The sequence below is a fragment of the Pseudomonas sp. IAC-BECa141 genome (genome assembly GCF_020544405.1).
In the GTDB taxonomy this organism is placed as follows: Bacteria; Pseudomonadota; Gammaproteobacteria; order Pseudomonadales; family Pseudomonadaceae; genus Aquipseudomonas.
In genome coordinates, this window is record NZ_CP065410.1 from 5500964 (window position 1) to 5542500 (window position 41537).

At 55.8% G+C, this 41537-nt stretch carries 45 protein-coding genes, 4 tRNA genes, 2 rRNA genes and 3 pseudogenes (2 of these 54 running past the window's edge); 1 reads left to right on the plus strand and 53 read right to left on the minus strand.

The features are described from left to right. On the minus strand, positions 1–977 hold the 5' portion of the coding sequence (locus I5961_RS25215) for an MFS transporter (protein WP_227233688.1). The gene continues 421 nt to the left of window position 1, outside the view; 977 of the gene's 1398 nt are visible here — the first part of the coding sequence; it begins with the start codon at positions 975–977; its stop codon lies off the left edge, out of view. A gap of 190 nt (positions 978–1167) precedes the next feature. On the opposite strand from I5961_RS25215, the gene uvrA reads away from it, so the two are divergent. Further along, a complete protein-coding gene (gene uvrA, locus I5961_RS25220) occupies positions 1168–4002 on the plus strand; it encodes an excinuclease ABC subunit UvrA (RefSeq protein WP_085705126.1) in 2835 nt (944 codons plus the stop codon). 65 nt (positions 4003–4067) lie between these two features. On the opposite strand, the gene bfr is transcribed toward uvrA, so the two are convergent. From bfr to I5961_RS25480, 52 genes and pseudogenes are all read right to left on the minus strand, one after another. After that, positions 4068–4535: a bacterioferritin gene (gene bfr / locus I5961_RS25225; RefSeq protein WP_085697676.1), complete on the minus strand. Its 468-nt coding sequence runs from the start codon at positions 4533–4535 to the stop codon at positions 4068–4070. A gap of 149 nt (positions 4536–4684) precedes the next feature. Further along, positions 4685–6139, minus strand: coding sequence for a catalase (locus I5961_RS25230; protein ID WP_227233689.1), 1455 nt, complete (start codon positions 6137–6139; stop codon positions 4685–4687). A gap of 238 nt (positions 6140–6377) precedes the next feature. Further along, the gene (gene rplQ / locus I5961_RS25235; protein ID WP_007955635.1) at positions 6378–6764 is read right to left on the minus strand and encodes a 50S ribosomal protein L17; all 387 of its coding nucleotides are present in this window, start codon (positions 6762–6764) and stop codon (positions 6378–6380) included. Positions 6765–6806: 42 nt separating this feature from the next. Next, positions 6807–7808 (minus strand): DNA-directed RNA polymerase subunit alpha, encoded by a 1002-nt coding sequence (locus I5961_RS25240; RefSeq protein ID WP_003186012.1) that lies wholly within the window; start codon positions 7806–7808, stop codon positions 6807–6809. 22 nt (positions 7809–7830) lie between these two features. Beyond that, positions 7831–8451 carry a 30S ribosomal protein S4 gene (gene rpsD, locus I5961_RS25245; protein ID WP_003176404.1) on the minus strand — a complete coding sequence of 207 codons (621 nt, stop codon included), beginning with the start codon at positions 8449–8451 and terminating at the stop codon, positions 7831–7833. An 18-nt stretch (positions 8452–8469) separates the two neighbouring features. After that, positions 8470–8859, minus strand: coding sequence for a 30S ribosomal protein S11 (gene rpsK / locus I5961_RS25250; protein ID WP_002555466.1), 390 nt, complete (start codon positions 8857–8859; stop codon positions 8470–8472). 30 nt (positions 8860–8889) lie between these two features. Beyond that, positions 8890–9246: a 30S ribosomal protein S13 gene (gene rpsM, locus I5961_RS25255; RefSeq protein WP_009045849.1), complete on the minus strand. Its 357-nt coding sequence runs from the start codon at positions 9244–9246 to the stop codon at positions 8890–8892. 130 nt (positions 9247–9376) lie between these two features. Further along, positions 9377–9493, minus strand: coding sequence for a 50S ribosomal protein L36 (gene rpmJ, locus I5961_RS25260; RefSeq protein ID WP_002555468.1), 117 nt, complete (start codon positions 9491–9493; stop codon positions 9377–9379). A 27-nt stretch (positions 9494–9520) separates the two neighbouring features. Continuing rightward, positions 9521–10849 carry a preprotein translocase subunit SecY gene (secY, locus tag I5961_RS25265; RefSeq protein WP_003228718.1) on the minus strand — a complete coding sequence of 443 codons (1329 nt, stop codon included), beginning with the start codon at positions 10847–10849 and terminating at the stop codon, positions 9521–9523. Further along, on the minus strand, positions 10850–11287 hold the full coding sequence (gene rplO, locus I5961_RS25270) for a 50S ribosomal protein L15 (RefSeq protein ID WP_011336169.1): 438 nt from the start codon (positions 11285–11287) through the stop codon (positions 10850–10852). Between the two features lie 3 nt (positions 11288–11290). Further along, a complete protein-coding gene (gene rpmD / locus I5961_RS25275) occupies positions 11291–11467 on the minus strand; it encodes a 50S ribosomal protein L30 (RefSeq protein ID WP_003176408.1) in 177 nt (58 codons plus the stop codon). 2 nt (positions 11468–11469) lie between these two features. Beyond that, entirely contained in the window at positions 11470–11970 is a 501-nt protein-coding gene (rpsE, locus tag I5961_RS25280) for a 30S ribosomal protein S5 (protein WP_007955637.1), read from the minus strand. A 3-nt stretch (positions 11971–11973) separates the two neighbouring features. Then, positions 11974–12324, minus strand: coding sequence for a 50S ribosomal protein L18 (gene rplR / locus I5961_RS25285; protein WP_003186037.1), 351 nt, complete (start codon positions 12322–12324; stop codon positions 11974–11976). Between the two features lie 10 nt (positions 12325–12334). Next, positions 12335–12868, minus strand: a complete 534-nt coding sequence (gene rplF, locus I5961_RS25290; RefSeq protein WP_085697678.1) for a 50S ribosomal protein L6 — start codon at positions 12866–12868, stop codon at positions 12335–12337. 11 nt (positions 12869–12879) lie between these two features. Continuing rightward, a complete protein-coding gene (gene rpsH, locus I5961_RS25295) occupies positions 12880–13272 on the minus strand; it encodes a 30S ribosomal protein S8 (protein ID WP_011336171.1) in 393 nt (130 codons plus the stop codon). A 208-nt stretch (positions 13273–13480) separates the two neighbouring features. Then, on the minus strand, positions 13481–13786 hold the full coding sequence (gene rpsN, locus I5961_RS25300) for a 30S ribosomal protein S14 (RefSeq protein WP_007955639.1): 306 nt from the start codon (positions 13784–13786) through the stop codon (positions 13481–13483). 13 nt (positions 13787–13799) lie between these two features. Beyond that, complete coding sequence (rplE, locus tag I5961_RS25305; RefSeq protein ID WP_003194642.1) at positions 13800–14339, minus strand: 50S ribosomal protein L5; 540 nt, start codon at positions 14337–14339, stop codon at positions 13800–13802. 20 nt (positions 14340–14359) lie between these two features. Beyond that, complete coding sequence (gene rplX, locus I5961_RS25310) at positions 14360–14674, minus strand: 50S ribosomal protein L24 (protein WP_003186046.1); 315 nt, start codon at positions 14672–14674, stop codon at positions 14360–14362. Positions 14675–14685: 11 nt separating this feature from the next. Continuing rightward, entirely contained in the window at positions 14686–15054 is a 369-nt protein-coding gene (gene rplN, locus I5961_RS25315; RefSeq protein ID WP_002555479.1) for a 50S ribosomal protein L14, read from the minus strand. 23 nt (positions 15055–15077) lie between these two features. Beyond that, positions 15078–15344 (minus strand): 30S ribosomal protein S17, encoded by a 267-nt coding sequence (gene rpsQ, locus I5961_RS25320; protein ID WP_003194644.1) that lies wholly within the window; start codon positions 15342–15344, stop codon positions 15078–15080. A gap of 2 nt (positions 15345–15346) precedes the next feature. Further along, positions 15347–15538, minus strand: coding sequence for a 50S ribosomal protein L29 (gene rpmC / locus I5961_RS25325; protein ID WP_002555481.1), 192 nt, complete (start codon positions 15536–15538; stop codon positions 15347–15349). Then, a complete protein-coding gene (gene rplP, locus I5961_RS25330; protein ID WP_003228729.1) occupies positions 15538–15951 on the minus strand; it encodes a 50S ribosomal protein L16 in 414 nt (137 codons plus the stop codon). The genes rpmC and rplP overlap by 1 nt, the downstream gene beginning before the upstream one ends. A 12-nt stretch (positions 15952–15963) precedes the next feature. Continuing rightward, the gene (gene rpsC, locus I5961_RS25335) at positions 15964–16650 is read right to left on the minus strand and encodes a 30S ribosomal protein S3 (RefSeq protein ID WP_085688068.1); all 687 of its coding nucleotides are present in this window, start codon (positions 16648–16650) and stop codon (positions 15964–15966) included. 13 nt (positions 16651–16663) lie between these two features. Then, positions 16664–16995: pseudogene (gene rplV / locus I5961_RS25340) on the minus strand (50S ribosomal protein L22). A gap of 11 nt (positions 16996–17006) precedes the next feature. After that, a complete protein-coding gene (gene rpsS, locus I5961_RS25345) occupies positions 17007–17282 on the minus strand; it encodes a 30S ribosomal protein S19 (RefSeq protein ID WP_003228731.1) in 276 nt (91 codons plus the stop codon). A gap of 16 nt (positions 17283–17298) precedes the next feature. Continuing rightward, positions 17299–18123: a 50S ribosomal protein L2 gene (gene rplB / locus I5961_RS25350; RefSeq protein WP_007924198.1), complete on the minus strand. Its 825-nt coding sequence runs from the start codon at positions 18121–18123 to the stop codon at positions 17299–17301. A 14-nt stretch (positions 18124–18137) separates the two neighbouring features. Next, positions 18138–18437 carry a 50S ribosomal protein L23 gene (rplW, locus tag I5961_RS25355; RefSeq protein ID WP_002555488.1) on the minus strand — a complete coding sequence of 100 codons (300 nt, stop codon included), beginning with the start codon at positions 18435–18437 and terminating at the stop codon, positions 18138–18140. Continuing rightward, positions 18434–19036, minus strand: coding sequence for a 50S ribosomal protein L4 (gene rplD, locus I5961_RS25360; protein ID WP_227233691.1), 603 nt, complete (start codon positions 19034–19036; stop codon positions 18434–18436). The genes rplW and rplD overlap by 4 nt, the downstream gene beginning before the upstream one ends. Before the next feature lie 12 nt (positions 19037–19048). Next, a complete protein-coding gene (gene rplC, locus I5961_RS25365) occupies positions 19049–19684 on the minus strand; it encodes a 50S ribosomal protein L3 (RefSeq protein ID WP_007955641.1) in 636 nt (211 codons plus the stop codon). Positions 19685–19764: 80 nt separating this feature from the next. After that, a complete protein-coding gene (gene rpsJ / locus I5961_RS25370; RefSeq protein WP_003186070.1) occupies positions 19765–20076 on the minus strand; it encodes a 30S ribosomal protein S10 in 312 nt (103 codons plus the stop codon). Between the two features lie 157 nt (positions 20077–20233). Beyond that, positions 20234–21427, minus strand: a complete 1194-nt coding sequence (gene tuf, locus I5961_RS25375; RefSeq protein WP_028614144.1) for an elongation factor Tu — start codon at positions 21425–21427, stop codon at positions 20234–20236. Between the two features lie 32 nt (positions 21428–21459). Next, positions 21460–23607: an elongation factor G gene (fusA, locus tag I5961_RS25380; RefSeq protein ID WP_085697679.1), complete on the minus strand. Its 2148-nt coding sequence runs from the start codon at positions 23605–23607 to the stop codon at positions 21460–21462. Positions 23608–23637: 30 nt separating this feature from the next. Beyond that, entirely contained in the window at positions 23638–24111 is a 474-nt protein-coding gene (gene rpsG, locus I5961_RS25385; RefSeq protein WP_007957592.1) for a 30S ribosomal protein S7, read from the minus strand. Between the two features lie 109 nt (positions 24112–24220). Beyond that, positions 24221–24592 (minus strand): 30S ribosomal protein S12, encoded by a 372-nt coding sequence (rpsL, locus tag I5961_RS25390; protein WP_003186084.1) that lies wholly within the window; start codon positions 24590–24592, stop codon positions 24221–24223. A gap of 214 nt (positions 24593–24806) precedes the next feature. Next, the gene (gene rpoC / locus I5961_RS25395; protein WP_085697680.1) at positions 24807–29006 is read right to left on the minus strand and encodes a DNA-directed RNA polymerase subunit beta'; all 4200 of its coding nucleotides are present in this window, start codon (positions 29004–29006) and stop codon (positions 24807–24809) included. A gap of 63 nt (positions 29007–29069) precedes the next feature. Then, positions 29070–33143, minus strand: coding sequence for a DNA-directed RNA polymerase subunit beta (gene rpoB / locus I5961_RS25400; RefSeq protein WP_085697681.1), 4074 nt, complete (start codon positions 33141–33143; stop codon positions 29070–29072). 220 nt (positions 33144–33363) lie between these two features. Continuing rightward, the gene (rplL, locus tag I5961_RS25405) at positions 33364–33729 is read right to left on the minus strand and encodes a 50S ribosomal protein L7/L12 (RefSeq protein ID WP_003255496.1); all 366 of its coding nucleotides are present in this window, start codon (positions 33727–33729) and stop codon (positions 33364–33366) included. 79 nt (positions 33730–33808) lie between these two features. After that, the gene (gene rplJ, locus I5961_RS25410; RefSeq protein WP_007957597.1) at positions 33809–34309 is read right to left on the minus strand and encodes a 50S ribosomal protein L10; all 501 of its coding nucleotides are present in this window, start codon (positions 34307–34309) and stop codon (positions 33809–33811) included. Positions 34310–34507: 198 nt separating this feature from the next. Then, positions 34508–35202 (minus strand): annotated as a pseudogene (gene rplA / locus I5961_RS25415) (50S ribosomal protein L1). Next, positions 35202–35633, minus strand: coding sequence for a 50S ribosomal protein L11 (rplK, locus tag I5961_RS25420; RefSeq protein WP_003228756.1), 432 nt, complete (start codon positions 35631–35633; stop codon positions 35202–35204). Before rplK ends, rplA begins: the two are co-directional and overlap by 1 nt. Before the next feature lie 117 nt (positions 35634–35750). Next, the gene (gene nusG / locus I5961_RS25425; RefSeq protein WP_007957598.1) at positions 35751–36284 is read right to left on the minus strand and encodes a transcription termination/antitermination protein NusG; all 534 of its coding nucleotides are present in this window, start codon (positions 36282–36284) and stop codon (positions 35751–35753) included. Between the two features lie 9 nt (positions 36285–36293). After that, complete coding sequence (gene secE / locus I5961_RS25430; protein ID WP_007957600.1) at positions 36294–36662, minus strand: preprotein translocase subunit SecE; 369 nt, start codon at positions 36660–36662, stop codon at positions 36294–36296. A gap of 45 nt (positions 36663–36707) precedes the next feature. Further along, a tRNA-Trp gene (locus tag I5961_RS25435) sits at positions 36708–36783 on the minus strand. Positions 36784–36836: 53 nt separating this feature from the next. Beyond that, positions 36837–38030: an elongation factor Tu gene (tuf, locus tag I5961_RS25440; RefSeq protein ID WP_028614144.1), complete on the minus strand. Its 1194-nt coding sequence runs from the start codon at positions 38028–38030 to the stop codon at positions 36837–36839. A gap of 85 nt (positions 38031–38115) precedes the next feature. Further along, positions 38116–38191: transfer RNA gene (locus I5961_RS25445), tRNA-Thr, on the minus strand. 26 nt (positions 38192–38217) lie between these two features. Next, a tRNA-Gly gene (locus tag I5961_RS25450) sits at positions 38218–38291 on the minus strand. Positions 38292–38316: 25 nt separating this feature from the next. After that, positions 38317–38401 (minus strand) — tRNA-Tyr (locus tag I5961_RS25455). 144 nt (positions 38402–38545) lie between these two features. Then, positions 38546–38986: a hypothetical protein gene (locus tag I5961_RS25460; RefSeq protein WP_085705128.1), complete on the minus strand. Its 441-nt coding sequence runs from the start codon at positions 38984–38986 to the stop codon at positions 38546–38548. A gap of 7 nt (positions 38987–38993) precedes the next feature. Further along, a pseudogene (locus tag I5961_RS25465) lies at positions 38994–39742 on the minus strand (pantothenate kinase). Continuing rightward, positions 39732–40685, minus strand: coding sequence for a bifunctional biotin--[acetyl-CoA-carboxylase] ligase/biotin operon repressor BirA (gene birA, locus I5961_RS25470; RefSeq protein ID WP_085705133.1), 954 nt, complete (start codon positions 40683–40685; stop codon positions 39732–39734). The pseudogene I5961_RS25465 and the gene birA overlap by 11 nt, the downstream one beginning before the upstream one ends. Positions 40686–40817: 132 nt before the next feature. Further along, positions 40818–40933, minus strand: a 5S ribosomal RNA gene (rrf, locus tag I5961_RS25475). A gap of 156 nt (positions 40934–41089) precedes the next feature. Continuing rightward, positions 41090–41537: ribosomal RNA gene (locus I5961_RS25480) — 23S ribosomal RNA — on the minus strand (it continues 2443 nt past the right edge of the window).

Consider the following 41537-nt stretch of genomic DNA (forward strand, 5'->3'; position numbering starts at 1 on the left):
GAAGCTTCCAGCAGATTGAACGCAGTGAAGAACACCACCGTCCCGATCACCAGAGCCCGCAGGCTGTCGCCGAATTGCCAGAAGAATAGCTCAGTGAGCATCAGCGTCATCACGGCGCCGAGCAAAACTCGTTTCATTTTGCGTTTCTTCTCGCCGAAGATAATGAACGGGATCATGGCGAAGAAAGAGATCAGCAAGGCTGTGAGGTAGACCCACCAGTGCTGTTCCTTGGGCAGACCGGCCTTTTCGACCAGCGCCAGGGGCAGAGCGACGAAGCTCGACATCAACATCGCATGTAACACAAAAATGCCCAGATCCAGCCGCAGCAGGTCCGGGTGCTTGAGCGTCGGCATCAGCGCCTGGCGCGCAACACCGGACTCGCGATGACTCAGCGGCCCGGTGGATTTCGGCACCATGAACATCACGATCACGATGCCGAGCAGCGCCATGCCGCCGGTGGCAAGGAACAGGCCGGACAGGCCGAACGCACGGGTGAGCAGCGGGCCGACCACCATCGCCACGGCGAACGACAGGCCGATGGTCATGCCGATCATGGCCATGGCCTTGGTGCGGTGCTGTTCACGGGTGAGATCGGAAAGCAGCGCCATGACCGCGGCGGAAATAGCACCGGCGCCTTGCAGGATCCGCCCGGCAATCACGCCCCAGATCGAATCGGCCTGAGCCGCCAGCACGCTGCCGAGGGCAAAGACGATCAGCCCGAGGTAAATCACCGGACGCCGGCCGATGCGGTCGGAAATGATCCCGAACGGAATCTGGAAAATCGCCTGGGTCAGGCCGTAAGCGCCGATCGCCAGCCCGATCAGGGCCGGGGTCGCTCCCGCCAGATCCATGCCGTAGGTGGCCAGTACCGGCAACACCATGAACATGCCAAGCATACGGAAGGCGAACACCAGGGCCAGACCGCTCGCCGCGCGGGTCTCGCTGCCACTCATGCGTTCGCTGTGGGGATCGTGCATGGAAAAACCTCGTGTGAACCGGCGGCGATTCTACCAGTCCCATCGAGAGACGGGGTATATCGCGACGCTTTGACGCGTACAGATGAAACTCTCTTCATGTAAGGCAAAATCCCTTCACTTGATAGTGTGCATCCATCCAGTATTTGGCCGTATACTCCTGTGTTTTCGACGCCCGCCGAGCGAGGCCATTTTGGACAAGATCCTGATTCGTGGGGCCCGCACCCACAACCTGAAGAACATCGACCTGACCCTGCCACGGGACAAACTGATCGTCATCACCGGCCTGTCCGGATCCGGCAAGTCGTCCCTGGCCTTCGACACGTTGTACGCCGAAGGTCAGCGCCGCTATGTCGAATCCCTGTCGGCCTATGCCCGGCAGTTCCTGTCGATGATGGAAAAACCCGACGTCGACACCATCGAAGGCCTGTCGCCGGCGATCTCCATCGAACAGAAGTCGACTTCGCACAACCCGCGTTCCACGGTCGGCACCATCACCGAAATCTACGACTACCTGCGCCTGCTTTATGCCCGCGTCGGTACGCCGCGCTGCCCGGATCACGACATTCCGCTGGAAGCACAGACTGTCAGCCAGATGGTCGACCTGGTGCTGGCTCAGCCGGAAGGCAGCAAGCTGATGCTGCTGGCGCCGGTGATTCGCGAGCGCAAGGGCGAGCACTTGTCGGTGTTCGAGGAACTGCGCGCCCAGGGCTTCGTCCGTGCCCGGGTCAACGGCCGGCTCTGCGAGCTGGACGAACTGCCGAAACTGGATAAACAGAAGAAGCACACGATTGAAGTCGTGGTCGATCGCTTCAAGGTACGCGCCGACCTGCAACAGCGTCTGGCGGAATCCTTCGAGACCGCGCTGAAGCTGGCCGACGGCATCGCCCTGGTGGCGCCGATGGACGACGAGCCGGGCGAAGAAATGATCTTCTCCGCGCGCTTCGCCTGCCCGATCTGCGGCCATGCCATCAGTGAGCTGGAACCCAAGCTGTTTTCCTTCAACAACCCGGCCGGTGCCTGCCCGACCTGCGACGGTCTGGGCGTGAAGCAATTCTTCGACATCAAGCGCCTGGTCAACGGAGAACTGACCCTGGCCGAAGGCGCGATCCGCGGCTGGGACAGGCGCAACGTCTATTACTTCCAGATGCTCGGCTCACTGGCCGCACATTACGGTTTCAGCCTGGAGCAGCCGTTCAACGAGCTGCCGGCCGACCAGCAGAAATACATTCTGCACGGCAGCGGTTCGCAGAGCGTCGATTTCAAATACCTCAACGACCGGGGCGACATCGTCAAGCGCTCGCATCCGTTCGAAGGCATCGTGCCAAACCTCGAGCGTCGCTACCGCGAAACCGAATCGGCGAGCGTGCGCGAAGAACTGGCGAAGTTCCTCAGCACCCAGTCGTGCCCGGATTGCCGTGGCACCCGCCTGCGTCGCGAAGCGCGACACGTGTGGGTCGGCGAGAAAACCCTGCCGGCGGTGACCAACCTGCCGATCGGCGACGCTTGCGACTATTTCGGCGCGCTGAAGATGACCGGTCGCCGTGGTGAAATCGCCGACAAGATTCTCAAGGAGATCCGCGAGCGCCTGCAATTCCTGGTCAACGTCGGTCTCGACTATCTGTCGCTGGATCGTAGTGCCGATACCCTGTCCGGCGGCGAGGCACAGCGCATTCGTCTGGCCAGCCAGATCGGCGCAGGCCTTGTAGGTGTTCTCTATATCCTCGATGAACCCTCCATTGGTCTGCACCAGCGCGACAACGATCGCCTGCTCGGCACCCTCAAGCATCTGCGCGACATCGGCAATACGGTGATCGTGGTCGAACATGATGAAGACGCGATCCGTCTCGCTGACTACGTAGTGGATATCGGCCCCGGCGCCGGCGTTCATGGCGGGCAGATCGTCGCCGAAGGCACGCCGGACGAGGTCATGGCGCATCCGGACTCGCTGACCGGTAAATACCTGTCGGGCCGCGTCAAGATCGAAGTGCCGGCCAAACGCACACCGCGCAACAAGAAGCAGGTGCTGTCGCTCAAGGGCGCGCGGGGCAACAACCTGCGCAACGTAGACCTGGAAATCCCGATCGGCTTGCTGACCTGCGTGACCGGTGTCTCCGGCTCCGGCAAATCGACGCTGATCAACAACACGCTGTTCCCGCTGAGCGCCACGGCACTCAATGGCGCGACCACCCTGGAGGCGGCAGCCCACGACAGCATCAAGGGCCTGGAACATCTGGACAAGGTCGTCGACATCGACCAGAGCCCGATTGGCCGTACGCCGCGCTCCAACCCGGCGACCTATACCGGTCTGTTCACACCGATCCGCGAACTGTTCGCCGGCGTGCCTGAATCCCGCTCCCGTGGTTACGGCCCGGGGCGTTTCTCGTTCAACGTCAAGGGCGGTCGTTGCGAAGCCTGCCAGGGCGACGGTCTGATCAAGGTGGAAATGCACTTCCTGCCGGACATCTACGTTCCGTGTGACGTGTGCAAGAGCAAGCGCTACAACCGCGAAACCCTGGAGATCAAATACAAGGGCAAGAGCATCCACGAAACCCTCGAGATGACCATTGAGGAAGCTCGGGAGTTCTTCGACGCGGTACCGGCGCTGGCGCGCAAGCTGCAAACACTGATGGATGTGGGCCTGTCGTACATCAAGCTCGGGCAGTCGGCGACCACGTTGTCTGGTGGTGAAGCGCAGCGGGTCAAGTTGTCCCGTGAGCTGTCCAAGCGCGACACCGGCAAGACCCTGTACATCCTCGACGAGCCGACCACCGGTCTGCACTTCGCGGACATCCAGCAATTGCTCGACGTACTGCATCGCCTGCGCGACCACGGCAATACTGTGGTGGTGATCGAGCACAACCTCGACGTGATCAAGACAGCCGACTGGCTGGTGGATCTCGGTCCCGAGGGTGGTTCGAAAGGTGGGCAGATCATCGCCACCGGTACGCCGGAGGAAGTGGCCGAGATGAAGCAGTCTCACACCGGGCATTACCTCAAGCCGCTGCTGATCCGCGATCGCGCCTGATCGCCGGACATGAAAAAGCCCCGGTCACTTCGTCAGTGACAGGGGCTTTTTTGTATCCGTTGCGATCAGGAGGCGTGCGACTGCAGATAGTTCTGGATACCGATCAGCTTGATCAGACCCAGCTGCTTTTCAAGCCAGTAGGTGTGATCTTCTTCAGTGTCGTTGAGCTGAACGCGCAAGATTTCGCGGCTGACATAGTCATTGTGTTGTTCGCACAGTTCGATGCCTTTGCACAGCGCGGCACGCACCTTGTACTCAAGGCGCAGATCCGCTTCGAGCATGGTCTCTACCGTGGTACCAACATCCAGGTCATCCGGGCGCATGCGCGGGGTGCCTTCAAGCATCAGAATCCGGCGCATCAGTGCATCGGCGTGACCGGCCTCTTCTTCCATCTCGTGGTTGATTCGTTCGTAGAGCTTGGTGAATCCCCAGTCCTCATACATCCGCGAGTGAACGAAATATTGGTCACGCGCGGCCAGTTCGCCGGTCAGCAACGTGTTGAGGTAATCGATAACGTCTGGGTGGCCTTGCATCGCCCTACATCTCCCTGCTTGAAAGTCTGTAGTTTGAACCAACCTGACTGGAAGGTCACCCACTTCGCGCAATAAAAGCGAAGATATTCTGAGAAAAGCAGCCTAAATAACGCAAAAACCGCCCAAATGAGGGCGGTTCTGCTTCTCGTTTAGACTTCGCTAAGCTGTACGTTAAGCAGCTTTGCGATTGCTTCTCCGTACGCCGGATCAGCCTTGTAGAAATGCTGCAACTGACGGTCGACGACATCACTCGACACACCTGCCATCGCGCCGGCGATGTTGCTGACCAGCAACGCTTTCTGTTCCTCGCTCATCAAGCGGAACAGCGCACCGGCGTGGCTGTAATAGTCAGTATCTTCACGGTGATCGTAGCGATCAGCCGCACCGTTCAACGCCAGCGCAGGCTCGGCATAGTGCGGCGCTTGTTTCGGCGACTCTACGTAGCTGTTCGGCTCATAGTTAGGCGCTGCGCCGCCATTGCTGCCAAAAGCCATCGAACCGTCGCGCTGGTAAGTATTCACCGGGCTGCGCGGGGCGTTCACTGGCAGTTGCTGGTGGTTGGTGCCTACGCGGTAGCGGTGGGCATCGGCGTATGCGAATACACGACCCTGCAGCATGCGATCCGGAGACAGACCTACGCCAGGCACCATGTTGCTTGGACCGAACGCAGCTTGCTCGACTTCAGCAAAGTAGTTGAGCGGATTACGGTTCAGTTCCAGCTCACCCACTTCGATCAGTGGAAACTCCTTCTGCGACCAGGTTTTGGTTACGTCGAACGGGTTCTCGTAGTGAGCAGCAGCCTGGGCCTCGGTCATGATCTGGATGCACACGCTCCATTTCGGGAAGTCACCACGCTCGATGGCTTCGAACAGATCGCGCTGGGCGTAATCAGGGTCTGTGCCCGCCAAACGTGCCGCGTCTGCCGGCACGAGGTTTTTGATCCCTTGCTTGGTCTTGTAGTGCCACTTCACCCAGTGCCGCTCGCCTTGAGCATTGATAAGGCTGTAGGTGTGGCTGCCGAAGCCGTGCATGTGGCGATAGCCGTCCGGGATCCCGCGATCAGAAAACAGAATGGTGACCTGGTGCAGCGCTTCAGGCGAATGCGACCAGAAGTCCCACATCATCTGCGCACTTTTCAGATTGCTTTGCGGCAGGCGTTTCTGGGTGTGGATAAAGTCAGGAAATTTCAGCGGATCGCGAATGAAGAACACCGGCGTGTTGTTGCCAACGATGTCCCAGTTGCCTTCTTCGGTGTAGAACTTGAGGGCGAAGCCACGCGGATCGCGCTCGGTGTCGGCCGAGCCACGCTCGCCACCCACCGTCGAAAAACGCAGGAAGGTCGGCGTCTGTTTGCCGACAGCAGAGAACAGCTTGGCACTGGTGTACTGCGTAATGTCGCGAGTGACCGTGAAAGTGCCGTATGCGCCCGAACCCTTGGCGTGCACACGACGCTCAGGGATGTTTTCCCGGTTGAAGTGAGCAAGCTTTTCGATCAGATGAAAATCATCGAGCAACAACGGACCACGAGGGCCGGCGGAGCGAGAGTTCTGGTTATCGGCGACAGGTGCGCCACTGGCGGTCGTAAGCGTCTTGTTCTGGCTCATGCGATCTTCTTCCTCTATCGGTCTTGAACTGCCGGCTAATCGGCTTGTTGGGGAGTATCGATCATCAATATGACAGCCACAAATTCATTAACTCGTGGTCAGCAATAGAGAAAAACTAACGACATATCCCCGCACATAGTGCAGACCCAAACAGGGTAGATGCTTGTACGAACGGCGCATTTCTTACAGGCACAAAAAACCGGGCACTGGGCCCGGTTCCTTGTTTCAGACTGATGTCTTACTCAGCGGATACAGCTTCACCGCCGACAGCACGATCAACCAGTTCGACGTACGCCATAGGCGCGTTGTCGCCAGCGCGGAAACCGCACTTGAGGATGCGCAGGTAGCCACCCTCACGGGTAGCGTAACGCTTGCCCAGGTCGTTGAAGAGCTTACCAACGATAGCTTTCGAACGAGTACGGTCGAAAGCCAGACGACGGTTAGCAACGCTGTCTGTCTTGGCCAGAGTGATCAGCGGCTCGGCAACGCGGCGCAGTTCTTTGGCTTTTGGCAGAGTAGTTTTGATCAGCTCGTGCTCGAACAGCGACACCGCCATGTTCTGGAACATGGCCTTGCGGTGCGAGCTGGTGCGGCTCAGGTGACGCCCACTTTTACGATGACGCATGGTTCATTCCTTACCAAACACTACGTTCGGTGATTACGACGATCAGGCAGTCGCCTTGTCGTCCTTCTTAAGACTTGCAGGCGGCCAGTTGTCGAGGCGCATGCCGAGGGAAAGACCGCGGGAGGCCAGAACGTCCTTGATTTCAGTCAAGGATTTCTTGCCCAGGTTCGGAGTCTTCAACAGCTCTACTTCGGTACGCTGAATCAGGTCGCCGATGTAGTAGATGTTTTCCGCCTTAAGGCAGTTAGCCGAACGTACAGTCAGTTCCAGATCGTCAACCGGGCGAAGCAGGATCGGATCGATCTCGTCTTCCTGCTCGACAACCACTGGCTCACTGTCACCTTTGAGGTCGACGAACGCAGCCAGCTGCTGTTGCAGGATGGTTGCAGCGCGGCGGATAGCCTCTTCAGGATCCAGAGTACCGTTGGTTTCCAGATCAATAACCAGCTTGTCCAGGTTGGTACGCTGTTCGACACGGGCGTTTTCCACCACATATGCGATACGGCGAACCGGGCTGAACGAAGAGTCAAGCTGCAAGCGACCGATGCTGCGGCTTTCGTCTTCATCGCTCTGACGCGAGTCTGCTGGTTCATAACCACGACCACGAGCTACGGTGAGCTTCATGTTCAGGGCGCCGTTAGACGCCAGGTTAGCGATTACGTGATCGGGATTAACGATCTCGACATCATGATCCAGCTGAATATCGGCAGCGGTAACCACCCCCGAACCCTTCTTCGACAAGGTCAGCGTAACTTCGTCACGACCGTGCAGCTTGATGGCCAGACCTTTAAGGTTCAACAGGATTTCAATTACGTCTTCCTGTACACCTTCGATGGCGCTGTACTCGTGGAGCACACCGTCAATCTCGGCCTCGACTACTGCGCAGCCGGGCATTGAGGACAACAGGATGCGGCGCAGCGCGTTGCCCAGGGTGTGGCCAAAACCACGCTCGAGAGGCTCGAGAGTGATCTTGGCGCGGGTTGGACTGACAACCTGCACATCAATGTGGCGGGGTGTCAGGAACTCATTTACCGAAATCTGCATGGATGCACCTATTTTCTAGCCCTTACTTGGAGTAGAGCTCGACAATCAGGCTTTCGTTGATGTCGGCGGACAGATCACTGCGAGCAGGAACGTTCTTGAAAACGCCCGACTTCTTCTCAGTGTCTACTTCTACCCATTCTACGCGGCCACGCTGGGCACACAGATCGAGAGCTTGGACAATGCGAAGCTGGTTTTTTGCTTTCTCGCGAACAGCAACCACGTCACCAGCACGAACCTGGTAGGACGGAACGTTCACGGTCTGACCGTTAACGCTGATCGACTTGTGCGATACCAGCTGACGGGATTCGGCACGAGTCGAACCAAAGCCCATACGGTATACAACGTTGTCCAGACGGCATTCGAGCAGCTGCAGCAGGTTCTCACCGGTTGCACCTTTCTTGCCAGCAGCTTCTTTGTAGTAGCCGCTGAACTGACGCTCGAGAACGCCGTAGATACGACGGACCTTCTGCTTTTCACGCAGTTGGGTGCCGTAGTCGGACTGGCGACCGCGGCGTTGGCCGTGGATACCAGGTGCTGCTTCAATGTTGCACTTCGATTCGATCGCGCGCACGCCGCTCTTCAGGAAGAGATCGGTGCCTTCGCGACGAGCGAGTTTGCATTTTGGACCAATGTAACGAGCCATTCTTTACAATCTCCTGGATTACACGCGGCGCTTCTTCGGCGGACGGCACCCGTTGTGCGGGATTGGCGTCACGTCGGTGATGCTGGCGATCTTGTAGCCACAGCCGTTCAAAGCGCGGACTGCGGATTCACGACCTGGACCTGGACCCTTGACGTTCACGTCGAGGTTTTTCAGGCCGTATTCCAGCGCAGCTTGACCAGCACGCTCAGCAGCTACTTGAGCAGCGAACGGGGTGGACTTGCGGGAACCGCGGAAACCCGAACCACCGGAGGTAGCCCAGGAAAGAGCGTTACCTTGACGGTCGGTGATGGTCACGATGGTGTTGTTAAAAGAAGCATGGATGTGGGCGATGCCATCAACCACTGTCTTTTTAACTTTTTTACGAGGACGAGCAGCAGGTTTTGCCATGATTAAATTCCTGTCGATTCGCTGGGGCGATTACTTGCGGATCGGCTTACGCGGACCTTTACGGGTACGCGCGTTGGTCTTGGTACGCTGACCGCGTACTGGCAGACCACGACGATGACGCAGACCGCGATAGCAACCGAGGTCCATCAAGCGCTTGATTTTCATGTTGATTTCGCGACGCAGGTCACCTTCAGTGGTGAACTTCGCCACTTCGCCACGCAGCTGTTCAATCTGCTCGTCGCTCAGATCCTTGATCTTTGCGGCTGGGTTTACCCCAGTCTCTGCACAGATCTTCTGTGCAGTAGTGCGACCAACACCATAGATGTAGGTCAGCGAGATAACAGTATGCTTGTTATCTGGAATGTTAACGCCTGCAATACGGGCCATTCAGTGGGACTCCAATTGACAGCTACCTACGCCCCGGAAGCCAAGAAATAGGGCGCGAGATAATATCGCTGTAATAACAAATAATCAACCCGGTAGCGCACTAGCTACCGGGCTTGAAGCACAATCACACTCAGCCTTGGCGCTGTTTGTGACGCGGTTCCGCGCTGCAAATTACTCGAACAACACCTTCGCGGCGAATAATCTTGCAGTTACGGCACAGCTTTTTCACCGATGCACGAACTTTCATCACCAACTCCTCGAACCTTATGGGTACTCAGCGCAACATGCCGCTGCCGTAACCCTTCAGGTTGGCTTTCTTCATCAGGGATTCGTACTGGTGCGAAACGAGGTGCGATTGTACTTGGGACATGAAGTCCATCACAACCACGACCACGATCAGCAACGAGGTCCCGCCAAGGTAGAACGGAACGTTTGCTGCTACCACCAGGAACTGGGGCAACAAGCACACGGCCGTCATGTAAAGAGCACCGAACATGGTCAAGCGAGTCAAAACGCCATCAATATAGCGCGCGGACTGCTCACCTGGACGGATGCCCGGAATAAAGGCACCGGACTTCTTCAGGTTTTCCGCTACGTCTTTCGGATTGAACATCAACGCCGTATAGAAGAAGCAGAAGAAAATAATCCCTGCACTAAACAGCAGAATATTCAACGGCTGACCAGGAGCGATCGACTGCGAGATGTCCTGCAACCAGCCCATACCTTCAGACTGACCGAACCAGGCACCCAACGAAGCCGGGAACAGCAAAATGCTGCTCGCGAAAATAGCCGGAATAACACCGGCCATGTTCACCTTCAGCGGCAAGTGGCTTGTCTGCGCAGCAAAAACCTTGCGGCCCTGCTGACGCTTGGCGTAGTGAACAGCGATACGACGCTGACCACGCTCAATGAACACCACGAAACCGATAATCGCTACTGCCAGCAAACCGATGGCAACCAAAGCGAAGATGTTGATATCGCCCTGACGCGCAGACTCGAAAGACTGCCCGATTGCTCTCGGAAGACCGGCGACGATACCCGAAAAAATCAACATCGAGATACCGTTGCCTACACCACGCTCAGTAATCTGCTCACCCAGCCACATCATGAACATCGCGCCAGCCACAAACGTGGAGACCGCAACGAAATGGAAGCCAAAGTCACCAGTGAACGCAACGCCCTGCCCCGCCAGACCAATGGACATGCCAATGGCCTGAACGAGAGCGAGGACGACGGTGCCGTAGCGGGTGTACTGGCTGATCTTGCGACGGCCAGCTTCACCTTCCTTCTTCAACTGCTCCAGCTGCGGGCTGACGGCGGTCATCAACTGCATGATGATCGATGCCGAAATGTACGGCATGATCCCCAGTGCAAAGATGCTCATCCGCTCCAGCGCGCCGCCGGAAAACATGTTGAACAAGCTAAGAATGGTCCCCTCATTCTGTCGAAACAGGTCCGCGAGTCGATCCGGGTTGATACCTGGAACCGGGATGTGTGCGCCTATTCGGTAGACGATAATCGCCAGGAACAGAAAACGCAGACGAGCCCAAAGTTCAGACATACCGCCTTTGCCGAGCGCAGAGAGAGCACCTTGCTTAGCCATTTATTCCTCGAACTTGCCGCCAGCTGCTTCGATAGCCGCACGCGCACCTTTGGTGGCGCCGATTCCCTTGCCGATAGTGACAGCGCGAGCCACTTCACCGGACAGCATGATTTTCACGCGCTGTACGTTGACGTTGATCACGTTGGCATCTTTCAGGGACTGCACGGTGACGATGTCGCCTTCCACTTTAGCCAGCTCGGACAGACGCACTTCTGCGCGGTCCATGGCTTTCAGGGAAACGAAACCGAACTTCGGCAGGCGACGATGCAGCGGCTGTTGACCGCCTTCAAAGCCTGGAGCGATGGTGCCACCGGAGCGGGAAGTCTGACCTTTGTGACCACGGCCACCAGTCTTACCCAAACCACTACCGATACCACGACCCGGACGATGCTTTTCGCGACGGGAACCCGGCGCTGGACTCAGATCATTGAGTTTCATCGATTAACCCTCGACACGCAGCATGTAGTAAGCCTTGTTGATCATCCCGCGATTCTCGGGAGTATCCTGGACTTCTACAGTGTGACCGATGCGACGCAGACCCAGACCCTTAACGCACAGTTTGTGGTTAGGGATGCGGCCGGTCATGCTTTTGATCAGCGTAACTTTAACGGTAGCCATGATTACTTGATCTCCTCAACACGCAGGCCACGCTTGGCTGCAATGGATTCAGGAGACTGCATAGCTTTCAGACCCTTGAAAGTGGCGTGAACCACGTTTACTGGGTTAGTCGAGCCGTAGCACTTGGCCAGAACGTTCTGAACGCCAGCAACTTCGAGGACAGCACGCATAGCGCCGCCAGCGATGATACCGGTACCTTCAGAAGCAGGCTGCATGTACACCTTCGAAGCGCCATGGGCAGACTTCATTGCGTACTGCAGAGTGGTGCCGTTCAGATCAACCTGGATCATGTTGCGGCGAGCAGCTTCCATTGCCTTCTGGATCGCAGCAGGCACTTCACGCGACTTGCCACGGCCGAAGCCAACACGCCCTTTACCATCACCAACCACGGTCAACGCGGTGAAAGTGAAGATACGGCCGCCTTTAACGGTTTTGGCTACGCGGTTAACTTGAACCAGCTTCTCGATGTAGCCTTCGTCGCGCTTTTGGTCGTTATTTGACATAACTTAGAACTCCAGCCCAGCTTCACGAGCAGCATCAGCCAGCGCTTTAACGCGGCCATGGTACTTGAAGCCAGAGCGGTCGAAAGCCACCTGCGAGACGCCAGCGGCCTTAGCACGCGTAGCGACCAGCTGGCCAACCTTAGTGGCCGCGTCGATGTTGCCAGTGGCGCCATCACGCAGTTCTTTATCCAAAGTCGAGGCGCTTGCCAGGACTTTGTTGCCGTCGGCCGAAATGACCTGGGCGTAGATGTGCTGCGAAGAGCGGAACACGCAGAGACGCACGACTTCGAGTTCGTGCATTTTCAGGCGTGCTTTGCGAGCGCGACGCAGTCGAGTAACTTTTTTGTCGGTCATTTGCTATGCCCTACTTCTTCTTGGCTTCTTTACGACGGACGACTTCGTCCGCGTAGCGCACACCTTTGCCTTTGTACGGCTCTGGTGGACGGAAGTCGCGGATCTCGGCGGCCACTTGACCTACCAGCTGCTTGTCGATGCCCTTGATCAGGATATCGGTCTGGCTAGGAGTCTCAGCGGTGATGCCTTCCGGCAGTTCGTAATCCACTGGGTGCGAGAAGCCAAGAGCCAAGTTCAGCACCTGACCTTTTGCTTGCGCTTTATAACCAACACCGATCAGCTGGAGCTTGCGCTCGAAGCCTTGGCTTACGCCCTGGACCATGTTGTTTACCAAAGCACGAGTGGTACCGGCCATTGCGCGAGTCTGCTGATCGCCATTGCGAGCAGCAAAACGCAGCTCACCGGCTTCTTCAACGATCTCAACGGACGAATGGACGTTCAGTTCAAGAGTACCCTTGGCACCCTTCACCGAAAGCTGTTGGCCTGCGAATTTTACTTCGACACCGGCTGGCAGCTTAACGGGGTTCTTAGCGACGCGAGACATGCTTATCCCCCTTAGAACACAGTGCAAAGAACTTCGCCGCCGACACCGGCAGCGCGCGCAGCACGATCAGTCATCACACCTTTGTTGGTGGAGACGATAGACACGCCGAGACCGCCACGTACTTTTGGCAGTTCTTCGACGGACTTGTACTGACGCAAGCCTGGACGGCTAACGCGCTTGACTTCTTCGATAACCGGACGGCCTTCGAAATATTTCAGCTCGATAGACAGCAGTGGTTTGGTTTCGCTGCTGATCTGATAACCCGCGATGTAACCTTCGTCCTTAAGAACTTTAGCTACAGCCACCTTCAACGTGGAAGAAGGCATGCTTACGACGGACTTTTCAGCCATCTGGGCATTACGGATTCGAGTTAGCATGTCCGCTAACGGGTCCTGCATACTCATGGGCTAGACGCTCCTAATACAGAAAAATTAGCCTTGCGGCTACTACTTGTCGCCGAGAAATTCCGGGCAGAAAAACACGGGCTCAGGCGAGCCGGTCATTCTAGACACACCCCAGAAATGAATCAAGCCCCAAAAGGGGCTTGATTCATGTTCAAGGCCACCGATGGTCAGGTTCTTGCGACCCCGACCATCGAGACTTTGACAGCAATTACCAGCTGGCTTTAACCAGACCTGGAACGTCACCACGCATTGCAGCTTCACGCAGCTTGTTACGGCCCAGGCCGAACTTGCGGTAAACGCCATGCGGACGACCGGTCAGACGGCAACGGTTACGCATGCGCGAAGCGCTAGCGTCACGTGGTTGCTTCTGCAGAGCTACGGTAGCTTCCCAACGCGCTTCTGGACTTGCGTTCAGATCGACGATGATAGCTTTCAGCGCTGCACGCTTGACGGCGTACTTGGCAACGGTGAGTTGACGCTTCAGCTCACGGTTTTTCATGCTCTTCTTGGCCATTTTCCTACTCCAATCAGTTGCGGAACGGGAATTTGAAAGCACGCAGCAGAGCGCGGCCTTCGTCATCGTTCTTGGCAGTGGTGGTCAGGGTAATGTCCAGACCGCGGAGAGCATCGATCTTGTCGTAGTCGATTTCCGGGAAAATGATCTGCTCTTTCACGCCCATGCTGTAGTTGCCACGACCGTCGAAGGACTTGGCATTCAGGCCGCGGAAGTCGCGAACCCGAGGCAGGGAGATCGACAGCAGACGATCCAGGAACTCGTACATACGCTCACGGCGCAGGGTCACTTTGACGCCGATCGGCCAACCTTCACGGACTTTAAAGCCAGCGATGGATTTGCGAGCGTAGGTCACAACGACTTTCTGGCCGGTGATCTTTTCCAGGTCAGCAACAGCGTGCTCGATGACTTTTTTGTCACCGATCGCTTCGCCCAGACCCATGTTCAGGGTGATTTTGGTAACGCGCGGAACTTCCATCACGTTGCCAAGCTTCAGTTCTTCCTTCAGCTTGGGAGCGATTTCCTTCCGGTAAATCTCTTGTAGTCGTGCCATGGTCTTCTACCTAGCAGTGTTCAAGCATCAACCGCTTTTTGGGTCGACTTGAAGACACGAATTTTCTTACCGTCTTCCACTTTGAAACCAACGCGATCAGCCTTGTTGGTTTCGCCGTTGAAGATGGCAACGTTGGAAGCGTGCAGTGGCGCTTCTTTCTCGACGATACCGCCCTGTACGCCCGACATCGGGTTAGGCTTGGTATGACGCTTGACCAGGTTCAGACCACCAACAACCAGACGGTTGTCAGCGAGAACCTTCAGCACCTTACCGCGCTTACCTTTGTCTTTGCCGGCGATCACGATGATCTCGTCGTCACGACGAATCTTTTGCATGTCGGATCTCCTTACAGCACTTCTGGGGCGAGCGAGACGATCTTCATGAACTTCTCGGTACGAAGTTCACGGGTCACTGGCCCAAAGATACGGGTGCCGATCGGCTCTTGCTTGTTGTTCAGCAGAACAGCAGCGTTGCCATCAAAGCGGATAATGGAGCCATCAGCACGACGTACGCCGTGACGAGTGCGGACTACAACAGCAGTCATCACTTGGCCTTTTTTCACCTTACCGCGAGGAATTGCTTCCTTCACGGTAACTTTGATGATGTCACCGATACCAGCGTAACGACGATGGGAGCCACCCAGCACCTTGATGCACATAACGCGGCGAGCGCCGCTGTTATCGGCCACATCGAGCATGGATTGAGTCTGAATCATATAATTTCTCCGACCCCTAGCCCTTAGACTTCCACAGCGCGTTCGAGAACATCAACCAGCGCCCAAGACTTGGTCTTGGCCATCGGACGAGTTTCACGAATAGTGACTTTGTCGCCGATGTGGCACTGATTGGTTTCGTCGTGCGCGTGCAGCTTAGTCGAACGCTTAACGTATTTACCGTAGATCGGGTGCTTAACGCGACGCTCGATCAGAACGGTGATGGTTTTGTCCATCTTGTCGCTGACAACACGGCCAGTCAGCGTACGGACAGTTTTTTCGGCTTCAGCCATGATCACTTACCTGCCTGCTGGTTGAGCACAGTCTTCACGCGAGCGATGTCACGCTTAACTTGCGAGAGCAGATGAGACTGCCCCAACTGGCCAGTTGCTTTCTGCATGCGCAGATTGAACTGGTCGCGCAGCAAGCCGAGCAGTTGCTCGTTCAGCTGCTGTGCGGATTTTTCACGAAGTTCATTCGCTTTCATCACATCACCGTCCGTTTAACAAAGGAGGTGGCGAGCGGCAGCTTTGCAGCAGCCAGGGCGAAAGCCTCACGCGCCAGCTCTTCAGAAACACCCTCGATTTCATACAGGACTTTGCCTGGCTGAATCTGGGCAACCCAGTATTCCACGTTACCCTTACCTTTACCCATACGAACCTCGAGAGGCTTCTTGGAGATCGGCTTGTCCGGGAATACACGGATCCAGATCTTGCCACCACGTTTTACGTGACGGGTCAGAGCACGACGCGCTGACTCGATCTGACGAGCGGTGAGACGACCACGAGCAACAGACTTCAGCGCGAACTCGCCGAAGCTGACTTTGCTACCGCGCAGTGCCAGACCACGGTTGTGGCCGGTCATCTGCTTGCGGAACTTCGTACGCTTTGGTTGCAACATTTGGCGTACCCCTTACTTAGCAGCTTTTTTACGAGGCGCTGGTGCTTGTGGTTTCAGTTCTTCTTGGCGACCACCAATTACTTCGCCTTTGAAGATCCAAACCTTTACACCGATCACACCGTAGGTGGTGTGAGCTTCGTAGGTGGCATAGTCGATATCGGCACGCAGGGTGTGCAGTGGCACACGACCTTCGCGATACCATTCAGTACGTGCGATTTCAGCACCGCCGAGACGACCGCTCACTTGGATTTTGATGCCTTTGGCACCAATGCGCATGGCGTTCTGTACGGCGCGCTTCATGGCGCGACGGAACATCACACGACGCTCCAGCTGCTGAGCTACGCTCTGGGCAACCAGCATACCGTCGAGCTCCGGCTTGCGGATCTCTTCGATATTGATGTGCACAGGCACACCCATTTGCTTGGTCAGGTCCTGACGCAGTTTTTCAACATCCTCACCTTTCTTCCCGATAACGATACCTGGACGAGCGGTGTGGATGGTGATGCGTGCAGTTTGAGCCGGGCGATGGATATCGATACGGCTTACGGACGCGCTTTTTAGTTTGTCTTGGAGATACTCACGCACCTTCAGATCTGCGAGCAAATAGTCCGCATAAGTCCGACCGTCTGCGTACCAGACGGAGGTGTGCTCCTTGACGATTCCCAGGCGAATGCCAATGGGATGTACTTTCTGACCCATCTCTTCGACTCCGTTACTTGTCAGCAACCTTGACAGTGATATGGCAAGACCGCTTGACGATGCGATCAGCACGGCCTTTGGCACGTGGCATGATGCGCTTCAGCGAACGCCCTTCGTTGACGAAAACGGTGCTGACCTTCAGGTCATCAACGTCTGCGCCTTCGTTATGCTCGGCGTTGGCTACGGCCGACTCCAGCACTTTTTCATGATCTCGGCGGCTTTCTTACTGCTGAAAGCCAACAGGTTGAGCGCTTCGCCCACCTTCTTCCCGCGGATCTGGTCGGCGACCAAGCGGGCTTTCTGGGCGGAGATTCGAGCGCCCGACAACTTAGCGGCTACTTCCATTTCCTTACCCCTTAACGCTTGGCTTTCTTGTCTGCCACGTGCCCGCGATAAGTGCGGGTACCGGCGAACTCGCCCAGTTTGTGGCCGACCATGTCTTCGTTTACGAGAACTGGGACGTGCTGACGACCGTTGTGTACAGCGATGGTCAGACCGACCATTTGTGGCAGGATCATCGAACGACGCGACCAAGTCTTAATTGGTTTGCGATCGTTTTTTTCCGCCGCCACTTCGATCTTCTTCAGTAGGTGAAGATCAATAAAAGGACCTTTTTTCAGAGAACGTGGCACTGTCGTATCCCTCTATTTACTTGCGACGACGGACGATCATTTTGTCGGTACGCTTATTACCACGAGTCTTCGCGCCCTTAGTCGGGAAGCCCCATGGCGATACCGGATGACGACCACCAGAGGTACGACCTTCACCACCACCATGTGGGTGGTCAACCGGGTTCATGGCAACACCACGAACGGTTGGGCGAACGCCACGCCAGCGCTTGGCACCAGCTTTACCCAGCGAACGCAGGCTGTGCTCGGAGTTCGAGACTTCGCCCAGGGTCGCACGGCACTCAGCCAGTACTTTACGCATTTCACCGGAACGCAGACGCAGGGTCACGTAAACGCCTTCACGAGCGATCAGCTGAGCCGAAGCACCAGCGGAACGAGCGATTTGCGCGCCTTTACCTGGCTTCAGTTCGATGCCGTGTACGGTGCTACCAACTGGAATGTTGCGCAGTTGCAGAGCGTTGCCCGGCTTGATCGGCGCCAGAGCACCTGCGATCAGCTGGTCGCCAGCGCTCACGCCTTTAGGGGCGATGATGTAGCGACGCTCGCCATCTGCGTACAGCAGCAGAGCGATGTGAGCAGTACGGTTTGGATCGTATTCGATACGCTCGACAGTGGCAGCGATGCCATCTTTGTCGTTGCGACGGAAGTCGACCAGACGATAATGCTGCTTATGACCACCACCGACGTGACGAGTGGTAATGCGGCCATTGTTGTTACGACCACCAGACTTCGATTTTTTCTCGAGCAGCGGTGCGTGAGGAGCTCCTTTATGCAGCTCCTGGTTGACCACCTTGACCACAAAACGGCGGCCAGGGGAAGTCGGTTTGCATTTAACGATTGCCATGATGCACCCCTTCCTTACTCAGCACTGCTGCTGAAATCGAGATCTTGGCCTGGCTGAAGGGAGATAACTGCCTTCTTCCAGTCATTACGCTTGCCCAGACCGCGAGCGGTGCGCTTGCTCTTACCCAGAACGTTCAGGGTAGTAACACGCTCAACTTTCACGCTGAACAGGCTTTCGACGGCCTTCTTGATTTCCAGCTTGGTTGCGTCAGTAGCAACCTTGAAAACGAACTGGCCTTTCTTGTCTGCCAGAACCGTAGCCTTCTCGGAAACGTGCGGGCCAAGCAGAACTTTAAATACGCGTTCCTGGTTCATCCCAGCAGCTCCTCGAATTTCTTCACGGCCGACACGGTGATCAACACCTTGTCGTATGCGATCAGACTAACTGGATCGGAACCTTGCACGTCACGTACATCTACGTGTGGCAGGTTACGAGCAGCCAGGTACAGGTTCTGATCAACAGCGTCCGACACGATCAGAACGTCGGTCAGGCTCATGTTGTTCAGTTTGCCCAGCAGGCCTTTGGTTTTCGGAGTTTCAACTGCGAAATCCTGAACCACGACCAGACGATCAGTACGCACCAGCTCAGCAAGGATGGAGCGCATTGCTGCGCGATACATCTTCTTGTTCAGCTTCTGGGAGTGATCCTGTGGACGAGCTGCGAAGGTGGTGCCGCCGCCGCGCCAGATTGGGCTGCGGATAGTACCGGCACGAGCACGGCCAGTACCTTTCTGACGCCATGGGCGCTTGCCGCCACCACGAACGTCGGAACGGGTCTTCTGCTGCTTGCTACCCTGACGGCCGCCAGCCATGTAGGCCACGACTGCTTGGTGAACCAGCGTCTCGTTGAACTCGCCGCCAAATGTCAGTTCGGAAACTTCGATCGCTTGAGCGTCATTTACATTTAATTGCATGTCAGCTTCCCCTTAACCGCGAGCCTTGGCTGCCGGACGTACAACCAGGTTGCCGCCAGTAGCGCCAGGTACAGCGCCCTTGACCAACAACAGATTGCGTTCAGCGTCCACGCGCACTACTTCCAGGGACTGCACGGTCACGCGCTCAGCGCCCATATGACCGGACATTTTTTTGCCCTTGAATACACGACCAGGAGTCTGGCACTGGCCGATAGAGCCTGGGACGCGGTGGGATACGGAGTTACCGTGGGTGTTATCTTGCCCGCGGAAGTTCCAACGCTTGATCGTACCCTGGAAGCCTTTACCTTTGGACTGACCGGTTACATCAACCAGTTGACCAGCAGCGAAGATTTCAGCGTTGATCAGATCGCCGGCCTGGTACTCGCCTTCTTCAAGACGAAATTCCATAACGGTACGACCAGCGGCAACGTTCGCCTTGGCGAAGTGGCCAGCTTGAGCAGCTGTAACACGGGAAGCACGACGCTCGCCGACAGTGACTTGCACTGCACGATAGCCATCGGTTTCTTCAGTTTTGAACTGGGTGACGCGATTCGGCTCGATCTCAATGACCGTGACCGGAATGGAGACACCTTCTTCGGTGAAAATACGGGTCATACCCGCTTTACGACCGACTACACCAATAGTCATGTTGTAAACCTCATGAGTGTACGGGGCTTTCACCCGCTATGGCCGCCCATTTCAGAGCGTTACACGACCAAGACCGAGTCTTAGCCGAGGCTGATCTGCACTTCCACACCGGCCGCAAGATCAAGCTTCATAAGAGCATCAACGGTTTTATCCGTTGGCTGGACGATGTCCAGAACGCGCTTATGAGTGCGGATCTCGTACTGGTCACGCGCGTCTTTGTTGACGTGCGGGGAAACCAGAACGGTGAACCGCTCTTTACGGGTAGGCAGTGGAATTGGACCACGCACTTGAGCACCAGTACGTTTCGCGGTTTCCACGATTTCCTGGGTTGATTGGTCGATCAGGCGATGGTCAAAAGCCTTCAACCTGATACGGATTTGCTGATTTTGCATTGGATTTCAGACTCCGGCTGCTATTCCCACCGGGCGCAATACGCCCGTTAAAAGGAGGCGCAATTCTATAGACGCCCCCGATAGGTGTCAACCCAATAAAAAAGCCCCCGCTAAGCGGGGGCTTTTTCAACTCATCAAAGCTATCTCAACAAAGAGATCACTCGATGATTTTAGCTACGACGCCAGCACCAACGGTACGGCCGCCTTCACGGATTGCGAAACGCAGACCGTCTTCCATCGCGATGGTTTTGATCAGGGTAACAGTCATTTGAATGTTGTCACCTGGCATTACCATTTCAACGCCTTCTGGCAGTTCGCAGTTACCGGTCACGTCAGTAGTACGGAAGTAGAACTGTGGACGGTAGCCTTTGAAGAACGGAGTGTGACGACCGCCTTCTTCCTTGCTCAGAACGTAAACTTCTGCGGTGAACTTGGTGTGCGGCTTAACCGAACCTGGCTTGACCAGAACCTGACCACGCTCAACGTCGTCACGCTTGGTACCACGCAGCAGAACGCCGCAGTTCTCGCCAGCACGGCCTTCGTCCAGCAGCTTGCGGAACATCTCAACACCGGTGCAGGTGGTGGTGGTGGTGTCACGCAGACCAACGATTTCCAGCGGATCCTGAACGCGAACGATACCGCGCTCGATACGACCGGTCACAACAGTACCGCGACCCGAAATCGAGAACACGTCTTCGATTGGCATCAGGAACGGCTTGTCGATAGCACGCTCTGGCTCTGGGATGTAGCTGTCCAGAGTTTCCACCAGCTTCTTGACAGCAGTGGTGCCCATTTCGTTGTCGTCTTTGCCTTCCAGCGCCATACGAGCCGAACCGATGATGATCGGAGTGTCGTCACCTGGGAAGTCATAGGTGGACAGCAGGTCGCGAACTTCCATCTCAACCAGTTCCAGCAGCTCTGCGTCGTCTACCAGATCAGCCTTGTTCAGGAAAACCACGATGTACGGAACACCTACCTGACGGGACAGCAGGATGTGCTCACGAGTTTGTGGCATCGGACCATCGGCAGCCGAGCAAACCAGGATCGCGCCGTCCATCTGGGCAGCACCGGTGATCATGTTCTTCACGTAGTCAGCGTGACCTGGGCAGTCAACGTGAGCGTAGTGACGAATGTTCGAGTTGTACTCAACGTGCGCGGTGTTGATGGTGATACCGCGAGCTTTTTCTTCTGGAGCGCTGTCGATCTTGTCGAATTCAACTACGGCCGAACCGAAAACTTCGGAGCAGACGCGAGTCAGAGCAGCGGTCAGAGTGGTTTTACCGTGGTCAACGTGGCCGATGGTGCCAACGTTTACGTGCGGTAGGGAACGATCAAATTTTTCTTTAGCCACGACAATTAACTCCTAGCCTAAAGGGGGCTGAATCAGCCTTGTTTTTTAACGAGAGCTTCGACGATGTTCGACGGAGCTTCGGCGTATTTGGAGAATTCCATGGAGTAGCTCGCGCGACCCTGAGACATGGAACGAACGTCGGTTGCGTAACCGAACATCTCTCCGAGCGGAACTTCAGCACGAACGACACGACCGGAAACCGAGTCCTCCATGCCCTGAACCAGACCACGACGACGGTTCAGGTCACCCATCACGTCACCCAGGTAGTCTTCCGGAGTAACAACTTCCACCTTCATGATCGGCTCGAGAACCACGCCACCACCCTTCTGGGCCAGTTGCTTGGTTGCCATCGAAGCAGCGACCTTGAACGCCATCTCGTTGGAGTCGACGTCATGGTAGGAACCGTCAAACACGGTAGCCTTCAGGCCGATCAGCGGATAGCCGGCAACAACGCCGTTCTTCATCTGCTCTTCGATACCCTTCTGAATCGCTGGAATGTATTCCTTAGGAACCACACCACCAACAACTTCGTTGGTGAAAACCAGACCTTCGGTGATGTTGCCTTTTTCGTCGGCATCCGGCTCGGAGAAGCGGATCCAGCAGTGACCGAACTGACCACGACCACCCGACTGACGAACGAACTTGCCTTCGATCTCGACGTTGGACTTGGTGATCTTCTCGCGGTACGAAACCTGCGGCTTGCCGATGTTGGCCTCGACGTTGAACTCGCGCTTCATGCGGTCAACGAGGATGTCCAGGTGCAGCTCACCCATACCGGAGATGATGGTCTGACCGGTTTCTTCATCGGTCTTGACGCGGAACGACGGGTCTTCCTGGGCCAGCTTGCCCAGTGCGATACCCATCTTTTCCTGGTCCTGCTTGGTTTTCGGCTCAACGGAGAGCGAAATCACAGGCTCAGGGAAATCCATACGCTCGAGGATGATCGGCTTGTCGGCGTTGCACAGGGTATCACCGGTGGTGACGTCCTTCATGCCGATCAGAGCGGCGATGTCGCCCGCACGTACTTCCTTGATCTCTTCACGCTGGTTGGCGTGCATCTGAACCATACGACCAACGCGCTCTTTCTTGCCCTTGACCGAGTTGATGACGGAGTCACCGGAGGTCAAGAAGCCCGAGTAAACGCGAACGAAGGTCAGAGTACCCACGAACGGGTCGGTGGCAATCTTGAACGCCAGCGCCGAGAACGGCTCGTCGTCATCAGCGTGACGCTCGTCGTACTGCTCTGGTTTGACTTCGTCTTTCGGCACGTCGATCAGATCAGGGTGGATACCCTTGATCGCAGGGATCTCGGTCGGAGCAGGCAGGAAGTCGATAACGGCGTCGAGAACCAGGGGAACACCCTTGTTCTTGAACGACGAACCGCAGACAGCCGGAACGATCTCGCTGGCCAGGGTGCGCGCACGCAGGCCTGCCTTGATCTCTTCGACGGTCAGCTCACCTTCTTCAAGGTACTTGTTCATCAGTTCTTCGCTGGCTTCGGCAGCCGCCTCAACCATGTTGTTGCGCCACTCGTTGGCCAGCTCTACCAGATTCGCAGGAATTTCTTCCTCACGATAGGTAGTGCCCTTGTCGTCTTCGTTCCAATAGATAGCCTTCATCTTGATCAGATCAACCTGACCTTCGAAGTTATCTTCTGCACCGATGGCCAGCTGTACTGGAACCGGAGTATGACCCAGACGATTCTTGATCTGGCCGACAACGCGCAGGAAGTCCGCACCGGCACGGTCCATCTTGTTCACGTAAACAATACGTGGAACACCGTACTTGTTGGCTTGACGCCATACTGTTTCGGACTGAGGCTCAACACCGGAGGTACCGCAGAATACAACCACAGCGCCGTCAAGCACGCGCAGGGAACGCTCTACTTCAATTGTGAAGTCAACGTGACCCGGGGTATCGATAACGTTCACGCGATAGTTGTCATACTGACCACGGGAACCCTTCCAGAAAGTGGTAACAGCAGCGGAAGTAATGGTAATACCCCGCTCCTGCTCCTGCACCATCCAGTCGGTGGTCGCGGCGCCATCATGCACCTCGCCCATTTTGTGGCTCAGACCTGTGTAAAACAGGATCCGCTCGGTAGTGGTGGTCTTGCCCGCGTCAACGTGAGCACAGATACCAATGTTACGATAGCGGTTGATTGCAGTAGTACGAGCCATAAAGCCCTCGCAAAATTAGTGAAGCTAAAATTAGAAGCGGTAGTGCGAGAAAGCTTTGTTAGCTTCGGCCATACGGTGCACGTCTTCACGCTTCTTAACAGCAGCACCTTTACCTTCAGCAGCATCCAGCAGCTCGCCAGCCAAGCGCAGAGCCATAGACTTCTCGCCACGCTTGCGGGCGAAGTCTACCAACCAGCGCATTGCCAGAGCGTTACGACGGGACGGACGAACCTCGACCGGAACCTGGTAAGTAGCACCACCAACGCGGCGCGACTTCACTTCGACCAGCGGAGCGATGGCGTCGAGTGCTTTTTCGAAGAGTTCCAGGGGATCGGTGCCGGTCTTGCGAGCCGCAACGGTTTCCAGGGCACCATAAACGATACGTTCGGCAACGGCTTTCTTGCCGCTTTCCATAACGTGGTTCATGAATTTGGCGAGGATTTGGCTTCCGTATTTCGGATCGTCCAGAATCTCACGCTTTGCTGCTACGCGACGTCTTGGCATTGATAAGCCCTCAAACGGTCTTCAGGTTAGTTCGGGACAGATCCGCGAGGATGCGCGCCCGACCTTACTCTTATCGACTCAGTAAAATAAAAATCTGCAAAACGGCCGATTACTTCGGACGTTTGGTACCGTACTTCGAACGACCCTGGTTACGGCCTTTAACGCCCGAAGTATCCAAGGAGCCGCGAACGGTGTGGTAACGAACACCTGGCAAGTCTTTTACACGACCGCCACGGATCAGAACCACGCTGTGCTCTTGCAGGTTGTGGCCTTCACCACCGATATACGAGGAAACCTCGAAACCGTTGGTCAGGCGCACACGGCATACTTTACGCAGTGCCGAGTTAGGTTTTTTCGGCGTAGTGGTGTACACACGGGTGCATACGCCACGACGTTGCGGGCAGTTCTGCAGCGCAGGTACGTCGGATTTCTCGACGATACGCTTACGCGGCTGACGTACCAGCTGGTTGATAGTTGCCATCTACTAGCTCCACTGTTGTCTTGCGACGCTATTGTCTTGCAAGAAAAGCAAAATGACAGGAACGGATTCCCGCCAAATTTAGGGGATCAAGAGTCTAAAGAGGATCTTGCCCCAGTCAAGGCAAGGCCCCGACCTCCCCGCCCATCGAACTTCGACAAATTGTCTCGATTCGATGAACGGCGCGATCAGGGCCTCAGCTCATTTTTCGCAGAACTCAGTTACCGCTTGAGTTCAGCGCTTCGGTCAGTGCAGCTTCCACTTCACTGGCGCTTACGCGCAACGGTTTGTCCGCATCACGACGACGCTTGCGCTCGCTGTGATAAGCCAGACCGGTACCAGCCGGGATCAGACGACCCACGACCACGTTTTCTTTCAGGCCGCGCAGGTAATCGCGCTTGCCGGTTACCGCCGCCTCGGTCAGTACGCGGGTGGTTTCCTGGAAGGAAGCCGCCGAGATGAACGATTCGGTCGACAACGACGCCTTGGTGATACCCAGCAGAACACGGGTGAACTTGGAGACAAACTTGTCTTCCGCATTCAGACGCTCGTTCTCTACCAGAACGTGAGTCAGTTCCATCTGGTCGCCCTTGATGAAGCTGGAGTCGCCCGACTCGGAGATCTCAACTTTACGCAGCATCTGACGCAGGATGGTCTCGATGTGCTTGTCGTTGATCTTCACGCCTTGCAGACGGTAAACGTCCTGGATTTCGTTGACGATGTACTTGGCCAGCGCGCTGACACCCAGCAGACGCAGGATGTCGTGCGGATCGCTCGGACCGTCGGAGATAACTTCGCCGCGGTTTACCTGTTCGCCTTCGAACACGTTCAGGTGACGCCACTTCGGAATCAGCTCTTCGTACGGATCGCTACCGTCGTTCGGGGTGATGACCAGACGACGCTTGCCCTTGGTCTCTTTACCGAACGCGATGGTGCCGCTGACTTCAGCCAGAATCGACGCCTCTTTCGGACGACGAGCTTCGAACAGGTCGGCAACACGCGGCAGACCACCGGTGATGTCACGGGTTTTCGAAGTTTCTTGCGGGATACGAGCGATAACATCACCGATCGCAATCTTCGCACCGTCCGCAACACCGACCAGGGCGTTGGCTGGCAGGAAGTACTGAGCGATAACGTCAGTGCCTGGCAGCAGCAGATCCTTGCCGTTGTCGTCGACCATCTTCACAGCAGGACGGATGTCCTTGCCGGCGGCTGGACGATCTTTCGGATCAAGTACTTCAATGTTGGTCATACCGGTCAATTCGTCAGTCTGACGCTTGATCGTGATGCCTTCTTCCATGCCCACGTAGGTCACGGTACCTTTCATTTCGGTAACGATCGGGTGAGTGTGCGGATCCCACTTGGCCACGATGGCACCAGCGTCGACCTTGTCACCTTCTTTAACCGAAATCACGGCACCGTACGGCAGCTTGTAACGCTCGCGCTCACGACCGAAGTCGTCAGCAATCGCCAGCTCACCGGAACGGGACACGGCAACCAGGTTGCCATCCACGCGCTCAACGTGCTTCAGGTTGTGCAGACGGACGGTACCGCCATTCTTCACCTGAACGCTGTCGGCTGCGGAAGTACGGCTTGCCGCACCACCGATGTGGAACGTACGCATCGTCAGCTGGGTACCCGGCTCACCGATGGACTGGGCAGCGATAACGCCGACCGACTCACCGATGTTCACCTGGTGACCACGAGCCAGGTCACGGCCGTAGCACTTGGCGCAGATACCGTAGCGGGTTTCGCAGCTGATCGGCGAACGCACGATCACTTCGTCGATGCTATTCAGCTCGATGAACTCGACCCACTTCTCATCTACCAGAGTGCCGGCAGGAACGATGACGTCCTCGGTACCCGGCTTGAATACGTCACGGGCAATGACACGACCCAATACGCGCTCACCCAACGGCTCTACAACGTCACCGCCTTCAATGTGCGGAGTCATTACCAGGCCGTGTTCGGTGCCGCAATCGATCTCGGTCACAACCAGATCCTGCGCCACGTCTACCAGACGACGAGTCAGGTAACCGGAGTTCGCAGTTTTCAACGCGGTATCCGCCAGACCTTTACGAGCACCGTGAGTCGAGATGAAGTACTGGAGTACGCTCAGACCTTCACGGAAGTTCGCAGTAATCGGCGTTTCAATGATGGAACCGTCCGGCTTGGCCATCAGACCACGCATACCGGCCAGCTGACGAATCTGTGCTGCGGAACCCCGCGCACCCGAGTCGGCCATCATGTACATCGAGTTGAAAGACTCTTGCTCGACCTCGTCGCCGTGACGGTCGATGACTTTCTCTTTCGAGAGGTTGGCCATCATCGCCTTGGAGACTTCGTCGTTCGCTTTCGACCAAAGGTCGATCACTTTGTTGTACTTCTCGCCCTGAGTTACCAGGCCGGAGGCGTACTGGCTCTCGATTTCTTTCACTTCGTCGGTGGCAGCACCGATGATGCGGGCTTTTTCATCCGGGATAACGAAGTCGTTAACACCGATGGAAACGCCGGAAATGGTCGAATAGGCAAAACCGGTGTACATCAACTGGTCAGCGAAGATCACGGTCTCTTTAAGACCAACCACGCGGTAGCACTGGTTGATCAGCTTGGAGATCGCCTTTTTCTTCATCGGCAGGTTGACGACGTCGAACGACAGACCTTTCGGTACAACCTGGAACAGCAGCGCACGGCCGACAGTAGTGTCGACGATACGGGTGTTGTCCACGCTGTTGCCGTCACGATCGTTCACGGTTTCGTTGATACGAACCTTGATCTTGGCGTGCAGTGCGGCTTCGCCGGCACGGAACACACGGTCAACTTCCTGCAGATCCGCGAACACACGACCTTCACCCTTGGCGTTGATCGCTTCACGAGTCATGTAGTACAGACCCAATACAACGTCCTGCGACGGAACGATGATTGGCTCACCGTTTGCTGGCGACAGAATGTTGTTGGTCGACATCATCAACGCACGCGCTTCGAGCTGGGCTTCCAGCGTCAGCGGTACGTGCACGGCCATTTGGTCGCCGTCGAAGTCGGCGTTGTACGCAGCACAGACCAGAGGGTGCAGCTGGATAGCCTTACCTTCGATCAGTACCGGTTCAAACGCCTGGATACCCAGACGGTGAAGGGTCGGTGCACGGTTGAGAAGAACCGGGTGTTCGCGAATCACTTCGGCGAGAACGTCCCAAACTTCCGGCAGCTCGCGCTCGACCATTTTCTTGGCCGCTTTGATGGTAGTCGCCAGACCACGCATTTCCAGCTTGCCGAAAATGAACGGTTTGAACAGCTCGAGAGCCATCTTCTTCGGCAGACCGCACTGGTGCAGACGCAGGGTCGGACCTACGGTAATTACCGAACGACCGGAGTAGTCAACACGCTTACCGAGCAAGTTCTGACGGAAACGACCTTGCTTACCCTTGATCATGTCAGCCAGGGATTTCAGAGGACGCTTGTTCGAACCGGTGATAGCGCGGCCACGACGACCGTTGTCGAGCAGTGCATCGACAGCTTCCTGCAACATACGCTTTTCGTTGCGCACGATGATGTCCGGAGCGGACAGATCCAGCAGGCGCTTCAAACGGTTGTTACGGTTGATCACTCGACGATACAGATCGTTGAGGTCGGAAGTCGCGAAACGACCGCCATCCAGCGGGACCAGTGGACGCAGATCCGGCGGCAGAACCGGCAGAACGGTCAGCACCATCCACTCTGGCAGGTTGCCGGAACCCTGGAAGGCTTCCATCAACTTCAGACGCTTGGACAGCTTCTTGATCTTGGTTTCGGAGTTGGTTTGCGGAATCTCTTCACGCAGACGGCCAATCTCATGTTCCAGGTCGATAGCGTGCAGCAGTTCGCGGACAGCCTCGGCACCCATGCGGGCGTCGAAATCGTCACCGAACTCTTCCAGCGCTTCGAAGTACTGCTCGTCGTTCAGCAGCTGACCTTTTTCGAGAGTGGTCATGCCCGGATCGATAACGACATAGCTCTCGAAGTAGAGAACGCGTTCGATATCACGCAGGGTCATGTCCATCAGCAGGCCGATACGGGACGGCAGCGATTTCAGGAACCAGATGTGGGCAACCGGCGAAGCCAGTTCGATGTGCGCCATGCGCTCACGACGAACCTTGGCCAGTGCAACTTCAACGCCGCACTTCTCGCAGATCACACCACGATGCTTCAAGCGCTTGTACTTACCGCACAGGCACTCGTAATCCTTTACCGGGCCAAAGATCTTGGCGCAGAACAGACCGTCACGCTCGGGTTTGAACGTACGGTAGTTGATGGTTTCCGGCTTTTTAACTTCACCGAACGACCACGAGCGGATCATCTCAGGCGAGGCCAATCCGATACGGATGGCGTCGAACTCTTCGACTTGACCCTGGTTTTTCAGCAAATTCAGTAGGTCTTTCAAGGCCTTTCCTCCTGGCGGAGCAGAGAGCGGGCAATCCTGCCCCGCTCTCGATCGCGTCACGTGTTATTCGGTTTCCAGATCGATATCGATGCCGAGGGAACGAATTTCCTTGATCAACACGTTGAAGGACTCGGGCATGCCCGGCTCCATACGGTGATCGCCGTCCACGATGTTTTTGTACATCTTGGTCCGACCGTTCACATCGTCCGACTTCACTGTGAGCATTTCTTGCAGAGTGTAAGCAGCACCGTATGCTTCCAGTGCCCAGACCTCCATCTCCCCGAAACGCTGACCACCGAACTGCGCCTTACCACCCAGCGGCTGCTGAGTAACCAGGCTGTACGAACCGGTAGAACGCGCGTGCATCTTGTCGTCTACCAAGTGGTTCAGCTTCAGCATGTACATGTAGCCAACGGTAACTGGACGCTCGAACTTGTTGCCGGTACGGCCGTCGGTCAGCTGCATCTGGCCGCTTTCTGGCAGATCCGCCAGTTTCAGCATGGCCTTGATTTCAACTTCCTTGGCACCGTCGAACACCGGAGTGGCCATAGGAACGCCGCCACGCAGGTTCTTCGCCAGATCCAGGATTTCCTGATCGGAGAAGCTGTCCAGATCTTCGTTACGACCGCCGATCTGGTTGTAGATCTCGTCCAGGAAGGTACGCAGTTCAGCAACTTTGCGCTGCTCTTCGACCATCCGGTTGATCTTCTCGCCCAGACCTTTGGCCGCGAGGCCGAGGTGGGTTTCAAGGATCTGACCAACGTTCATACGCGAAGGTACGCCCAGCGGGTTGAGGACCACGTCGACCGGGGTGCCATTGGCATCGTGCGGCATGTCTTCAACCGGCATGATCACGGAGACCACACCTTTGTTACCGTGACGACCGGCCATCTTGTCGCCCGGCTGGATGCGACGACGGATTGCCAGGTAAACCTTGACGATCTTCAGCACGCCTGGAGCCAGGTCATCGCCTTGCTGCAGTTTGCGCTTCTTGTCTTCGAACTTGTCGTCCAGCAGACGGCGACGATCAACGATGTAGGCCTGAGCCTTCTCGAGCTGCTCGTTCAGAGCATCTTCAGCCATGCGCAGCTTGAACCACTGACCATGCTCGAGACCGTCGAGCACTTCGTCGGTGATGTCCTGGCCTTTCTTCAGACCCGCGCCGCCTTCAGCCTTGTGGCCTACCAGAGCGGAACGCAGACGCTCGAAGGTTGCGCCTTCAACGATGCGGAACTCTTCGTTCAGATCCTTGCGGATCTCGTCCAGCTGGGACTTTTCGATCGACAGGGCACGGCTGTCGCGCTCAACGCCATCACGGGTGAAAACCTGAACGTCGATGACAGTACCTTTGGTGCCGGTCGGCACGCGCAGGGAAGTGTCTTTAACGTCGCTGGCCTTCTCACCGAAAATTGCGCGAAGCAGCTTTTCTTCCGGGGTCAGTTGAGTCTCGCCTTTCGGAGTGACTTTACCGACCAGAATGTCGCCCGGGCCGACTTCGGCACCTACATAAACGATACCGGCTTCGTCCAGCTTGTTCAGTGCAGCTTCACCCACGTTCGGGATGTCCGCAGTGATTTCCTCTGGGCCAAGCTTGGTGTCACGAGCCACACAGGTCAGTTCCTGGATATGGATCGTGGTGAAGCGGTCTTCCTGAACCACACGCTCGGACAGACAGATGGAGTCTTCGAAGTTGAAGCCGTTCCATGCCATGAACGCGATGCGCATGTTCTGACCCAGAGCCAGTTCACCCATGTCGGTGGACGGACCGTCGGCCATGATGTCACCACGCTGAACACGATCACCCTTGCTCACCAGCGGACGCTGGTTGATGCAGGTGTTCTGGTTCGAGCGGGTGTACTTGGTCAGGTTGTAGATGTCGACACCCGCTTCGCCGGTTTCAACTTCGTCATCGGCAACGCGAACCACGATACGGCTGGCATCAACGGAGTCGATCACGCCGCCACGACGAGCCACGACGCAAACGCCGGAGTCGCGAGCCACGTTACGCTCCATGCCGGTACCGACCAGCGGCTTGTCAGCGCGCAGGGTAGGTACAGCTTGACGCTGCATGTTCGAACCCATCAACGCACGGTTGGCGTCGTCGTGCTCGAGGAACGGAATCAGCGACGCTGCAACCGAAACTACCTGCTTCGGCGAAACGTCCATCAAGGTGACGTCTTCCGGCGCCTTAACGGTGAATTCGTTCAGGTGACGTACGGCTACCAGTTCGTCGATGAGGACTTTCTGCTCGTTCATGGTCGCCGAAGCCTGCGCGATCACATGATCGGCTTCTTCAATGGCGGACAGGAACACGATGTCATCGGTGACCACGCCCTCTTTCACCACACGGTACGGGCTCTCGAGGAAGCCGTACTGGTTGGTGCGAGCGTAAGCGGCCAGGGAGTTGATCAGACCGATGTTCGGGCCTTCCGGCGTTTCAATCGGGCAGACACGACCGTAGTGAGTCGGGTGTACGTCACGGACTTCGAAGCCCGCGCGCTCACGAGTCAGACCGCCAGGGCCGAGTGCGGAGACACGACGCTTGTGGGTGATCTCGGACAGCGGGTTGTTCTGGTCCATGAACTGCGACAGCTGGCTGGAACCGAAGAACTCTTTCACCGCCGCAGCCACTGGCTTGGCGTTGATCAGGTCTTGCGGCATCAGGCCTTCGCTTTCAGCCATCGACAGACGCTCTTTGACCGCACGCTCAACACGTACCAGGCCAACGCGGAACTGGTTCTCGGCCATTTCGCCCACGCAGCGAACACGACGGTTACCAAGGTGGTCGATGTCGTCGACGATGCCTTTACCGTTACGGATGTCGACCAGAGTCTTCAGTACTGCGACGATGTCTTCCTTGCATAGCACGCCCGAACCTTCGATCTCGGTACGACCGATACGACGGTTGAACTTCATCCGGCCGACCGCAGACAGGTCGTAACGCTCAGGGCTGAAGAACAGGTTGTTGAACAAGGTCTCGGCAGCGTCTTTGGTTGGCGGCTCGCCTGGACGCATCATGCGATAGATCTCGACCAGCGCTTCCAATTGGTTGCTGGTGGAATCGATCTTCAGCGTGTCGGAGACGAACGGACCGCAGTCGATGTCGTTGGTGTACAGAGTTTCGATGCGTACGACGCCAGCCTTGGCGATTTTCGCCAGGATTTCGGTCGACAGCTCGGTGTTGCACTCTGCCAGGATTTCACCTGTAGCCGGATGCACGATGGCCTTGGCGGTGGTACGACCCAGAACGTAATCCAGAGGCACGTCCAGCTCTTTGATCCCGGCTTTTTCCAGCTGGTTGATGTGGCGGGCAGTAATACGACGACCCTGCTCAACGATCACCTTGCCTTTGTCGTCCTGGATATCAAGAACCGCAACTTCACCACGCAGGCGCTGGGGCACCAGCTCCAGGCTCAGGCCTTCGCCTTTTACGTGGAATACGTTGGTGGTGTAGAACGCGTCCAGTACTTCCTCGGTGGTATAACCGAGCGCGCGCAACAGTACCGAGGCCGGCAGCTTGCGACGACGGTCGATACGCACGAATACGCAGTCTTTCGGGTCGAACTCGAAATCCAGCCACGAACCGCGGTAAGGAATGATGCGCGCGGAGTACAGCAGTTTGCCGGAGCTGTGCGTCTTGCCACGGTCGTGGTCGAAGAACACGCCCGGGGAACGGTGCAGCTGGGAAACGATAACACGCTCGGTACCGTTGATTACGAAGGTACCGTTCTCAGTCATCAATGGGATTTCGCCCATGTAGACTTCTTGCTCTTTGATGTCCTTGATCGCTTTGTTCGACGATTCTTTGTCGAAAATGATCAGGCGCACTTTTACCCGCAAAGGTACGGCGAAAGTTACACCGCGCAATACGCATTCTTTGACATCAAATGCCGGTTCGCCCAGGCGATAACCGACGTACTCCAGCGCAGCATTGCCGGAGTAGCTGATGATCGGGAAAACGGATTTGAAGGCCGCATGCAGGCCCACGTCGCGGAACTGATCTTTAGTCGCTCCCGCTTGCAAGAATTCACGATACGAATCCAGCTGGATGGCCAGGAGGTAAGGCACATCCATGACGTCCGGCAACTTGCTAAAGTCCTTGCGGATACGTTTTTTCTCAGTATATGAGTAAGCCATCAGCGTTCCCCAGCTTGGTCACCTGCTTGTTTGGCCCCTCCCGACGGGAGCAGCCAGAAAATCGTGCAAACCCCATGGTTTGCGCCACCACATCGGGTGGTTACAGCTCGCTATCGGCACCGACCCAGTCGGCTGCCAATAACGGAAAAAGGCCGGTGGCAAGAGCCACCAGCCATCAGCCTGTCGCTTGACGCTCGGGCTGGAGGAGCAAAGTCGATGCTTACTTCAGCTCGACTTTAGCGCCTGCTTCTTCCAGCTTCTTCTTAGCGTCTTCAGCAGCTTCTTTCGAAACGCCTTCAGCTACAACCTGAGGAGCGCCGTCGACTTTCTCTTTGGCTTCTTTCAGGCCCAGACCGGTCAGTTCACGAACTGCCTTGATCACGTTTACTTTCTTGTCGCCGGCTTCAACCAGAACAACGTTGAACTCGGTTTGCTCTTCAACAACAGCGGCAGCAGCAGCTGGACCAGCAGCAGCAACAGCAGCGGTCACGCCGAAGGTTTCTTCCATTGCTTTGATCAGCTCAACAACTTCCAGAACGGTTTTCTGGCCGATTGCTTCGATGATTTGTTCGTTAGTCAGAGACATGACTCAATTCCTGATTTGGTGGACAGCCTGTACGGCCGTCGAAATAAACAAAAATACGCGAGAGTGGAAACGCTCAGCCTCAGGCTGCAGCTGCTTCTTTCTGATCGCGAATTGCCGCCAGAGTACGAGCCAGCTTGCTGGTAGCGCCTTGAATCACGCTCATCAGTTTCGCAATAGCTTCGTCGCGAGTTGGCAGGCTTGCCAGCACGTCGATCTCATTCGCTGCGAGGAACTTGCCCTCGAACGAAGCTGCCTTGATCTCGAACTTATCCTGACCCTTGGCAAATTCCTTGAACAGACGAGCAGCAGCGCCCGGGTGTTCGTTGGAGAATGCAATCAGGGTCGGGCCGGTGAACACGTCGTTGAGGACACTGTAAGGAGTGTCAGCAACAGCGCGCTTGAGCAGGGTGTTACGTACAACACGTACGTAAACGCCAGCTTCACGAGCCTCTTTACGGAGTCCGGTCATTGCGCCTACTGTTACGCCACGGGCATCAACCACGACAGCGGACAGAGCGACTTTGGCAGCCTCGTTGACTTCAGCGACGATGGCCTTCTTGTCTTCGAGATTAATTGCCACGGGTTTAACTCCTGCTTGTTACCGTTTCATTCGATCGGAACCGAATGTCGTTTTGGTGTCTGATTCGGTAAGGAACCGGGAGCACCATCTGCGTAGGCTTGAGGTTTAAGACTTGCGTCGCCTACGGTCTTGGATAGCCCCCGCCAGGCAGGGACCCCAATCTTTCAATTGGCGCAGTCAACTGCGCCAATTTTTGTCTTAAGCGTCCAGCGAGCTCTGGTCGATAACCAGACCTGGGCCCATAGTGGTGCTCAGGGTAACGCGCTTGACGTAGATACCTTTCGAAGAAGCTGGCTTGATACGCTTCAGATCAGCGATCAGAGCTTCAACGTTTTCCTTCAGCTTGACGGCATCGAAGCCGATCTTGCCAACGGAAGTGTGGATGATGCCGTTTTTGTCGGTGCGATAACGAACCTGACCAGCCTTGGCATTTTTAACCGCGGTAGCGACGTCTGGGGTAACAGTGCCGACTTTCGGGTTAGGCATCAGACCACGTGGACCAAGGATCTGACCCAGTTGACCTACAACGCGCATTGCATCCGGGGACGCGATCACTACGTCATAGTTCAAGTCGCCGCCTTTCATTTCTGCAGCCAGCTCGTCCATACCTACACGGTCAGCGCCTGCAGCCAGAGCGGCCTCAGCAGCTGGACCCTGGGTGAAAACAGCAACGCGAACAGTCTTGCCAGTGCCGTGCGGCAGCACAGTAGCGCTACGAACGACCTGGTCGGATTTACGCGGGTCTACACCCAGGTTTACAGCTACGTCGAACGACTCGACGAATTTAGCAGCTGGCAGCGAAGCCAGCAGAGTTGCGGCCTCTTCGAAGTTGTAGGACTTGCCCGCTTCGATTTTTCAGCGATAGCCTTTTGGCGCTTGGTCAGCTTAGCCATTACACACCCTCCACGTTAAGGCCCATGCTACGAGCAGAACCGGCGATAGTGCGCACGGCTGCATCCATATCAGCTGCAGTCAGATCCGCGTTTTTGGTTTTCGCGATTTCTTCCAGCTGAGCACGGGTAACAGTGCCAACCTTAACGGTGTTCGGACGAGCGGAACCGCTGGTCAGACCGGCCGCCTTCTTCAGCAGAACCGAAGCAGGGGTGGATTTGGTTTCGAAAGTGAAGCTACGGTCGCTGTAGACAGTGATGATCACTGGAGTCGGCAGACCAGCTTCCAGGCCCTGGGTACGGGCGTTGAAAGCTTTGCAGAATTCCATGATGTTCACGCCGTGCTGACCCAAAGCAGGACCAACAGGTGGGCTTGGGTTAGCCTGAGCGGCCTTCACTTGCAGCTTGATGTAAGCGGTAATCTTCTTGGCCATGAGGCACTCCAATTACGGGTTCGAACGCCTCGAAAGGCTCCCCGGTTACTTGCGCGTTTATCCCAGTGACGACAAAACCCCACAGCCTAGGGCTGCGGGGTTGGGATGCTTGTTCAGCTAGACCTTTTCGACCTGACTGAACTCCAACTCTACCGGAGTAGAGCGTCCGAAAATAAGCACTGCCACTTGGATCCGGCTCTTTTCGTAGTTAACTTCTTCGACAACACCGTTAAAGTCAGCGAACGGCCCGTCATTGACTCGAACGGTTTCGCCTGGCTCAAACAGAGTCTTCGGCTTCGGCTTGTCGCTACCATCGGCAACGCGACGCAGAATCGCCTCAGCTTCTTTATCGGTGATTGGCGCCGGCTTATCAGCAGTACCGCCAATAAAACCCATCACCCGAGGAGTATCTTTGACCAAGTGCCAAGTACCCTCGTTCATATCCATCTGGACCAGCACATAACCTGGGAAGAATTTGCGCTCGCTTTTGCGTTTCTGGCCATTACGCATTTCAACCACTTCTTCAGTGGGAACCAGAATTTCGCCGAAGCCATCTTCCATGCCAGCCAGCTTTACGCGCTCGATTAACGAACGCATGACATGCTTCTCGTAACCCGAGTAAGCATGCACAACGTACCAACGCTTAGCCACGGGACACCCTTAGCCAACAATCAAGGAAACAAGCCAGCCGAGCAGGGAATCAAGCCCCCACAACAGCAACGCCATAACCAGGACAACAGCCACAACTATCAGCGTGGTCTGCGTGGTTTCTTGGCGAGTTGGCCAAACGACTTTACGAATCTCGGTGCGAGCTTCCTTAACCAGTACAAAGAAAGACTTGCCCTTGGCAGTCTGCAGACCTACAAAGGCAGCCACAGCAGCAATGACAAGCAATGCGAGTACACGGTACAGGATCGGCGAAGCAGCGTAATACTGATTGCCGACAACGCCAACAATTACCAAAGCGACTACTACCAGCCACTTGAGCAAATCGAAGCGAGAGCCTTGAGCTTCAGCTTTAGGAGTCATCTATGAAGATCCTGTGAAAAGAAAGCCAGAAACACCGAGTGAATCTGGCAGGTCAGGAGGGAATCGAACCCCCAACCTACGGTTTTGGAGACCGTCGCTCTGCCAATTGAGCTACTGACCTAAAACAAAATCAGGCCGACCATTATGCCGGCCCGAAAAAGACATTACAACTGTTTACTCGATGATCTTGGCAACGACACCAGCACCAACGGTACGGCCGCCTTCACGGATTGCGAAACGCAGACCGTCTTCCATCGCGATGGTTTTGATCAGGGTAACAGTCATTTGAATGTTGTCACCTGGCATTACCATTTCAACGCCTTCTGGCAGCTCGCAGTTACCAGTCACGTCAGTAGTACGGAAGTAGAACTGTGGACGGTAGCCTTTGAAGAACGGAGTGTGACGACCGCCTTCTTCCTTGCTCAGAACGTAAACTTCTGCGGTGAACTTGGTGTGCGGCTTAACCGAACCCGGCTTAACCAGAACCTGACCACGCTCAACGTCGTCACGCTTGGTACCACGCAGCAGAACGCCGCAGTTCTCGCCCGCACGGCCTTCGTCCAGCAGCTTGCGGAACATCTCAACACCGGTGCAGGTGGTGGTGGTGGTGTCACGCAGACCAACGATTTCCAGCGGATCCTGAACGCGAACGATACCGCGCTCGATACGACCGGTCACAACAGTACCGCGACCCGAAATCGAGAACACATCTTCGATTGGCATCAGGAACGGCTTGTCGATAGCACGCTCTGGCTCTGGGATGTAGCTGTCCAGAGTTTCCACCAGCTTCTTGACAGCAGTGGTGCCCATTTCGTTGTCGTCTTTGCCTTCCAGCGCCATACGAGCCGAACCGATGATGATCGGAGTGTCGTCACCTGGGAAGTCATAGGTGGACAGCAGGTCGCGAACTTCCATCTCAACCAGTTCCAGCAGCTCTGCGTCGTCTACCAGATCAGCCTTGTTCAGGAAAACCACGATGTACGGAACACCTACCTGACGGGACAGCAGGATGTGCTCACGAGTTTGTGGCATCGGACCATCGGCAGCCGAGCAAACCAGGATCGCGCCGTCCATCTGGGCAGCACCGGTGATCATGTTCTTCACGTAGTCAGCGTGACCTGGGCAGTCAACGTGAGCGTAGTGACGAATGTTCGAGTTGTACTCAACGTGCGCGGTGTTGATGGTGATACCGCGAGCTTTTTCTTCTGGAGCGCTGTCGATCTTGTCGAATTCAACTACGGCCGAACCGAAAACTTCGGAGCAGACGCGAGTCAGAGCAGCGGTCAGCGTGGTTTTACCGTGGTCTACGTGACCGATGGTGCCAACGTTGACGTGCGGCAGGGAACGATCAAATTTTTCCTTAGCCATCGATATCACCCCTAACAGAAGAAATTGAGCAAACAACACAAGCCATTAAAACAAAGGCAGATATTTTCATATCTGCCTTGTCATATGGAGCTCTTGAGCGGATTTGAACCGCTGACCTCACCCTTACCAAGGGTGTGCTCTACCAACTGAGCTACAAGAGCGTAACACTTTGCACAACCTGCAAACTTGGAGCGGGTAGCGGGAATCGAACCCGCATCATCAGCTTGGAAGGCTGAGGTTCTACCACTAAACTATACCCGCGGAGCCTGCAGCTCACGCTAAAATCTGGTGGAGGGAGAAGGATTCGAACCTTCGAAGTCGTAGACGTCAGATTTACAGTCTGATCCCTTTGGCCGCTCGGGAACCCCTCCTAATCAGGCCGGCATTCTATACTATGCCAACCCCCTGTCAAGCATTTTCTCATTTAAAAAACATGAGGTTAGCTGCATTGACATCACCCCGCCGCAGTGACCTTTTCAGGTCTTCGCTGTGGAGCGGGCGCCATTCTATGCAAACTACTCAGTAGGTGCAACCCCCTCGCACAGCATTATTTTATGTTTTAACTCATTGAATTCCTTAGAAAGGTTTTGCAGCTGAGCATCACCCAGCAAACGCTGGGTTTCGGGCGTAATCTGGAACCAATACGAACTGCCGGAAGACTCTTTGGCCGAAGGAAGAGCTTTTGCCCCAAGCCCTGCCAAACGCTGCTCCAATGCCTGGGCGGACTCAGGGCGACTCAAACCACCTATATATAGACACTGAACATCAGGCTTTCCTCCAGTCCTTTTTTCACTAGAAGCATCACCACCAGCCTCACTCAGCAAGCGAATATCCTGTTGCGAGCTACGATAGAGACTGAGCGGCGTGACATCCTTTGCGCGTAGCGGCGCCTCCTGCTGATGCCAGACGTAATAAAAAACATTGAGTACCAGGAGCAGAAGGAACAACCAACGCATACAAACCTCAGGACAAAGGACACGCCATAGCCAAACCCACGAATACCAAATCGGGAACAACCCTAGCCTCAGGCGCGATATCCGAGACCAGCTCGGCGTCCCCCCCGTAATGTAGAGACTGTAATCACCACCCCAGTAGGCACGCGCCATCTCCAACTGCGTCAGTACGAATCCTCTGAGCATCAACGCACAACCACGCTCGACAGCCTCAGCCGTATTGCGTCCAGGCGCCTGACTCGTCAATGCCTGCTCCGCTGCGAGGTCTCCATAGCGAATTTTTCGAGTATGAGTACGCAACTGATTACGCATTAGCGGCATGCCAGGACAAATGAAACCTCCTAGATGCTCACCTTCCGGCGAGATGAAATCAGCAGTCACCGCAGTGCCAAAATCAAGAACCAGACAAGCCCCTTTAGCCAAGTAAAAACCACCAAGCATTGCCAACCAGCGATCAAGGCCAAGGCGCTCATAATCGTCGTAACCATTCTTAACACCGGACATCTCGCGAGCCGGCGCCGCACAAACAACGGAAACGCCGAACTCATGTTTGAGCACGCCAATCAGCAAATTAGTCTCATCTTCAGTTCTTACGCTGACGAGACGGCACTTATCGAGAGACACCTTCTCTAGCGATCGAAGACTGCTTACCAATGCCTCATCAGAGTCGGCCACACCTTCCGCGATCACGGTACCCGCCTCAACGCGCAGCACACGCCACTTGATAAAGCTGTTTCCACAATCGAGCTCAAGAATCATCACGCAACCTCAAGCTGAGCTCACCGCCACTAAAGACTTTTTCCACGCCATCTACCTTCAGCCGCAGCGCGCCTTGATTATCGATTCCCAGCACCACACCATCCACCTGGTTGACACCAGCAGTGAGGGAAACCGGCTGCCCTTGCCACAAGTGGCTCGCCTCCCATTCCGCCTGTAGCGCAGCGAAGCCGTCCGATTGGTGACGCTGCAAATAAAGCTGCAGCTGCTTACTTAGCTCAATCGCCAGAATATTGCGATCACACGCCTGCCCCGACTCCAAACGCATTGAAGTCCATTGCTGATCGACTTCATCCGTAGTCTGCATGTTCACATTGATGCCTATACCCAACACTACGTGACACACGTCAGCAGGATCCCCAACCAGCTCCAACAGAATCCCGGCGATTTTTTTTCGCCCGACCAATACATCATTGGGCCACTTCAAACCTGCACCTGGCACTCCAAGCACATGCAAGGCTTGCATGACGGCGAGCCCGACAACAAGACTCAGCCCCTCAAGCTGACGCATCCCACCATCAATACGCAACACGAGGCTGTAATAGAGATTTTCAGCGAACGGGCTCACCCATTTACGGCCTCTGCGCCCACGCCCTGAGCTCTGGCGCTCAGCCAATACAATAAAGGGAGCCGCCCGCCCCCCATCCACCGCGCGCAGCGATTCAGCATTAGTAGAGTCGACAGAATCGAAGATACTGACAGACCAGCCGCAAAGGCCTTCCTCTATCTTGAGCACGTCAAGCAATGTCAATGGCGAGGCCAATTGATAGCCCCGCCCCCGAACTTTATGTATGGACAATCCAAGCTCAGCCTCCAGGTGTTGAAGCTGCTTCCACACCGCACTTCGACTAACTCCCAAGGCAGCACCCAAAGCCTGACCGGAATGGAATCGACCATCCTTCAGGAGATTCAACAACGTCAGCATGCAGGTCTCGCCTCTGAATGAGGCCCGAATAATAGCCATGCACCGGGCCGTTGCATAGAATTCAAAAAATCCACTTTCCTGCGGGCAAAACAAAACCCCAACTGCTTTCGCAATTGGGGTTTCGGAATTTAATCTTGACGATGACCTACTCTCACATGGGGAAACCCCACACTACCATCGGCGATGCATCGTTTCACTTCTGAGTTCGGGATGGGATCAGGTGGTTCCAACGCTCTATGGTCGTCAAGAAATTCGGGTACTGACTCGTGACCAGATGGCCTCGCTTCAGCAAATTGGGTATGTGACAGCTTTCGGTGTTTTGTGAGCGTCGAACTTTCGGTTCATTGCGTCTTCACACACCGCAATCTGGTCTCTTTCGAGTCTGCAGATTGCTTGGGTGTTATATGGTCAAGCCTCACGGGCAATTAGTATTGGTTAGCTCAACGCCTCACAGCGCTTACACACCCAACCTATCAACGTCGTAGTCTTCGACGGCCCTTCAGGGAACTCAAGGTTCCAGTGAGATCTCATCTTGAGGCAAGTTTCCCGCTTAGATGCTTTCAGCGGTTATCTTTCCCGAACATAGCTACCCGGCAATGCCACTGGCGTGACAACCGGAACACCAGAGGTTCGTCCACTCCGGTCCTCTCGTACTAGGAGCAGCCCCTCTCAAATCTCAAACGTCCACGGCAGATAGGGACCGAACTGTCTCACGACGTTCTAAACCCAGCTCGCGTACCACTTTAAATGGCGAACAGCCATACCCTTGGGACCGGCTTCAGCCCCAGGATGTGATGAGCCGACATCGAGGTGCCAAACACCGCCGTCGATATGAACTCTTGGGCGGTATCA

What these genes read in the sequence shown, in the direction of transcription:
- rpsH (WP_011336171.1), bottom strand. Translation starts at nt 13,272, where the DNA reads ATGAGTATGCAGGACCCGTTAGCGGACATGCTAACTCGAATCCGTAAT.
- tuf (WP_028614144.1), bottom strand. Translation starts at nt 38,030, where the DNA reads ATGGCTAAGGAAAAATTTGATCGTTCCCTGCCGCACGTCAACGTTGGC.
- rpsJ (WP_003186070.1), bottom strand. Translation starts at nt 20,076, where the DNA reads ATGCAAAATCAGCAAATCCGTATCAGGTTGAAGGCTTTTGACCATCGC.
- birA (WP_085705133.1), bottom strand. Translation starts at nt 40,685, where the DNA reads ATGCTGACGTTGTTGAATCTCCTGAAGGATGGTCGATTCCATTCCGGT.
- rpsK (WP_002555466.1), bottom strand. Translation starts at nt 8,859, where the DNA reads ATGGCAAAACCTGCTGCTCGTCCTCGTAAAAAAGTTAAAAAGACAGTG.
- rpsD (WP_003176404.1), bottom strand. Translation starts at nt 8,451, where the DNA reads ATGGCTCGTTACATTGGTCCAAAATGCAAACTCGCTCGTCGCGAAGGC.
- rpoB (WP_085697681.1), bottom strand. Translation starts at nt 33,143, where the DNA reads ATGGCTTACTCATATACTGAGAAAAAACGTATCCGCAAGGACTTTAGC.
- rplK (WP_003228756.1), bottom strand. Translation starts at nt 35,633, where the DNA reads ATGGCCAAGAAGATTACCGCTTACATCAAGCTGCAAGTGAAGGCCGCT.
- rpmD (WP_003176408.1), bottom strand. Translation starts at nt 11,467, where the DNA reads ATGGCTACCGTTAAAGTTACGCTGATCAAAAGCATGACCGGCCGCATC.
- fusA (WP_085697679.1), bottom strand. Translation starts at nt 23,607, where the DNA reads ATGGCTCGTACTACTGCAATCAACCGCTATCGTAACATTGGTATCTGT.
- secE (WP_007957600.1), bottom strand. Translation starts at nt 36,662, where the DNA reads ATGACTCCTAAAGCTGAAGCTCAAGGCTCTCGCTTCGATTTGCTCAAG.
- bfr (WP_085697676.1), bottom strand. Translation starts at nt 4,535, where the DNA reads ATGCAAGGCCACCCAGACGTTATCGATTACCTCAACACGTTGCTGACC.
- rplR (WP_003186037.1), bottom strand. Translation starts at nt 12,324, where the DNA reads ATGACCGACAAAAAAGTTACTCGACTGCGTCGCGCTCGCAAAGCACGC.
- rplL (WP_003255496.1), bottom strand. Translation starts at nt 33,729, where the DNA reads ATGTCTCTGACTAACGAACAAATCATCGAAGCAATCGGCCAGAAAACC.
- rplO (WP_011336169.1), bottom strand. Translation starts at nt 11,287, where the DNA reads ATGAAACTCAATGATCTGAGTCCAGCGCCGGGTTCCCGTCGCGAAAAG.
- rplD (WP_227233691.1), bottom strand. Translation starts at nt 19,036, where the DNA reads ATGCAATTAAATGTAAATGACGCTCAAGCGATCGAAGTTTCCGAACTG.
- rpmC (WP_002555481.1), bottom strand. Translation starts at nt 15,538, where the DNA reads ATGAAAGCGAATGAACTTCGTGAAAAATCCGCACAGCAGCTGAACGAG.
- rplE (WP_003194642.1), bottom strand. Translation starts at nt 14,339, where the DNA reads ATGGCACGACTACAAGAGATTTACCGGAAGGAAATCGCTCCCAAGCTG.
- rpsL (WP_003186084.1), bottom strand. Translation starts at nt 24,592, where the DNA reads ATGGCAACTATCAACCAGCTGGTACGTCAGCCGCGTAAGCGTATCGTC.
- I5961_RS25230 (WP_227233689.1), bottom strand. Translation starts at nt 6,139, where the DNA reads ATGAGCCAGAACAAGACGCTTACGACCGCCAGTGGCGCACCTGTCGCC.
- rpsQ (WP_003194644.1), bottom strand. Translation starts at nt 15,344, where the DNA reads ATGGCTGAAGCCGAAAAAACTGTCCGTACGCTGACTGGCCGTGTTGTC.
- rplW (WP_002555488.1), bottom strand. Translation starts at nt 18,437, where the DNA reads ATGAACCAGGAACGCGTATTTAAAGTTCTGCTTGGCCCGCACGTTTCC.
- secY (WP_003228718.1), bottom strand. Translation starts at nt 10,849, where the DNA reads ATGGCTAAGCAAGGTGCTCTCTCTGCGCTCGGCAAAGGCGGTATGTCT.
- rpsC (WP_085688068.1), bottom strand. Translation starts at nt 16,650, where the DNA reads ATGGGTCAGAAAGTACATCCCATTGGCATTCGCCTGGGAATCGTCAAG.
- rplX (WP_003186046.1), bottom strand. Translation starts at nt 14,674, where the DNA reads ATGCAAAAGATTCGTCGTGACGACGAGATCATCGTGATCGCCGGCAAA.
- rpsN (WP_007955639.1), bottom strand. Translation starts at nt 13,786, where the DNA reads ATGGCCAAGAAGAGCATGAAAAACCGTGAGCTGAAGCGTCAACTCACC.
- rplB (WP_007924198.1), bottom strand. Translation starts at nt 18,123, where the DNA reads ATGGCAATCGTTAAATGCAAACCGACTTCCCCTGGCCGCCGTTTTGTG.
- rplF (WP_085697678.1), bottom strand. Translation starts at nt 12,868, where the DNA reads ATGTCTCGCGTCGCTAAGAACCCCGTTAAGCTGCCAGCCGGTGTCGAA.
- rplN (WP_002555479.1), bottom strand. Translation starts at nt 15,054, where the DNA reads ATGATTCAGACTCAATCCATGCTCGATGTGGCCGATAACAGCGGCGCT.
- I5961_RS25460 (WP_085705128.1), bottom strand. Translation starts at nt 38,986, where the DNA reads ATGCGTTGGTTGTTCCTTCTGCTCCTGGTACTCAATGTTTTTTATTAC.
- rpmJ (WP_002555468.1), bottom strand. Translation starts at nt 9,493, where the DNA reads ATGAAAGTTCGTGCATCGGTGAAAAAGCTGTGCCGTAACTGCAAGATT.
- rplQ (WP_007955635.1), bottom strand. Translation starts at nt 6,764, where the DNA reads ATGCGTCATCGTAAAAGTGGGCGTCACCTGAGCCGCACCAGCTCGCAC.
- rpsM (WP_009045849.1), bottom strand. Translation starts at nt 9,246, where the DNA reads ATGGCCCGTATTGCAGGCGTTAACATTCCAGATAACAAGCATACTGTT.
- rplP (WP_003228729.1), bottom strand. Translation starts at nt 15,951, where the DNA reads ATGTTGCAACCAAAGCGTACGAAGTTCCGCAAGCAGATGACCGGCCAC.
- rpsG (WP_007957592.1), bottom strand. Translation starts at nt 24,111, where the DNA reads ATGCCAAGACGTCGCGTAGCAGCAAAGCGTGAGATTCTGGACGATCCG.
- rplC (WP_007955641.1), bottom strand. Translation starts at nt 19,684, where the DNA reads ATGACTATTGGTGTAGTCGGTCGTAAAGCGGGTATGACCCGTATTTTC.
- rpsE (WP_007955637.1), bottom strand. Translation starts at nt 11,970, where the DNA reads ATGTCAAATAACGACCAAAAGCGCGACGAAGGCTACATCGAGAAGCTG.
- I5961_RS25240 (WP_003186012.1), bottom strand. Translation starts at nt 7,808, where the DNA reads ATGCAGATTTCGGTAAATGAGTTCCTGACACCCCGCCACATTGATGTG.